Source organism: Arthrobacter sp. AD-310 (assembly GCF_054656615.1).
In genome coordinates this window covers 1-56,167 of the sequence record NZ_BAAHNO010000032.1, presented here as the reverse complement: position 1 = coordinate 56,167, position 56,167 = coordinate 1, and the positions used below count along the sequence as shown (strand labels likewise).

The window sequence follows — 56,167 nt, the reverse complement described above, 5'->3', positions numbered from 1 at the left end:
GTCCTAACCAGCGGGGGACAAGGTAACGTTTTTGCCATGGCTGACTCTTCTGCGCACATCCCTGCCCTTGGTACCCTCCTGACCGCCATGGTCACGCCATTCACCAAGGACGGCGCAGTCGATTATGAGCAGGCTGCCGCCCTTGCCACCAAGCTGGTGGACGACGGCTGCGACGGCCTGGTCGTCACGGGAACCACCGGCGAAACGTCCACCCTTACCGACGAGGAAAACCTCGGCATGTTCCGTGCCGTCAAGGAAGCCGTCGGCGGCCGCGCGGCCATCATCGCCGGCACCGGAACCAACGACACCGCCCACTCGGTCCACCTTTCCCGGCAGGCGGCAGACCTCGGCGTCGACGGCCTGCTCCTGGTGACCCCGTACTACAACAAGCCCAGCCAGGCAGGCGTGCGGGCCCACTTCGAAACCATCGCGTCCGCCGTCGACGTGCCCGTGATGCTCTACGACATCCCGGGCCGCTCCTCCATTGCGATCGAGCCGGACACGATGATCCGCCTGGCGCAGCACCCCAACATCGTGGCCGTCAAGGACGCCAAGGCGGACCTCGTTGCCGCAACCCGCGTCATGGCCGAAACGGACCTCCTGTTCTACTCAGGCGACGACGGACTGACGCTGCCCTGGATGGCCCTGGGCGCCGTCGGCCTGGTGGGTGTTACCACCCACGTGGCCACCCGCCGGTTCCGCGAGCTCATCGACGCCGTCAACGCCAACGACCTCGGCACCGCCCGGAAGATCAACTTCGAGCTCCAGCCCGTGGTCCGTGCCACCATGACCCGCGTCCAGGGCGCCGTGGCGGCCAAGCAGATTCTTAAATGGCAGGGAGTCCTGCCCAACTCGATTGTCCGTTTGCCCCTCGTGGAGCCGGACGAAGCCGAGATCGAAATCATCCGCGGGGATTTGGCGGAAGCAGGGCTGGTCTACTCCTGAGGACGACGACCGGCACCCTTCCGCCTGGAAAGTAGTGCAATATGACCCAAACCGCCCTCACCGGCCTTGTCACCCCTCCCCGCCTGAAGGCGGGCACGCTGCGGATCGTTCCGCTCGGCGGCCTGGGGGAGATCGGCCGGAACATGGCCGTGTTCGAAATCGACGGCAAACTGCTGATCGTGGACTGCGGCGTCCTCTTCCCGGAGGAAACCCAGCCCGGCGTGGACCTGATCCTGCCCGATTTCTCCTACATTGAGGACAGGCTGGACGATGTCGTGGCCGTGGTCCTCACCCACGGACACGAAGACCACATCGGCGCCGTTCCGTACCTGCTGCGGCTCCGCAGCGACATCCCCCTGGTGGGCTCGCAGCTGACCCTTGCCCTCATCGAGGCCAAGCTGCAGGAGCACCGCATCCGCCCCTACACCCTCACGGTGGAGGAAGGGCAGGTGGAAAAGTTCGGGCCCTTCGAGTGCGAATTCGTCGCCGTCAACCACTCCATTCCGGACGCCCTGGCGGTGTTCATCCGCACTGCCGGCGGCACCGTCCTGCACACCGGCGACTTCAAGATGGACCAGCTCCCCCTGGATGGACGCATCACGGACCTCCGCCACTTTGCCAAGCTTGGCGAAGAAGGCGTGGACCTCTTTATGTCCGACTCCACCAACGCCGACATCCCCGGATTTACCACTGCCGAAAAGGAAATCGGTCCCACCTTGGAGCGGCTGTTCGCCCAGGCCACCAAGCGGATCATCGTTGCGTCCTTCTCCTCGCACGTCCACCGGGTCCAGCAGGTCCTTGACGCGGCCGCAAAGCACAACCGCAAAGTGGCGTTCGTGGGCCGGTCCATGGTCCGCAACATGGCCATCGCCGAAAAACTCGGCTACCTTGACGTTCCCGCCGGCCTGATCGTCGACATCAAGAACATCGACAACCTCCCGGACAACCGGGTGGTGCTCATGTCCACCGGATCCCAGGGCGAGCCCATGGCAGCCCTGTCCAGGATGGCCAATGGCGACCACCGGGTGGTGGTGGGCGACGGCGACACCGTCATCCTTGCCTCCAGCCTCATTCCCGGCAACGAAAACGCCGTGTTCCGCATCATCAACGGCCTCCTCAAGCTGGGCGCGGACGTGATCCACAAGGGCAACGCCAAGGTGCACGTCTCCGGGCATGCCGCCGCCGGTGAACTGCTGTACTGCTACAACATCCTGGAGCCGCTCAATGCCATGCCGGTGCACGGCGAAACCCGGCACCTGATTGCCAACGGAAAGATCGCCATCGAGTCCGGTGTTCCCGAAGCCAGCGTCATCCTCGCCGACAACGGCACGGTGGTGGACCTGAAGGACAACCGGGCCGACGTCGTGGGCCAGGTGGAGGTGGGCTTCGTCTACGTGGACGGCTCCAGCGTTGGCGAAATCACCGACGCCGACCTCAAGGACCGCCGCATCCTGGGCGATGAGGGCTTCATTTCCATCATCACCGTGATCCACCGCGCCACCGGCAAGGTGGTCTCCGGACCCGAAATCCACGCCCGCGGCGTGGCTGAAGATGACTCGGTGTTCGACGACATCATCCCGAAGATCAATGCGGCGCTCGAGGAAGCCGTCCTCAACCATGCCGACCACACCACGCACCAGCTGCAGCAGGTGGTCCGCCGCGTGGTGGGCACCTGGGTGAACCGCAAACTGCGCCGGCGCCCGATGATCATCCCGGTGGTGCTCGAAGCCTGACGTCCCGCCTGTCATCCTGGCCGCACAGCCGCCTGCGAAGGGCCCGGTTCATCTGAACCGGGCCCTTCGCGCAGGAACAGGCCGGAGGTCCGAAATCCCCGGGTTGCAAGTCCTGTTCGGGTAGCGTGGCTACTATGGCCACACGTACTACCTCCGCGCGCAGCGGAACAGCCAGCGGCAGTAAATCCGGCAGTTCCACAGGGCGCGGCAGCGGCTCGGGGGCACCCAAAACGGGCCGTGGCGGCTCTTCCAGCGCGGCCCGCACCCGGCAGCTTCCCGCCGTCGAACACCACCAGCCATGGCTGCTGCGGGTAGTAGGCGGCGCCTGGCTGGGACTGGGCCATCTGGTCGGCGGGGGAGTCCGCCGAATCGGCCACGATGTCAGCGACCTGCCCGCCGACGAACGTCGCGACGGCGCTGCCCTGTTCAACATGGCACTGGGCATCTTTATCGCCACCTTCGCCTGGTGGGGCCTCACCGGCTGGTTCCCGGACGCCGTGTACGCCGTGGTCAACGGAACATTCGGCTGGATGTCCCTGCTGCTCCCGCTGATGCTGTTCGTCTGCGCCTTCCGGCTGTTCCGCCGGCCCTCCGACGGCCGCGGCAACAACCGGGTGGGCATCGGTTTCCTGATCATGACATTCGCCGGCTGCGGCCTCGCCCACGTCCTCGGCGGCCAGCCGACTGTGGCCCAGGGGTTTGACGGGCTGCGCCAGGCGGGCGGCATGCTGGGCTTCCTGGCTGCCACCCCGTTGGCCGCCATCCACGCAGCCGTCCCCCTGGTCCTGTATGGACTGCTGGCCTTCGTGTCCCTGCTGATCATCACCGCCACGCCGTTTACCGCCATCCCGCGTCGGCTGCGCAGCGCTTACGAGCACCTCATGGGCGTCGACCTGATGGACGAGCCCAAGGACACGCACGACCGCAGCTACTTGGAACGCACGGCTTCGGCAGCGCCCAAAAAGAAGAAACGGAAGCTGTTCGGCAAGGACGAGGAAAAGTCCGACGCCGGCCTGGAAGGCTATGTGGGCGACGAAGCCTTCGAGCACGCCGTCATCGACGACGAGGATCCGCAGCCGCGCGGCACCACGACCGGCCCCGCGCCCGGCGTCCGCCGCCCCACCCAGGCCGAGATCGCCGTCGAAAAAATCAAGGCCGCCCAGGGCCTGGGCGCCGGCGCCCCGGCAGGGGAGAACGCCACCGAGGCCATTCCCCTGGTCACCCCCGGCATGGCCCCTCCCGCCGGGAAACCGGCCGCCCCGCCCACGGTCCCCTCCACCCCCGTGGCGCCGGCACCCCCGCCCGTCCCCATTCCGCAGCGCACGGAGCAACTGTCCCTGGCGGGGGACGTGACCTACACGCTGCCGGCGTCGGACTTCCTCACGCCCGGCTCGGTGCCGAAGGAACGCACGGAAGCCAACGACGCCGTCGTCGCCGCCCTGACGGACACCCTCCAGCAGTTCAACGTCGATGCCACCGTGACGGGCTTCAGCCGCGGTCCCACCGTCACCCGGTACGAGATTGAACTGGCGCCGGGAACCAAGGTGGAACGCGTCACGGCGCTGTCCAAGAACATCTCCTACGCCGTCGCCTCTAGCGATGTGCGCATCCTTAGCCCCATCCCGGGCAAATCCGCCATCGGCATCGAGATCCCCAATACGGACCGCGAGACCGTCTCCCTGGGCGATGTGCTGCGCAGCCAGAACGCCCGGCGAACCGACCACCCCATGGTGATGGGCGTGGGCAAGGACGTGGAGGGCGGCTACGTGGTCGCCAATCTCGCCAAGATGCCCCACTTGCTGGTGGCCGGCGCCACCGGTGCCGGTAAGTCATCCTTCGTGAACTCGATGATCACGTCCATCCTCATGCGGGCCACCCCGGACGAGGTCCGGATGGTGATGGTGGACCCCAAGCGCGTGGAACTGACTGCCTACGAAGGCGTCCCGCATCTCATCACGCCGATCATCACCAACCCCAAGAAGGCCGCGGAGGCCCTGCAGTGGGTGGTCCGCGAGATGGACGCCCGCTATGACGACCTCGCCAACTACGGCTTCAAGCACATCGACGACTTCAACAAGGCGGTGCGCGCCGGCAAGGTCCAGCCGCCGCCGGATTCCAAGCGGGTTATCCGGCCGTACCCGTACCTGCTGGTGATCGTGGACGAGCTTGCCGACCTCATGATGGTGGCGCCGCGCGACGTGGAAGACTCGATTGTCCGCATCACCCAGCTCGCCCGTGCCGCCGGCATCCACCTGGTCCTGGCCACCCAGCGACCGTCCGTGGACGTGGTCACCGGCCTGATCAAGGCCAACGTGCCGTCCCGCATGGCTTTCGCCACCTCATCCGTCACGGACTCCCGCGTGGTCCTGGACCAGCCCGGCGCCGAAAAGCTCATCGGCCAGGGTGACGCCCTCTTCCTGCCGATGGGCGCCTCGAAAGCCATGCGTGTCCAGGGCGCCTGGGTGTCCGAGTCCGAGATCCACAAAGTGGTGGAGCACGTCAAGACACAGCTGCAGGCCGTGTACCGCGACGACGTTGCCCCCGAGGCGGAAAAGAAGCAGATCGACGACGACATCGGGGACGACCTCGAAGTCCTGCTGCAGGCCACCGAACTGGTGGTCACCACCCAGTTCGGGTCCACGTCCATGCTGCAGCGCAAGCTCCGGGTCGGCTTCGCGAAAGCCGGCCGGCTCATGGACCTCCTGGAGTCCCGGGGAGTGGTGGGCCCGTCCGAGGGTTCCAAGGCACGCGACGTGCTCGTGAAACCGGACGACCTCGCCGCTGTCCTGGCCGCCATGAAGGGCCAGGAGGCGCCGGCAGCGCCGGACTCGCAAACCGCTGCGCTCAGCGACAACGCCAACGCCAACATCGCCCAGGGCGGCTACGCGGAAGACCTCGTCGCCGCCGACCTGGACAAGAGGAAGCAGAACGTCGAATATTACGACGGCTCGGACACCGCCCCCGGCGGTTACGGCGATGACGACGACGGCTCCGAAGACGCCTGGTCCCTGACCGGGCGCTAGCCCGGGGAATGTAGCCTAGAAAAGTGACTAGCACTGACGCGACTGCCTCCGGCTCCGGCCGTGCAGGCGTCTGGAACCTTCCCAACGTCCTGACCATGATCCGCATCGCGCTGGTGCCGTTTTTCGTCTGGTTCCTTCTTGCCGACGCCCCAGGCCTCCGCAGCGAGTCCGGACCGTGGCGCTGGGCGGCGGTGCTTGCGTTCGCGGTCGCCATCTACACGGACAAGCTCGACGGCGACATCGCCAGGAGCCGGAACCTCATCACGGACTTCGGCAAGATCGCCGACCCCATCGCCGACAAGCTCCTCACCGGTTCGGCCCTCGTCATGCTGTCCCTCCTGGGCGAACTGCCATGGTGGATGACCCTGGTGATCCTGGTGCGCGAGTGGGGCATCACCGGGCTGAGATTCTTCGTCATCCGGTACGGCGTCATCCCCGCCTCCCGGGGCGGGAAGCTCAAGACCGTGGTGCAGACCGCAGCGATTTTCCTCTACCTGCTGCCGCTGGCCGCCTTCGCCTCCTGGCTTGGCTGGGTCGCGTTCGCGGTGATGCTGGCGGCCGTCATCATCACCGTGTGGACCGGCGTCGAGTACGTCGTCGAAGCCCTGCGGCTCCGGGGGCAGGGCCGCCGGCAGGCACGGACCAACCACGGGCAGGAGCAGCCATGACGAACCTCCACCACCTCGCGGCGCAGGCCGTGCGGCAGGCGCTTGAAACGGGGCGCACCGTGGCCACCGCGGAATCCCTGACAGCCGGGATGGTCTCCGCAGTCCTGGCAGACACGCCGGGCGCATCGGGCATGCTGCAGGGCGGCGTTGTGGCGTACCAGAACTTCGTCAAGGAAAATGTGCTCAACGTCCCCGGAGAGCTCCTCGCCCGGGCAGGTTCGGTGGACGACGGCGTCGCCTGCGCCATGGCCGCCGGGGCCCGGACCATCATGGGGGCGGACATTGGGCTGTCGACCACGGGCGTTGCGGGACCAGAGGGGCACGACGGCAAACCTGTGGGTACCGTCTTCATTGGCGTCGCCACTGCCGCCGGTACGACGGCCTTCGAGTATGGCTTTGACGGCAACCGGGCGGAAATCCGCGGCCTGGCCTGCGGTGCGGCCCTCGAGAGGCTGCTCGAAGCGCTGTCCGCCTGAGCGCCCCCCCGGCTGTCCCGGGCCGGCATAAGTTACCGGCCGTAAAGTTGTTGGGAACAAAAGCCGGTACCGATTAGTTATTACATTGTGTCGCTTCCGAAGAGCGGAGGCGCCTAGGATGAAAACACCACGACGGTTCGCCCCAGGGCGGACCTGACCAATGAGGGAGCAAGGCGATACAGATGGTAAAGCAGCCCGTATCCGTAAACGGCGTTGTCCGCTGGAAGGATGTGGGCCTCGCCGATCAGGCTAAGAGCGAACAGAAGGAGCGCAAGATGGTTGTACTTCGTCACGAAATCGGTGATGTCCTGCGCGATGTCCGCCAGCGTCAGGGGCGTACGCTCCGTGAAGTTTCGCACAGTGCCCGTGTCTCCCTGGGCTACCTCAGCGAAGTTGAACGCGGCCAGAAGGAAGCATCGTCCGAACTGCTGTCGTCGATCTGCTCAGCCCTGGACGTCCCGTTGTCCAGCATGCTCCGCGAAGTCAGCGACCGTGTTGCCGTCGCCGAAGGCGTGTCTGTTCCGGACACCGTGCCGCAGGAATTCTCCCAGCGTTACGGACGCGACCTGGAAACCGAGCTGGACGGCGAACTGTCCACCGGTCTCCTCTCCGGCGCCCGCTAACCACATCCCCGCCCGCGGGGGACCCGACGTACGAAGCCCCCGGCCTGTGGTCATCCACGGGCCGGGGGCTTCGCCGTGTACGGCAGGGCGCTGTCCGCCGTCAGTCGTCCTGGCCGGCAGGGGAGGGCGCGTCCTTGGGGAACCCGTCCCCCTCGTAGGTGGAGTTCAGTTTTGCCATGTAGCGCGCCAACTCCTCCAGGTCGTGCAGCGGCCATTCGCCAAGGCGCTCCCGGAACACCTGCCGCCGCGCGTCCTGCACCTGGTGCATCTTTTCCTCGCCCCTGGGCGTCAGCCGGATGGACTGGGCCCGGCCGTCAAGCGGATCTGCTTCCTTCGACACCAGGCCGATGCTCTCGAGGAACGCGATCTGCCGGCTCACCGACGGCTTGCCCACGCCGATGTTCATCGCAAGGTCTGTCAGGCGGATGGGACCCTCCCGCCGGATGACGGTCAGCAAGCCGTAGGCGGCAGGCTCCATGTCCGGGTGCACCTGCCGGGAAAGCTGGTTCGAGATTGCGCGCGCCCGGCGCCAGAACAGGCTGATCTGGTGTTCGACATTCGTCAGCGCGGCATCAACGCCGGAATCGTCGGCGCCGGACCCGCCGGTGCTGCGCCCATCGGTGCCGTGCCCCTGGGTGTTGTGCCCATGGGTGGGGGCCGGCGGTGCGTCGGGGGAGTTGCTCATGGCAACAATTCTAGGTGCCACAGCCGTGAGAGAATCTTGTGGTGCGACTTAGCGACTACTGGCGGCTCATGGACGACGAATTTGGTGCGGGCTACTCCCGGGTCCTGAGCAGCACCCTGGTCCTGGCCGGTGTTGGCGGCCGGACGGCGGACCAGGCACTGGCTGCCGGGATCGAACCACGCAAAGTGTGGCTGGCTGTCTGTGACGTGCAGGACGTCCCCGCCGAACGACGGCTCGGCCGCGACATCAAACCGCTCCGCGACTAGGCAACTGTCCCTCCCGGCCTCAGGATTTCGGGGGACACGCCGCACCGGCGGTTCGAATACCTGTTCGGATAAAGCTATGCTTTTTCGTAGCGGGTTATCCACATAGCCGTCGTTATCCGGCCGGAATGTCAGTGGGTCCCCGTAGCGTCAGAGATGACCAATAAACGGCCGCGAAGGCCACCATCGAGAAAGCATTAGAGGTGTCAACCATGGCGGCAGCCCCGGATCGTGCAAAAGCGCTGGAAGCAGCGCTGGCCCAGATTGACAAGCAGTTCGGCAAGGGCTCGGTCATGCGCCTGGGCGACGAAGTCCGTGCCCCGATCGAAGTCATTCCCACCGGCTCCATCGCCCTGGACGTTGCCCTCGGAATTGGCGGCCTGCCCCGCGGCCGCGTCATTGAAATTTACGGTCCGGAATCGTCCGGTAAGACCACCGTCGCCCTGCATGCCGTCGCCAACGCCCAGCGGAATGGCGGCATTGCTGCGTTCATCGACGCCGAGCACGCCCTGGACCCGGACTACGCCGCCAAGCTTGGCGTGGACACCGACGCCCTCCTGGTGTCGCAGCCGGACACCGGTGAGCAGGCACTGGAAATCATGGACATGCTGGTCGGCTCCGGCTCATTGGACATCATTGTCATCGACTCCGTGGCGGCCCTGGTGCCGCGGGCGGAGATCGAAGGCGACATGGGCGACAGCCACGTCGGCCTCCAGGCCCGGCTCATGAGCCAGGCGCTGCGAAAGATCACCGGCCGCCTGAGCCAGACCAAGACCACCGCCATCTTCATCAACCAGCTGCGTGAAAAAATCGGTGTGTTCTTCGGCTCCCCGGAAACCACCACGGGTGGTAAGGCACTGAAGTTCTACGCGTCCGTCCGCATCGACGTCCGCCGGATCCAGACCCTGAAGGAAGGCGCTGACTCCGTCGGCAACCGGACCAAGGCGAAGATCGTCAAGAACAAGATGGCCCCGCCCTTTAAGGTCGCCGAATTCGACATCATCTACGGGCAGGGCATTTCCCGTGAGGGTGGCATTATCGACATGGGCGTGGAGCACGGCATCATCAAGAAGTCCGGCTCCTGGTTCACCTACGACGGCGACCAGCTCGGCCAGGGCATGGAGAACTCGCGGCGCTTCCTGCGCGACAACCCCGAGCTCGCAGCCGAACTTGAACGTCTCATCAAGGAAAAGCTGGGTGTCGGCGTGAAGCCGGCAGAGGCCGAGTCCAAAGACTCCCCGAAGCTGAAGGCCGTCGACGGGTTCTAGCAGTTGACAGGACAGGAACAGGAGCGGCCCCGCGGCAGGCGGGGCCGCTCCGGACGGGGCAGGTCCGCCACGCCCACCGGTGAACCGGCGGACGGGCTCGACCATCCCGACGCGCCCGGGTTCGGAGACTCCGAACCCGACCCCGTGTCCGTGGCCCAGGCGATCGTCTACCGCCAGCTGACCGCCGCCGCCAAGAGCAGGCACCAGCTTGCCCGCAAACTTGCTGAACGGAACATCCCGGAGGACGTCGCGGAAGCGGTCCTGGACAAGTTCCAGGAAGTCCGCCTTATCAACGACGCGGAGTTTGCGGAGATGTGGGTGCGCAGCCGTGCACAGTCACGCAAGCTGGCCAAAGGGGCCCTGCGCCGGGAACTCGCCGAGAAAGGCATAGACCAGGAGACTGCCGCCGCCGCGCTCGAACAGCTGTCCGACGATGACGAAGAAGCCGCGGCGAGGATCCTGGTGGAACGAAAACTGCGGCCCGGCACCGATCTCACCGACCGGGCGGAGCGGGATAAAACGGTCCGGAGGCTTGCGTCCATGCTCGCCCGCAAGGGTTACCAGCCCTCCCAGGCCTTCCGGATTGTCAGCGACGTCCTGGATGCCCACAGCGCGCCGGACCTCCGAACCGGGCCGGACGGGCTGGGGGCGCCCTACTTGTAACACCCGGTACCCTTAACAGGTGAGTTTGACCATTCCTTCCCCCCTTAACGGAGCCCATCCCATCACGGAGCCCGGGTCCGCCCTTCCTGCCGCCGGCGAGCAGCCGCGCACCTACCAGGTGCGTACCTTCGGCTGCCAGATGAACGTGCACGATTCCGAACGCATGGCGGGCATGCTGGAGGACGCCGGCTACGTGCCGGCTGAGGGAGACCAGGCGGACGTGGTGGTGTTCAACACCTGCGCCGTCCGGGAAAACGCGGACAACAAGCTCTACGGAAACCTCGGCATCCTCGCGCCGGTCAAGGCTGCAAACCCCGGGATGCAGATCGCCGTCGGCGGCTGCCTGGCACAGAAGGACCGGGAAACAATCCTCAAGAAGGCGCCCTGGGTGGACGCCGTCTTCGGCACCCACAACGTCGGCGCCCTTCCCGCACTCCTGGACCGTGCCCGCCACAACAGCGAGGCACAGCTCGAGATCCTTGAATCCCTGGACGTCTTCCCGTCCACGCTGCCCACCAAACGCGACTCCGTCTACTCCGGCTGGGTATCCATCTCGGTGGGCTGCAACAACACCTGCACGTTCTGCATCGTCCCCTCGCTGCGGGGCAAGGAAAAGGACCGGCGCCCCGGAGAGATCCTCGCCGAGATCCAGGCCCTGGTTGATGACGGAGCCATCGAAGTAACCCTGCTTGGCCAGAACGTGAACTCCTACGGCGTGGAATTCGGAGACCGCCAGGCCTTCTCGAAACTCCTGCGGGCCTGCGGGGCTATCGAGGGCCTGGAACGGGTCCGCTTCACCAGCCCCCACCCGGCCGCATTCACGGACGACGTCATCGACGCGATGGCCGAGACACCCAACGTGATGCCGCAGCTGCACATGCCCCTGCAGTCCGGCTCGGACAGCATCCTGCGCGCCATGAAGCGCTCCTACCGGTCTGCCAAATTCCTCGGCATCCTGGACAAGGTCCGCGACAAGATCCCGCACGCCGCCATCTCGACCGACATCATCGTCGGCTTCCCGGGGGAGACCGAAGAGGACTTCCAGGCCACCCTGGACGTCGTCGAAAAGTCCCGGTTCGCCACTGCCTTCACGTTCCAGTACTCCAAGCGGCCCGGTACCCCGGCCGCAGACCTCCCCGGGCAGCTGCCCAAAGCCGTCGTCCAGGAACGCTTTGAACGGCTCACCGCCCTGCAGGACCGGATCGCCGCGGAAGAGAACCGCAAGCAGCTCGGCCGCAAGGTTGAAGTGATGGTCACCGCCCAGTCCGGGCGGAAAGCAGAGGAAACGCACCGGTTGTCCGGCCGGTCCCAGGACCAGCGCCTGGTCCACTTCTCCGTCCCGCAGGGTGCGCCCGCACCGCGCCCCGGCGACCTGGTCACCGTCACCATCACCGAAGCCGCTGCCTTCCACCTCATCGCCGACCCCGCTCCCGGGGACTACAGCCTGCGCCGCTCCCGGGCCGGTGACGCCTGGGACAGGTCCCAGGCGGACTCCTGCGGGGCGCCCGCGCCCGGACCCGCGGGCGCCGGCAAGGGTGTCTCCCTGGGCATGCCCTCACTGCCGCTGCGCGCCCGCTGACAGGTGGGGCACCCGCCAGTCATCGCCGTCGTCGGCCCCACCGGTTCAGGCAAGTCCGACCTCGCCGTCAACCTTGCGCTGGAACTGGACGGTGAGGTGGTCAACGCCGATGCCATGCAGTTTTACCGCGGCATGGATATCGGCACCGCAAAGATCACCATGTCCGAGCGACGGGGAGTGCCGCACCACCTCCTGGACACCCTCGACGTGACACAGGAAGCGAGCGTTTCGGACTTCCAGCAGCAGGCACGGGCCGTCATCCGGGACATCCACGCCCGGGGAAAGCGGGCCATCCTGGCGGGCGGCTCGGGGCTTTATGTGCGCGCGGCACTGGATGTCCTGGACTTCCCCGGCACCGACCCGAAGCTCCGCGCCGAACTTGAGGCGCAACTCGCGGAGCAGGGCACACCCGCGATGCTGGCCCGGCTCCGCGCGGTGGACCCGGCGTCGGCGGAACGGGTGTCCGATAACCGCAGGATCATCCGCGCCCTCGAAGTCCACCAGCTCACCGGCAGGCCCTTCAGTTCCTTCATGCCCACCCGCGAGTACTTCCAGCCCGCCGTGCAGCTCGGCCTTAGCGTGGACCGCGCGGTGCTCCATGAGCGGCTGGCCCTGCGCGTGCACACCATGGTGGACCAAGGCCTGCTAGAGGAGGTCCGCCGCCTGGATGCCCAGGGCCTGCGCCAGGGCAGGACGGCCGGCCGGGCGCTCGGTTATGCGCAGTTCCTGCAGGTCATCGACGGCGACGCCACGGTCGCGGAGGCGGCTGAAAGCACGATTGTGGCCACCCGCCAGTTCGCCCGCCGCCAGCTGACCTGGTTCCGGGCCGACCCCCGCATCGACTGGCTCGACTGGCAGGACCCCCACCTGGTGGAGCGCGCCGCAGCGCTCTGCCGCTGACACCCCGGATCCCGGTTTCGGGGGTGCCCGGCCCGGCCGGTAACCTTGGAAGCATGGACGCCACCCTCGCTGAGACCACCGGACCCGCCTTTCGCGCCCTGGGCGGACTGCGCATTTCCAAGGGACACGGAACGGGGAACGACTTTGTCCTGGTGGCGGACCCCGAGGGCGTGCACACGATCACGCCCAGCCAGGTGGCAGGGCTCTGCGACCGGCACCGGGGCATCGGCGGCGACGGCCTCATCCGCGCCGTCCCTTCGCGCCTGCTCCCCGAAGGGCAGGAACTCCTGGCCACGAACCCGGATGCGGAGTGGTTTATGGACTACCGCAACGGTGACGGGTCACTGTCGGAGATGTGCGGCAACGGGGTCCGCGTGTTCGTCCACTTTCTCCGCGCGGAAGGCCTGATCGACCTGCCCGACGGCGGTGCCCTCACCATCGGCACGCGCGGTGGCGCGAAGACCGTTGTCCGCACCGACGACGACTACGCCGTGGATATGGGCCCGTGGGAGTTCATCTTCCCCGGCGAGGCCACGGCCAAGGCGATGGACTCTTTGGTCAGCGCCGATGGCCTCGAGGTTCCGCGGCCCGCCCTGTCCGTCAGCATGGGCAACCCGCACACGGTGGTGGCCCTCGCCGAACTCTCCGAACTCGCTGCCACCAGGCTCTTCACCGCGCCCGCCGTGGAACCCGTTCCCCCGCACGGGACGAACGTCGAATTCGTCGTCCCGGCCGAGCCGCTGGTGCACGACGGCGTCGGGTCGGTCACCATGCGCGTGCACGAGCGCGGCGTCGGGGAAACCCAGTCCTGCGGCACCGGAGCCTGCGCTGCCGCCGTCGCCATCCGCCACTGGGCCGGAGCGGAAGCCCCCGACACCTGGCGTGTCCACGTCCCCGGCGGGGTAGTGGGCGTGAAGTTCTTCGCCGGACCGGGCGGCCACGAACACGTGGAACTCAGCGGCCCGGCCGTGATCGTCGCTAGCGGGACGCTTTCCTGACCTTCAGGATCCGGAACGACTTCGACGTCGATTCGCGCGTCACCGTGAACGAATCGTCGAGCTCGGCCGCGAGCCAGCGCTGAAGGGAATCCGACCCCAGGTTCTTCTGGACAACCAGCCATGCTGCTCCGCCCGGTGCGAGCCGCGGAAGCCACAGCTTCAACAGGGAATGCAGTTCGTCCTTGCCGATCCTGATGGGCGGGTTGGACCAGATGGTGTCAAAGCGCACTTCCGGGTCCACCGACTCGGGTGTACCGGCGATAACGTTGTCCAGCCCCAGGGCGGCGGCGTTCTCGTTGGTCAAGGCGATGCACCGCTCGTTGACGTCAACGGCGTACACCCTGGCGTGCGGCGCCCGCAAAGCCATGGTGAGGGCGATCGGACCCCAGCCGCAGCCGATGTCCAGCAGGTTCCCGGTGGGGGCCGGCGCGGGGACTTCGGCCAGCAGGACGGCCGTGCCCTTGTCGATGCCGTCCGGGCTGAAGATGCCGGTGGAAGTCTGCAGCCTGCGCGTTTCACCGGCCAGCTCAACCGTCAGGGGCTTGCGGGTGAAGGGGCCGGCGGGGGATGAGCTGAAATAGTGTGCTGACTCCATAACTGGCCAGAGTAGTTCCCCTTGCAGCGTAATGGGAAACTGCGTGCGGGGGCCTCTGCTACGCTGGAAGGCATGTTCCTGATTTTCGAGTAGCAGGCACGGGCCGCGCCCGTCCCCGCCGCTGTCGTCTTCCGACAGCCTGTCCCGCAGCGACGCAGGTTTTTCTTGAACCTTCCGCTTGTGCACCGGACCCGACGCCCGCCGTCGGCCTTCCGGCAGCCGGACAACTCGAAAGTCAGCATCCTGCTGGTCTGTTCGCCGTACTCCGGCATTACCCTTGTCCGCCGCTTGAAGCGGCACCAGCTTCCGCCTGCCCGCTAGAGGGCCGGCGGGACCACGACCACAGGAGAACGCATGACCGCAGGCCGTCAGCCCAGCGCGAATACTTCACCAGAGACCAGCATTCGGCACTATTCTGGAACTGCCGAACCCTCAAAGGAGACCATGACCAGCCAGCACAACACCGGTTCCGAGCCGGCCGCCCCGGATATGAGCCCGGCAGAGATCCAGGCTGTTATCGACCGGATCCTCTCCAAGGACGTACCGGGGAAAAAGTCCGGCACGTTCCGCACCGATGACGCGGCAACCGGCAAGGCGGTTCTGGGCCGGGCCCAGGCAATTTCCAGCCTCGACGAAGAGCACAGCACCTACGACGGCGACCAGCAGGACCTTGAGGAACGGCGGGCTCTGCGGCGTACAGCCGGGTTGTCCACCGAACTTGAAGACGTCACCGAGGTTGAGTACCGCCAGCTGCGACTGGAGCGCGTGGTGCTCGCCGGGCTGTGGTCCGACGGGACCCTCGCGGACGCGGAGAACTCGCTCCGGGAGCTCGCGGCCCTGGCCGAAACAGCAGGATCGGAAGTCCTGGACGGCCTGGTCCAGCGCAGGGACAAGCCGGACCCCGGAACCTTCCTCGGCTCCGGCAAAGCCCTTGAGCTCAAGGACATCGTGATGTCCACCGGCGCGGACACCGTGGTGGTCGACGCCGAACTGGCCCCGTCCCAGCGGCGCGGCCTGGAGGACATCGTCAAGGTCAAGGTCATCGACCGCACCGCGCTCATCCTCGACATCTTCGCCCAGCACGCCAAGAGCCGGGAAGGCAAGGCACAGGTCGAGCTGGCCCAGCTCGAATACCTGCTTCCCCGCCTTCGCGGGTGGGGTGAGTCGATGTCCCGCCAGGCCGGTGGCCAGGTGGGCGGCGCCGCCGCCGGCATGGGCTCCCGTGGTCCCGGTGAAACGAAGATCGAGCTGGACCGCCGGCGGATCCGTACCCGGATGGCCAAGCTGCGGCGCGAGATCGCCGGGATGAAGCCGGCCCGCGAGACCAAACGGGCGAACCGCCGTCGTAATGCCGTCCCGTCCGTGGCCATCGCCGGGTACACGAACGCGGGCAAGTCCTCGCTGCTCAACCGGCTCACGGACGCCGGCGTCCTGGTGGAGAACGCGCTGTTCGCCACGCTGGACCCCACTGTCCGCAAGGCCGAAACCGCGGACGGCCTGGGCTACACCCTGGCCGATACCGTCGGCTTCGTGCGGTCCCTGCCCACCCAGCTGGTGGAGGCCTTCCGCTCCACACTGGAAGAGGTGGCGGACGCGGACCTGATCCTGCATGTGGTGGATGTTTCGCACCCGGACCCGGAAGGGCAGATCGCGGCGGTCCGCAAGGTCTTCAGCGAAGTGGACGCCCGCAAGGTGCCCGAGATCATCGTGCTCAACAAGGCTGATGCCGCGGACCCCTTTGTGGTGGAGCGCCTGAAGCAGCGCGAACCACGCCACGTGGTGGTCTCGGCACGCACCGGCGAGGGCATCTCCGAGCTGCTCAAGGTGATCAGCGAGTCCATCCCGCGGCCCAGCGTCAAGATGGAACTGCTCATCCCCTACAACCGCGGTGACCTGATCAGCAAGCTGCACGAATCCGACGCCGAGATCATCAGCGTCGACCATGTGGAATCCGGGACCCGGGCCGTCGTCATGGTCCGCGAAGGCCTGGCCGCCGAACTGGAACAATTCGCCAGCGATGACTGAATCCGTGGCCCGCGAAGCCACGGAGACAGCCGGCGGGCAGTTCGCCATCGAACTGCTCGACCGGGCCGTCGCGGCGATGGGCGGGCAGAGCCGCTCCGGGCAGCACGAAATGGCCAGGCAGGTGGCACGCGCCATCGAAACCGGAAACCATCTGCTTGTGCAGGCCGGAACAGGCACCGGAAAGTCCCTTGCCTACCTGGTGCCGCTCATCGCCCACGCCCTGGAAAGCAATAAGCCCGCCCTCGTGTCCACGGCGACGCTGGCACTGCAGACCCAGATCGTTGGCCGGGACCTGCCGCGTCTCCTGGAAGCCATCACTCCTGCCCTCGACCGGCCCGTCAAGGTGGCGCTGGTCAAGGGCAGGTCCAACTATGTTTGCCGGCACAAGCTCGAAGGCGGATTCCCCTCGGAGGAACCGTCCGAAGGGCAACTGTTCTCGCTGGGGGAGGACACCAGCGTTCCACATTTCGCTGCGACAGTGGGCGGCCCGTCATCACAGCTCGGGCGGGAGGTGGTCCGCCTGCGCGAATGGGCGGAGAAGACCGCCACCGGCGACCGTGACGAGCTCTTGCCCGGCGTGACGGACCGCGCCTGGCGGCAGGTCTCGGTGACCTCCATGGAGTGCCTGGGAGCGCAGAAGTGCCCGCTCGCCGAGGAATGCTTCAGCGAGCTCGCCCGGCAGGACGCGGCGGAAGCGGACGTTGTGGTAACCAACCACGCCATGCTTGCCGTCAGTGCGTTCGAGGGCCTCGCGGTGCTGCCGGAGTACGACGTTGTGGTGGTTGATGAAGCCCACGAACTCCAGGACCGGGTCACGGGCGCCGTATCCGGCCAGCTCTCCGTGGCCATGGTCCATGCCGCCGCGGCCGGCGCCCGAAAGCACACCGCCATCACCGTTGACGCGTTGAACGCCGCCGCCGCGAATCTCGAACTCGCACTCACGGGCGTGCAGAACGGGCTCCTGCCCAACGGATTGAACGACGAGCAGCTGGACTGCATCGACCAGTTGCGGGACGCCTGCCGCGCGGCGCTGTCCGATTCAAAGGGGGACAGCAGCAACGCGGCCGACGGCGGGCGGCAGCTTGCCCGGTCCAGGCTGATGCTCATCCTGGAACTGTGTGAACGGCTCCTCGCCGCGCGGGAAAACAGGGAAGTGGTCTGGTTTTCCCGCGCGGGCACCTTCGAACCGGGCCAGGGATACTCGCAACCGGACGAAGCCGCGCCGGTCCTGATCAATATCGCACCGCTGTCCGTTGCCGGCCGGCTCCGCGAAGGACTGTTTGCCGGGCACACCGTCATCCTGACGTCCGCAACACTCGCCATAGGCTCGGCATTCGAGCCTGCCGCCGGCGGCCTGGGCCTGGTGGGCGAGGGCGCGCCCGGCTGGACCGGAGTGGACGTCGGGTCCCCGTTCGACTACCCGAAACAGGGCATCCTCTACGTGGCGGGGCACCTGCCCAAGCCGGGCCGCGGTTCGTCGCCGGAATCGCTGGCTGAACTAGAGGCCCTCATCCGCGCCTCTGGCGGCGGGGCGCTGTGCCTCTTTTCGTCCCGGCGCGCCGCCGAGGAAGCCGCAGAGGCTTTGCGGCCGAAACTGGGCATCACGGTCCTGTGCCAGGGGGATTCGACCATGACAGCCCTGGTGAAACAGTTCGCGGATGAGCCGGACACCTGCCTGTTCGGCACCATGTCCCTGTGGCAGGGGGTGGATGTCCCCGGCGGATCGTGCCGGCTGGTGGTGATCGACCGAATCCCCTTCCCCCGCCCGGACGATCCCCTGATGACCGCACGGTCCCGGGCAGTAGCTCAGGCAGGCGGCAACGGTTTTATGTCCGTCTCCGCAACGCACGCCGCCATCAGGCTGGCCCAGGGAGCAGGACGGTTGATCAGGTCCACGGGCGATAAAGGCGTGGTGGCTGTGCTGGACTCCCGCCTGGCCACCGAGCGCTACGCAGGGTTCCTCCGCGCAGCGCTGCCCCCGTTCTGGGCCACGACCGACCGGAAGACGGCGGTGGCTGCCCTGGAGCGGTTGGCCCGGGAAAGCGGTTAAAAGCTGCGGTTACAGGGACCGCAGGACGGATACGACCTTGCCCATGATGGTGGCGTGGTCGCCGAGGATGGGTTCGTACTGGGTGTTCTGCGGAAGCAGCCAGGTGTGGCCGTCGCGCTGCCGGAACGTCTTGACCGTGGCTTCGTCGTCCAGGAGGGCGGCCACGATATCCCCATTGGCGGCGTCTGCCTGGCGCCGCACCACCACCCAGTCGCCGTCGCAGATGGCCGCGTCCACCATCGAATCGCCGGCAACTTTCAACATAAACAGTTCACCCTGTCCCACCAGCTGGCGGGGCAGCGGCAAAACGTCCTCCACTACCTGCTCCGCCAGGATGGGACCGCCCGCGGCAATCCGGCCTACGAGAGGCACCATGGCGGTATCGACGGCGGTGGGCAGCCCGGTCACGGTGGCGGTTGAGTCTCCGCCCGGGGCGGGAGCGGCCTGGGCCTGCTTTGCTGTCCCCGCGTCCAGCGTCAGCGGCATCAGCACCTCCATGGCACGCGGCCGCTTCGGGTCCCTCCTGAGGTAGCCGAGTTTCTCCAGCTGGGAGAGCTGGTGAGTGACGCTGGAAAGGCTCGCCAGGCCAACGGTATCGCCGATCTCGCGCATGGACGGCGGGTAGCCGTTCTCGTTCACCGACCGCTGGATGGTCTCCAGAATCTTCTTCTGCCGGGGAGTCAGCCCCCTTGCAGTCTTTTTCGGCTGCGCGGGTGCCCTTCCCCCGGTGGCTGCTGCTGCCATATTCGCCATGCCTTTCGGTTGCCACCGGGCTTGCGACGGCGCCGGACTGAGTTGCACCCCTGAATGTCAGACCCTGCTGATCAACTTCAAGGGTGGTTGTTCTTGCTTCAAAACTAGGCCAGCCACTTGGCTTTTTCAAACATTTGTTCTAGCGAGTCTCGACAAGGTTCGTCGAAAGATGCTAAAACTAAAAAAGCGTTATTCGAATATGTGTTCTACTCCTGCTGCTGCAGTTCGAACAGGTCGCCGGAATGTCGGTGGGGCGGCCTTTACTGGCAGGAAGCAGGGTTTCCGGCAGCGTCAGGCATTTCCGGCAGCACCAGGCATAACGGGCAGTACACACGGTCCAGGAGGGCTCAGTCCATGTCAGCTATATCCGCACCACAGGCCAAGGGGCCACGCGTTTCCGGCAGGTCCACAAAGCAGTCGCAAACGGCGCCCCTGCCCCCGCTGCGCCTTACGCGCCGGGGCAAGATCGTCCTGATCGGCATCCCGCTGGTGCTGCTGGCGGCCTTGCTGCTGTCGCTTGCCGGCTTCTTCAACTCTCCCGCCAAGGCTTCCGATTCGGCGCAGGACATCATGGTGACGCCAACCGTCACCGTGACCGTCCAGCCCGGGGAGTCGTTGTGGGCCATTGCAGGCACCGTGGCGCCGGAACGCGATGCCCGCGACGTTGTCGCTGAGATCGTGCAGCTGAACAACCTCTCCGCGGCCGCAGTCCAGCCCGGACAGCAACTGTTCATTCCCACCAGCTGACCGCCGCCGGCGGTGCACGCCCTGCGCGAACATTCACTGTCACATTTTCCGGTGGTCGGAACGGCCACTAAACTGTTCGGGTGAACGACCAGCTTGAGCGTCTGAACCGGCTTCCCCTCCGCAGCAACCTCCGCGGGCTGACCCCTTATGGGGCGCCGCAGCTGGATGTTCCCATCCTCTTGAACGTCAACGAGAACACCCATGGGGTGCCGGAGGATGTCCGGGCTGCCATCACCGAGGCGGTCTCGGAAGCGGCCGCAGGCCTTAACCGCTATCCGGACCGGGAGTTCACCCGGCTTCGGAGGGCTCTGGCCGAGTACCTCGGCCACGGACTCGCCGAGTCGAACCTCTGGGCCGCCAATGGATCCAATGAGGTCCTCCAGCAAATCCTGCAGGCCTTCGGCGGACCCGGCCGCACCGCGCTCGGGTTCCCGCCCACGTACTCCATGTACCCGCTGCTGGCCAGCGGCACGGACACCGGGTACCTCAAGGGCGAACGCGAGGAAGGCTACGGCCTCAGCGCAGCCTCGGCGGCCCGCCAGGTCAAGGAACTGCAGCCGAACATCGTTTTCCTGTGTTCACCGAACAACCCCACCGGGACCGGACTCGGCCTGGATGTGGTCGAGGCTGTTTATGAGGCCGGAGCGGAATTCCAAACCATCGTGATCGTCGACGAGGCCTACCACGAGTTTGCGCACGACGGAACGCCCAGTGCCCTGACACTCCTTCCCGGGCGGGAACGGCTTATTGTCTCCAGGACCATGAGCAAGGCGTTCGCCCTCGCCGGTGCACGCCTCGGCTACATGGCTGCCGCGCCCGAAGTGACGGATGCCCTGCGCCTGGTCCGGCTTCCGTACCACCTTTCAGCGATCACGCAGGCAACCGCACTGGCAGCGCTTGAACACCGCGAAGCGCTGATGGCGGACGTCGAGGACATCAAGAAGCAGCGCGACCGCATCGTCGCCGAACTGACCCGGATGGGCCTCAAACCGGCGGCTTCGGACTCCAACTACGTCTTCTTCGGCGGCCTGGAGAACCCGCGCCAGGTGTGGCAGGAACTGCTGGACGCCGGCGTGCTGGTCCGCGACGTTGGAATCCCCGGCCACCTCCGCGTGACTGCCGGCACTGAGACCGAAACCACAACGTTCCTCACCTCACTGGAAAGCATCCTTGCCAGCCAGGCTGCGCTTCCCGCCTAGACTTGAAGTACCGGCGCCCCGCGCCCGCACACACCCCTCCTCCCTCAAAGGACACCTGAGCATGAGTTCCACCGGATCGAACACGGCCGCGGCCAGGACTGCACGCATGGAGCGTGCCACCAGTGAGTCTTCGGTGCTCGTGGAGATCAACCTGGACGGTACCGGCGTTTCGGACATCGACACTTCCGTTCCGTTCTACGACCACATGCTCACTGCGCTGTGCAAGCACTCGCTTATCGACATGACGGTCAAAGCCACAGGCGACATCCACATCGATGTCCACCACACCGTCGAGGACGTTGCCATCACCTTCGGTGAGGTTCTCCGCACCGCGCTGGGGAACAAGGCGGGAATCCGCCGGTTCGGCGAGGCCACCGTTCCGCTGGACGAGGCCCTTGCCCACGCCGTCGTCGACGTGTCGGGCCGGCCCTACCTGGTGCACGGCGGCGAACCGGCCGGCCAGGAATACCACCTCATCGGCGGGCACTTTACCGGCTCGCTGACCCGCCACGTCTTTGAAGCCATCACCCTGCACGCAGGCATCTGCCTTCACATGAACGTGATCGCCGGCCGCGACCCCCACCACATCGTGGAAGCCCAATTCAAGGCCTTCGCCCGTGCGCTGCGCGCCGCCGTCGAGCCCGACCCCCGGGTGGAAGGCATCCCCTCCACAAAGGGCGCACTGTGAGCGGCCAGGTCCTGAAGGACGGCGCCATCATCGACCCGTCCGCCTCCCGGAAACTGCCCTCGCCGGAAGGCAAGCCCACGGTCACCGTGCTCGACTACGGCTCCGGGAACGTCCGCTCCGCCGTCCGGGCCCTCGAGCGCGCCGGCGCAGAAGTCGTCCTCAGCGCCAAGCCGGACGACGTCCTGAACGCCGACGGACTCGTTGTTCCCGGCGTCGGCGCCTTCGAAACGGTCATGCGCGAACTCAAGGCCGTGGACGGGATCCGCCTGATCGGCCGCCGGGTCGCCGGCGGGCGCCCCGTCCTGGGTATCTGTGTCGGCCTCCAGGTGCTGTTCGAAGCCGGCGTCGAGCACGGCACCGAAGCCGAAGGCATTGGCGAATGGCCCGGCAAGGTCGAACTGCTGCCGGCGGACGTGGTGCCGCACATGGGATGGAACACCGTTAAGGTGCCGGAGGGTTCCAAACTGTTCGCCGGTGTGGAGAACGAACGCTTCTACTTCGTCCACTCCTACGGCGTCCAGGAATGGAACTTCGACGTCATCCAGCCGCGGATGGCCCCGCCCCTGGTGACCTGGTCCGAACACGGAGCCCCGTTCATCGCCGCCGTCGAAAACGGGCCGCTGTGCGCCACACAGTTCCACCCGGAGAAGTCCGGTGACGCCGGTGCCCGGCTGCTGCGCAACTGGGTGGAAGCCCTGCACCGCCCTGCGGCCGCCGGTGCGGCACCGGCCGGTGATCCGGGGGAACAGCCCGGCGGCACCGCCTAGATGTGGTGGTCCGTTGTCCTGATGGGGCTCGCCGGCCTGCTTGTGGGTGGCGCCCTGTCCTTCCGGCAGCAGCACAAGCCGTTGTGGACGCAAATTTCGTTTTTCGTACTGGCGGGCATGTCCCTGCTCGCCGCCTACCTGCTGACGCTGCCGGGCAACTGACCTGCGCTTCGTGACAGCCCGCACCCAACCCTGAGGATGATGATGACCACCGCAACCGATCTGCCGGTTCTTGAACTGCTGCCCGCCGTCGACGTCGTGAACGGGCAGGCTGTCCGGCTGGTCCAAGGAGAAGCGGGCAGCGAGACAAGCTATGGCACGCCGCTGGAAGCCGCGCTCAACTGGCAGCAGCAGGGTGCCGAATGGGTGCACCTGGTGGACCTTGACGCCGCCTTCGGGCGCGGCTCCAACGCCGAACTGCTGCGCGAAGTGGTGGGCCGGCTGGACATCAAGGTGGAGCTCTCGGGCGGCCTGCGCGACGACGACACCCTTGAAGCCGCTCTGGACCTGGGTGTCGCCCGCGTCAACCTGGGCACCGCCGCACTGGAAAACCCCGAGTGGACCCGCCGGGCCATTGACCGCTTCGGCGACAAAATCGCCGTCGGCCTGGACGTCCGCGGAACCACGCTGGCAGGGCGCGGCTGGACCAAGGAAGGCGGCGACCTCTGGGAGGTGCTGGGCCGCCTCGAAGAGGCCGGCTGCGCCCGGTACGTCGTCACGGATGTCACCAAGGACGGCACCCTGCAAGGCCCCAACGTCGAACTCCTCCGCCAGATGGTGGAAAAGACCGGCAAGCCCGTGGTGGCGTCCGGCGGCATCTCCAGCCTTGACGACCTGAAAGTCCTTCGGTCCCTGGTGCCCCTGGGGGTCGAGGGCGCCATTGTGGGCAAGGCCCTCTACGCGGGCGCCTTCACCCTCCCCGAAGCGCTCGACGTCGCCGGCCGCCGGTAAGCCGGGGCACACCGGGACCAGCAGCATGGCCAGCAACGAACCAGCCAGCCCGCCACCACGCCAGTTGCCGGGGCATATCGCCGCCGCGCTGGCGGGCGCCGGCGGGGCAACCGACTCCGCCGGGCAGCCGTGGGCAGGGCGCAGCCTCGCCGGGGAAGACGCGAAAATCCACAACTTCGAGGACGACGACGGCACGGCCAACGCGGGCTACGCCGCCGCCATCGCCGCCCTCCGCAGTGGAACGGGCAGCGAAGCGGCCGTCGTCGCCTCCCTGGCCACGGCCCGTGTCTTCATTCCCATCGTGGCGCAGCTTGCCCAGGAGGAGGAATCGGCGCACGGCCTGCAGGCGGACAAGCAGGCGGACATGGCCCTGGTCACGCTCAAGGCAGCGGACGGCAGGACCGCCCTGCCGGCATTTACGTCGGCAGACGCCCTCTCCAACTGGCACCCTGAGGCGCGGCCCGTCGCGGTATACGCGGCCCGGGCGGCGCTGTCCGCTGTCGCAGAGGGAGCTGAACTTCTGGTCCTGGACCCGGGGTCCGACGTCACATTCGTTGTGAGGCGCCCGGCTGTCTGGGCCCTGGCGCAGCAACGCGACTGGGTTCCCGCCTACACCGATGCCGAACTCGCCGCCGCTTTGGGGCAGGCGGCGGACGGCTTCCCGCCTGTCCACCGCGTCGAACTCCTGCCCGGCAGGGGAGTGGCGTCCCGGGCTGCCGACGGAACCCCCGTGCCGGGCGGCGGCTCCGGGCCGGAGCTGCAGGTTGTGCTGTACCTCGAAGACGGCCTCGATGCCGCAGCTGTCCAGGAGCTGGTGGCCGGACTCCAGGCTGAGTGGTCGCGGAATGTATTGTTTGGGGAGCGCGTCGACTCCATGGAGATCAAATTGCGGCGTGCGCAGCAGTAGCCGGCAGCCATACGGGGCGATCCCACGACTGCTGCGGCAGACGTAAGGATTTCTTTGTGAACTTCGCTCTCTACCGGGAGTTGCTCGCTGTCCGTCCCATCCGGCGGCTGCTCCTGGTGGGCATGATTGCCCGGATCCCGCATTCGGCGGCCGGAGTGCTCCTGACCCTCCACATCGTTCTGACGCTGGGGGAGGGTTATGCTGCCGCCGGCGCCGCTGCCGCCGTGATGACCATCGGTATTGCCCTCGGCGCGCCGTGGCGGGGCCGGCGGGTGGACACGGCAGGGCTCCGCAGGGCGCTGGTCCCATCCGTCATTTCCGAAGCCGTGATCTGGTCCGTCGTCCCGCACGTGCCGTACCAGTGGCTGCTGCCGCTGGTGTTCGTGGGCGGCCTGCTGACGCTGCCCATCTTCAGCGTGATCCGCCAGTCCCTCGGCGTCCTTGCCGACGGCGACCAGCGCCGCACCGCCTTTGCCCTGGACGCCATCACCACCGAGATGGTGTTCATGATCGGTCCGGCGGCCGGCGCCGTTGTGGCCACCAGCGGCCATACGGTGGCCGGGCTGACCGTGGTCGGTGTGGCGACGTCCCTGGCCGGGCTGTTCCTTATCTGGTTCAATCCGCCCACCCGAAGCCCCGCGGAGACCCGCGAAAGCATGGAGGACCAGCGGTACGCGGCCGAGGCCGCCGTCGTCACCGCCGCCCCGGCCCATGTCCAGGAAGCAGCCGCCGAACTGGTGCCCGCCGCGGCTTCGAAGCCGGGCGGGTTCCGCGGAAAAGTGAGCCGCAACTTCGCCTGGTTCACCGCCACCCTCGGCGCGCTTTTCGCCGTGGCAGCCGGTGCGGGCATGGTACTCAGCGGTACCGACGTTGGCATCGTCGCTGCCCTGGAAACCGGCGGCCGGCAGAGCGAGATCGGCATCGTGTTTCTGTTCTGGTGCGCCGCTTCCGTCGTGGGCGGGCTGATCTACGGGGCCATGCACCGGCCTGTTCCGCCGATCCTCCTGCTCCTGGGTATGGCAGCGCTGACCATCCCGATGGCGTTCGCGCACGACACCTGGGCCCTGGCCTTGCTCTCCGTCCTGCCTGGCCTGCTCTGCGCCCCGGTGCTCTCGTCGGCGTCCGAGAAGGTGGCCGACCTGGTGTCCGAGGAACGCCGGGGTGAGGCGATGGGCTGGTACGGCTCCGCGCTCACTGCCGGCGTCGCGCTGGGGGCACCGCTCGCCGGTGTCTTCATCGACGCCATGGGTTCCTCCGGCGGGTTCGTCTCCGTGGGCATCGCAGGGGTTGCTCTGTGCGCCGCGGGCCTGGTCCTGCAGGAGCGCCGGGGCCGGGAGGGTTAAAGCCCGACGGCGGGCGGGCCCTTGGAAGGGCCGGCCCGCCGTCGCGCGCTGGCTGGGGGAGTCCTGCCTTAGTTGACAGCCCCGGTGTACTTCTCGCCCGGGCCCTTGCCCGGAGCGTCAGGGATCAAGGACTCTTCACGGAAGGCCAGCTGCAGCGACCGCAGGCCGTCGCGCAACGGTCCCGCATGCTGCGAGCCGATTTCCGGGGCCGCCGCGGTGACCAGGCCAGCCAGGGCGGTGATCAGCTTCCGGGCCTCGTCCAGGTCCTTCAGTTCCGCGGCGTTCTCTTCGGCGGCGAGGCCGAGCTTGACGGCGGCGGCGCTCATCAGGTGCACGGCGGCGGTGGTGATGACCTCGATGGCCGGCACCTCGGAAATGTCGCGGATCTGCTGGGAGACGTCAGCGCCGGCATCGGCGGAGTCGAAAACGTATGAATTACTGTCTGGGGTGGTCATACTGGTAAGCTTGACACAGACCAACTGGATGTCGTTATTTCGGAAAGACTTGGTTCCCACCGGCGCTCACCGCGTTGACGGGAATTTTTTCTGTAGAATGGCATGCAGTTTGCAAGCGGAGTTCTCTCCCACCCGCGTCAGCCGCTGTACCGGCCGTTCCACCGAACCGGCCAGGTACCCAAGGTTGCCGGGTACCTGGTTGGGCATGGTGCCGGCAGTTTTCGGCCCCGTGCATGCGGTCCGGCGACGGGCCTGCAGGGCCAACCATTCAGAGGCCTTCGATTGCTCCGGCAGTTGGAGGCCTTCTCTATTTGCCGGGTACCACGACAAAAACAGGAGCTTTAACATTAGCGAGCCAAGAATCAATGAGCGTATCCGCGTCCCCGAGGTGCGGCTGGTCGGCCCTGCAGGTGAACAGGTAGGAATCGTCCGTATTGAGGATGCCCTGCGTCTGGCTGCCGAGTCCGACCTTGATCTCGTTGAAGTTGCACCTCAGGCGAAGCCTCCGGTGTGCAAGCTGATGGACTTCGGCAAGTACAAGTACGAGGCCGCGGTCAAGGCACGCGAAGCCCGGAAGAACCAGACGAACACCGTTCTGAAGGAAATCCGTTTCCGCCTGAAGATCGACACCCACGACTACGAGACCAAGCGCGGACACGCGCTGCGCTTCCTCGGTGCCGGGGACAAGGTCAAAGCCATGATCCAGTTCCGCGGCCGTGAGCAGCAGCGTCCGGAGATGGGCATCCGCCTGCTTCAGCGCTTCGCCGACGACGTCGCCGAAGTCGGCGTGGTGGAGTCCAGCCCCCGTATCGACGGCCGCAACATGGTCATGGTGGTCGGCCCGCTGAAGAACAAGGCTGAAGCCAAGGCCGAGGCCCGCCGCGCCACGCAGCGTGCCGAAGCGAAGGCGCAGAACGAAGCCAAGGCAGCCGCCCGCATTGATGTCTCGGGCAAGGACCAGGCCCCCATGACGCAGTCACTGGGTGACCTGCTGCCCGAGGGCTTCACGGTCACCGCGGAAACCGAAGCACCCGCTGAGGCTCCCGCGCAGGCGCCCGCTCCCGCCGTCGAGCCTGCCGGGGCCGAAGCACCGGCAGAGGCAGCAGAAGCGCCCAAGCAGGAGGCTCCCAAAGCTCCAGCCGCAAAGGCTGCTCCCGCTCCGAAGGCTGCGCCGGCTCCCAAGCCGGCCGCGGAGAAGCAGGAGGCTGCCCCGGCAGCCGCCGCTCCCAAGCCTGCAGCAGTACCCGCGCCGCCGAAGCCGGTGGCCAGGCCTGCAGCGCCGAAGCCGGGCGCACGCCCTGCCCCCAAGGCAGTGCCCAAGCCGGCGGGCAAAAAGACCACCTAGTCAACAACTGCCGGAGGCCAGCCCTCCGGCGGTCAGCAACCAGCATGCCGCCCTCCGGGGTCCGGCTGCGCGATAGAGCTGCAGGCCCAGCCTGCGGAAACGTAAGGAGATCGGTTCCCATGCCGAAGATGAAGACCCACAGCGGTGCTAAGAAGCGCTTCAAGCTGACCGGCAGCGGCAAGCTGCGCCGCCAGCAGGCCAACCGCCGCCACTACCTCGAGCACAAGTCCACCCGGCTGACCCGCCGCCTCGCCTCGGACAAGATTGTCTTCAAGGGCGACGCCAAGGTCATCCGGAAGATGCTCGGCATCTAAGTTCCAAGTTCTTTGACTGGCAGCCACCAGGCCACCAGTCGCCTGCCAAACAGCCTTCTCAGGCCCGCCGGAACACCGGCAGTAGATGCTTGGGATCAGATTTTCGAAGGAGTACGCACGTGGCACGTGTGAAGAGGGCGGTCAACGCCCACAAGAAGCGCCGGGTTGTTCTTGAACGCGCAAAGGGCTACCGGGGACAGCGTTCGCGCCTGTACCGCAAGGCCAAAGAGCAGCTGCTGCACTCGTTTGTGTACAGCTACGGCGACCGCAAGAAGAAGAAGGGCGACTTCCGCCGCCTGTGGATCCAGCGTATCAACGCTGCATCCCGCGCCAACGGCCTGACCTACAACCGCCTCATCCAGGGCCTGAAGGCCGCTGAGGTCGAGGTTGACCGCCGCATGCTGGCTGAACTGGCTGTCTCGGACGCCAACGCATTCGCCGCACTGGTCCAGGTTGCCAAGGACTCGCTGCCTGCCGACACCTCGGCCAAGAAGGTTGTTGCCTAACAACCGCCTGCTCCACGTCGCAGGGGACAGTTCAAGAGCCGGTGGCACCAGCCACTAGAGTTCTTATATGAACGAAACCGGGCGCCCGCAAGATTCTCCACTGTCCAACCCCCGAGCTGATCGGGTCAGGGATGTGGCGAAACTTGCCGGGCGCCCGGCCCGTTTAAAGCGGGGCCACTTTCTTGCCGAGGGCCCGCAGGCGGTGCGCGAGGCCCTGAAACTCCACCAGGAACGGCTCGCTGCGGGAGAGCCGGGTGTGGTGGCCGAGGTGTACGCCAGCGAAGCCTGCCTGGACCGGTACCCGGAGTTCGAGGAACTCGCCGAGGGTACAAAGGCCAGGCTCGCCACGGACGAGGTGCTGGCCGCCATGGCTGACACCGTCAACCCGCAAGGCATCATCGCCGTCTGCCGGTTTGTCGACGTGCCGCTTGAAGAAGTGCTCGACGCCGGGCCGCGGCTGATCGCCGTGCTGTGCCAGGTCCGGGACCCCGGAAATGCCGGTACAGTTTTGCGGGCGGCCGACTCCGCCGGCGCCGATGCCGTGATCCTCACCGCGTCCAGCGTGGACATCTACAACCCCAAAGCCGTCCGGTCCACGGCCGGATCCCTGTTCCATCTGCCGGTGGTGCTGGGCGCGGACGTGGCCGGCCTCGTGGAGGAGTGCAAGGCCCGCGGCATCGGCATCCTGGCGGCGGACGGCTACGGCACCCTGAACCTGGACGCCCTGCAGGATGAAAACGCACGCCGCAGGCTCACCGGCGGTGGCCCCGATTCCGCCTACGACCTTGCGGCCCCGACCGCCTGGCTGTTCGGCAACGAAGCACAGGGCCTGTCCCAGGACGAGCTGGCCCTCGCGGACCACCGGGTCGCCGTGCCCATCTACGGGGCCGCGGAGAGCCTGAACCTCGGAACCGCGGCCACGGTCTGCCTCTACGCCAGTGCGCGATCGCAGCAGCCGGCCGGGGTGACTGCCTGACCCGGAGGAGAACCTGGCGGCATCCCCGCCGACGGTACGGCTGACACGAATAAGGGCCCCGGAAATCCGGGGCCCTTGGTGCCATCCTGCAGTGACAGAAACATCAGGGAGCGCGCGTTGCCTTCCCGCGGCCGGTGATGGCTCCATAGATGCCGGCAACAACCAGGCCGCCGACGATAGCGAGAATCCAGGTTCCGAGGTCGAAGAAGGCAAGATCGCCCCGGTTGAACAGGAGGCTGCCGATCCAGCCGCCGACGATGGCGCCAACAACACCCAGCACCAGGCTGGTGACCCAGCCGCCGCCGACGCGGCCCGGCATGACCGCCTTGACGATGGCCCCTACGATGAGGCCGAGAATGATCCAAGCAAGAAAACCCATGTCTCCTCCTTTTGGTTACCGGGATTTAATAGCCCCGATGAGCCTCAAGCTAACATAACGCTCCGCTGCTGTCAGCAGGCCAAAAGCCCCGGTACGGCACGGGATTTGCCCGGCGGGGAAGGGTTCACGGGCTGCCACATCTCGAACAGGTCACGGAGGCTGGCCGGGCGCAGGCGGCGCCGCAGCAGTACGCCGCAAATTGTCTCAGGCGGCAAGCGGCTTCCGGCGCTCCAACGTTCCGCTGAGGAGTGCGACGCCGAACCCGAGGACCGCGAGCACAGCGCCTACCAGCGCCGGGGCAACGTAGCCCCAGCCCAGCGCGATGACGAGGCCGCCGAGGAATGCGCCAAGTGCGTTGGCGACATTAAGGGCGGCATGGTTCAGCGACGAGGCTAATGACGGCGCGTCCGGAGAGGCGTCCAGGAGTCTGGTCTGCAGGGCTGGTATCAGCATGGAACCGGATGCACCCACGACGAACACCATCACCAGCGCGCTCCAGGCCCATGATGCGGCAAGGGCGTAGAGCACCAGCGCCACTGCAATGGCGGGCAGGACCCTGTACAGCGTTCCCATCACCGACCTGTCAGCGATCTTCCCGCCGGCGAGGTTTCCGGCCACCATGCCCAGGCCGTAGAGCGCCACCACCAGCGGTATCAGCGAGGAGGGGAGGCCGGCTACGGACGTCATGGTGTGGGCTATGTACGTGTAGGTGGCGAAGAATCCGCCGAACCCGACGATACCGATCAGCAGGGCAAGCCAGACCTGCAACCGCTTGAGCGCGCCGAGCTCGCGCCTAATGCTCGCCCCGGGGTGGGCGTGCTCAAAGGGAACGAACTTCCAGACCAGCACCAGGGTCAGGAGCCCGAGGCAGCCCACCAGGACGAACAGCAGCCGCCAGCCGTAGGCCTGCCCCAGCCAGGTGGCGAACGGGACGCCGACCACATTGGAGATACTCAGCCCGGTCATCACCATGGAGATGGCCCAGCCGCGCCGGGTGGGCGGAACGAGGGACGCGGCAATCACGGCCGCGACACCGAAGAAGGCGCCGTGCGGCAGGCCTGCGGCGAACCGGGAAACCAGCATGCTTGCATAGTCCGGCGCGGCGAAGGACGAAAGGTTTGCCACGGTGAAGAAGAGCATCAGGCCAAGCGCCAGGTTCTTGCGGGGGAGCCGCGCGCCCGCAGCCGCCAACACGGGAGCGCCCACCACCACGCCCAGGGCATAGGCCGAGATCAGGTGGCCGGCCTCCGGCGTGCTGATGCCGAGCCCATGCTCCACCTCTTTCAGCAGGCCCATCATCGTGAACTCCGTGACGCCGATGCCCACCCCGCCCATGGCAAGCGCGATGAGGGCCATGGCCAAGTTGGTGGATGTGGCGGGAGCCGTGGACGTGCGGAGGGCGCTGCTCATATGCCTGCTTTTCGATCGTGCTGCTGATGGTCAGGGGGTGCCACGGCAGTGGGGCAGGTGTTGCCGGCGGCTTGCCGGCCAAGGGCGGAAACCTCCCGCAAGGTGGCGGTATTCCCCGCAGTGGCAGGCAAGAAGCCCATGTGTGACCATTGTCCCCCATACAATGGGCCGGTGACTGAACTGATACAGGTGGTGGGCGGAGCCGTGGTGGACAACCTGGACAGGCCGGCCCTGTTGCTGGCGGCCCGGCGCAGCGCACCGGAGCACCTGGCAGGCCTGTGGGAGTTCCCCGGCGGCAAGGTTGAACCGGGCGAGGACCCGGAGACAGCACTGCAGCGTGAACTGCTGGAGGAACTGGGCGTCGGGGTGCAGTTGGGTTCCGAACTCCCGGCCGGAAACCCGGGCGGCTGGCCGCTGAATGAACGCGCCGCCATGCGGGTCTGGTTCGCCGAGGTCACGCACGGCGAGCCCCGGCCGCTCGAAGACCACGACGAACTCCGCTGGGTGCCCCTTGCCGAGACTGACGCAGTCCTTGGCCTGCCCTGGATCCCTGCGGACTTTCCGATTGTCCATGCGCTGCTGGCCGCCGTGCCGGCACAGGCGGCCGCAAGCCCCAACCAGGCCTGAAACGCTAAAAGAGGGTTGGCTGCCCGGCAGTCCCGCCGGCAGGCGCGGGTGCCGCCGCACGACCGGATGGTTCCGGGACGATTCCGGCCGGGTACTCCGCTTCCTCGCCGCGGGGATCGTCCAGGTCACGGTGGCTGAAGCCGGCCGTGTTCGCGAACCCGTGCCGTGTCTTGAAGTACCGTACTTTTCCTGCCAGCCAGGTGCGGTATTCCTTCGATGCGTAGGAGCCGGATTCATACAGGCGCCGGTAGCGCCCCACGAGTTCGGGGTGGTTGGCGGCAATCCACTTCATGAACCACTCCCTTGTTCCCGGCTTCAGGTACAGGGCCCCCGCGCTCACGCCGGTGGCGCCGGCGGCCGCCAAGGATGCGAAGAGCGCGTCGAGCGCTTCGTCGCTGTCGGAGAGCCAGGGCAGGATGGGCATGGCCATCACCCCGCAGGGCAGGCCTGCCTCGCGCAGCCGGGACACCAGCTTCAGCCGTGCGCGCGGGCCGGGAGTGCCGGGCTCGATGGCCTCGGACAGGGCTTCGTTGGTCATTGCAAGTGAAATGCCCAGTCCAACGGGCACCTGGGTGGCCGCGCTCTTTAGCAGCGGAATGTCCCTGGCCAGCAGTGTGCCTTTGGTGAGGATTGACAGGGGAGTCCCGGAGTCTGCCAGCGCAGAGATAATGCCGGGCATGAGCCGGTACCGGCCTTCGGCGCGCTGGTAAGGATCCGTGTTGGTGCCCAGGGCCACCTGGTTGCGCTGCCACGACGGCTTTGCAAGTTCCTTGCGCAGGACCTCCGCCGCGTTGACCTTGACCACCACCTGGCTGTCAAAGTCCAGTCCGGCGTCGAAATCAAGGTAGGTGTGGGTTTTCCGCGCAAAGCAGTAGACGCAGGCATGGCTGCAGCCGCGGTAGGGGTTGACGGTCCACTCGAAGGGCATGCGCGACCCCGCCGGCACCCGGTTGAGCACCGATTTGGCGGTGACCTCATGGAAGGTGATGCCGGCGAAGTCCGGGGTGGTCACCGACCGGACCAGCCCGGCGAGCGGGAGCAGCGAGGGAGCCGGCCCTGCGGTGGTATTTCCGGGTGCCGGCATAAGTGCTTGCGCGTCCCATCTCATAGCCACTATTCGAAAACATGTTCGAATTAAAGTCAAGGCTGCAGGCTCAGCCGCCCGTGCCCTCCTGCCGGGCCGGCCCAAGCTCCCACACCACGGTTACGGCCGCCTGCACCCGGTTCTGACCGGGTTCGATCGCCACGCTCTCCACGGCGCTGGCACGCTGCAACCCGACCAGCGGAACCGGCCCCTGGGCGGGTCCGTGCTCGACCACGGAGACCACGCGCCCCAGGGTGGCGGAGGCCAGCATGGCGAACTGCTGGCCCGTGCGTAGCGCATCCTCCCACGCGGCGGCCCGTGCGCGCTCCCGCGCTTGGGTGTCGTCGGCAAGGTCCAGGTGGAGGCTGTTGAGCCGGACATCATTGCCGCCGGCAGTGACTGCCTCCGAAATGACCCCTGCTGCGGAAGCCATGTCCCTGAGCCGGACATCGAGCGTGCCTGCAGCGACATACCCGGCCACCCGTTGTCCTTCGCCCTCGCGCCAGACAAGGTCGGCCCGTACGGTCAGGCCGGTGGTCCGGATGTCCGCCGCAGCAGTGCCATGGGCGCGGAAGGCGGCAGCCACCGCTTCCAGGGCTTCCCCCGCGGCCGAGTAGGCACCCGCGACCGCTGCAGCCCGGGACTCCGCTCCAATGGAGACGAGCATCAGGTCCGGCGGCGCCTCTGCCCACCCGGTTCCCGTGGCCGTCACGGTACCGGGGTGTCCCAGGTGGTAATCATTTCCCGCTGTCTGCATCCGGCTGGTCCTTTCTGTAGAAGGCGCGGCGGGGCGCCGGTACGGGATAGCCGCCCGCGGCCAGGCCTGCATGCCGCTCGAAGGGATTCGCTGTTCCCGGGTTCCCGGCACGAAGGACGGACCAGCCCGCGGCCAGGAAATACAGCGGAATGAATGGGGCGCCGAGGCACCACGCGTACTGCGTGCAGTGCCGTTCCTCGTGGCCGAGCAGGTCGGGAAGAGACAAAAGGTCCTCTGCAGGGCCCCGGTACAGCACAACGTTTCCCAGCGTGAAGGCCCGGGCGAACGGCAGCCGCCAGCTGTACCCGCCGGCGAGGACCAGGCCCCGCGGGCCCGGGCGAAGCCGGGTGCGTGCGGCCAGTGCAACGGCCAGGCCAAAGGCCGTGCTGCCGTTAAGCAGGTTGGCTGCCTGCCGGAGCCGCTGGCCAGGGGAAACCGGCCGGGTGGGCGAAGCGGGCGGGGCGGCAGGCAGCGGCCCCGGGGAACCGGGGCGCTGCCGCAGAGTCATGAGGCCATGGTAGCCGGAGCCTTCAATTAGACTGGAGGGCAGTGGCCGCCGGTTTTCCGGTGGGCCCTGACCTGGTCATTGAATGACACTGATATTCAGCGCATTCATCCATGACCTGCCAGTGATGGACGAGCCGCCGGGAAGCCCGGCTGCCCGCTCACCGGCAGCCACGACTCGTAGCTAAGAACAGTAGATGACTGAAACTTTGCCGGGCGCCGCTCCGAACCCCACGGATGAAGCCGCCATCAACGCCGCTGTAGACCGGGCCATCGCCGCAATCGCCGGTGCGGCCACCCTCGACGAGCTGAAGGCGGTGAGGCTCGCCCACACAGGGGAGAAGTCTCCGCTCAGCCTCGCCAACCGTGAAATCGGCAAACTCGCCAAGGACCAGAAGGCGCTCGCCGGGAAGCTCATGGGCGCGTCCCGCGGCAGGGTCAACAAGGCGCTCGCCGACCGGACGGCCGAGCTTGAGGCAGAGAACGACGCGCGGATCCTCCTTGAGGAGACGGTTGACGTCACGGCGGCCCCGCGCCGACGCCGGGCCGGGGCCCGGCACCCGCTCTCCACGCTCCAGGACCGCGTGGCGGACATCTTCGTGGGCATGGGCTGGGAAATCGCCGAAGGCCCCGAAGTTGAATCCGAGTGGTTCAACTTCGACGCTCTGAATTTCAAGCCGGACCACCCGGCCCGGGAAATGCAGGACACCTTCTTCGTGGAGCCCCCCGAGGCCCACCTGCTGATGCGCACGCACACTTCTCCGGTTCAGGTCCGTTCGATGCTGGAGCGCGAGGTGCCCATTTACGTGCTCTGCCCGGGCAAGGTGTTCCGTACCGATGAACTGGACGCCACACACACGCCGGTGTTCCACCAGTTCGAGGGCCTTGCCATCGACAAGAACCTCAGCATGGCAGACCTGCGCGGCACGCTGGAGCACTTTTCCCGGCAGATGTTCGGCGACCAAGCCCAGATCCGGCTGCGCCCGAACTACTTCCCCTTCACCGAACCGTCCGCCGAGCTGGACATCTTCCACCCGGGCGCCAAGGGCGGCCCGCGCTGGATCGAATGGGGCGGCTGCGGCATGGTCAACCCCAACGTCCTCCGGGCTGCCGGCATTGACCCGGACGTCTACTCGGGTTTTGCCTTCGGCATGGGCATTGAACGCACCCTCATGTTCCGCAACGAGGTGGGCGACATGCGCGACATGATCGAAGGCGATGTACGTTTCAGCGAGCACTTCGGGATGGAGATCTAACAGTGCGTATCCCACTTTCCTGGCTGCGTGAATTCGCAGAAGTACCGGCCGGAGCAACGGCCGAAGACGTAATGGCCGAGCTGGTTAAGGTCGGTTTCGAAGAAGAGGCAGTGCACCGTCCCACGGACGCCCTCCAGGGGCCCATCGTGGTGGGCCAGGTCCTGAGCCTGGTCAAGGAACCGCAGACCAACGGCAAGACCATCAACTGGTGCCAGGTGCGCGTTGTGCCGGAGGGCCAGGAGCAGACCCTCACGGGCAAGGGCATCGACCCCTCCGGCGTGCAGGGCATCATCTGTGGCGCCCACAACTTCGTGGAAGGCGACAAGGTGGTGGTCACGCTGCCCGGTGCCGTGTTGCCCGGAAACTTCCAGATCTCCGCGCGCAAGACCTACGGCCACCTGTCCGCCGGCATGATCGCCTCCGTCCGTGAACTGGGCATCGGCGAGGACCACGACGGCATCCTGGTGCTCTCCCGCATCGGCCTGGACCCCGAGGTCGGCACCGACGCCATGGAACTCCTGGGCCTCTACGACGAGTCAGCGGAAATCAACGTCACCCCGGACCGCGGCTACGCCTTCTCCATCCGCGGCGTCGCACGCGAATACGCCCACGCCACTGGAACCACCTTCACCGACCCCGCGGGCAAAGTACAGGCCCCGGCGGAGCTGTCCGGCGGCTACGGCGTCAAGATCAACGACGACGCCCCCATCTACGGCAAGGCGGGCTGCGACCGCTTCGTGGCCCGCACCGTCCGCGGCGTGGACGCCACCCGGCCCACCCCGCCGTGGATGGTCTCCAGGCTCCGCCTAGCCGGCATCCGCTCCATCTCGCTGCCAGTCGACATCTCCAACTACGTCATGCTCGAACTGGGCCAGCCCACGCACTGCTACGACCTGGACAAGTTGTCCGGCGACATCGTGGTGCGTCGCGCTGCTGCCGGCGAGAAGATCACCACGCTGGACGATAAGGAACGCACCCTCGATCCCGAGGACCTCCTGATCACCGACGACTCCGGTGCCATCGGCATCGCCGGGGTCATGGGCGGCGCGGCAACCGAAGTGGGCGACTCGACGTCGAACATCCTGGTGGAAGCGGCGCACTTCGACGAGGTCTCCATCGCCCGGTCGCGGCGCCGGCACAAGCTGCCGTCCGAAGCGTCCAAGCGCTTCGAGCGCGGCGTCGACTGGCAGGTTGCCGGCATCGCCGCCCAGCGCGTGGTGGACCTGCTGGTGGAACTCGCCGGCGGCACCGCCGATGAGACGGGCACTGATGTTGGGACCGCCCCGGACACCGTCACCATCGAGCTGCCCGCGGCGTTCGCCGCCGCCCGGATCGGTATCGACTTCACCGAGGAACAGATCGTCACGTCCCTGGAAGACCTGGGCGCGGCGGTGGAGAAGCACGACGCCGGCTGGACCGTCACGGCCCCAAGCTGGCGCAACGACCTGGAAACCAAGGAAGACCTCTCCGAAGAGATCGCACGGCTGGTGGGCTATGACAAAATTCCCGCCACCCTGCCTGTCGCCCCTCCCGGCCGCGGCCTGACCCGCGTGCAGCAGCAGCGCCGGCGACTGATCCAGGCCCTGGCCGACGCCGGCCTCACCGAGGTCCTGTCCTACCCGTTTGTGTCCAAGGCTGCCAACGAAACCTTCGGAGTGGCCGAGGAAGGTGCGGTCCGCAGCGCGGTCAAGCTCGCCAACCCGATCAGCGAGGAGCAGGGCTTCCTGCGCACGTCCATCCTGCCGGGGCTGATCGAGGTGGCCAAGCGGAACCATTCCCGCGGCTTCCGGGACCTGGCGCTCTTCGAGTCCGGGCTGGTCTTCCTGCCCGGCGAAACCCTGGGCACCCCGTCCATCCCTCCGCTGGGCGCCAGGCCCTCGGATGAAATGCTGGACGCGCTGTACGACGGCGTCCCGGCCCAGCCCTTCCACCTCGCCGCAGTGCTCACCGGCCACGATTCACCGGCCGCCGCCGCGCACGCGCCGCGGCCCTGGGACTGGGCGGATGCGCTGGACATTGCACGCCTCGCCGGTGACGTGCTGGGCGTGGAACTGGTCGTCACGCAGGGCAGCCACCAGGCGTTCCACCCCGGCCGTGCCGCAAAGCTGTCCCTGCGCACGGGCGAAACCGTGGGCTACGCCGGCGAGCTGCACCCCAAGCTGCTGGCCTCCGCTGACATGCCGGCCCGTTCCGTTGCCCTGGAAATCAACGCCGACGCACTGTTCGAAGCGGCCCCGGACGTAATCGTGGCCCGCCATATCTCCGGGTTCCCGGTTGCCACCCAGGACGTGGCGCTTGTGGTCTCCGCCGACGTCCCGGCCGACGACGTCCTTGCCACGCTTCGTGAAGGCGCCGGCGAACTGCTTGAGGACGTCTCGCTCTTCGACGTCTACTCGGGCAAGGGTATTGAAGACGGCAAGAAGTCCCTGGCGTTCGCACTGCGGTTCCGCGCCGCCGACCGCACCCTGACAGCCGATGAGGCGTCCGCTGCCCGGGAAAGTGCAGTGGCGTTGGCCGCTGAACGTTTCGGCGCCGTGCAGCGCTAGCTGCTCGCGGTACCTACAGCAGAAAGTCCCCGCAGCAAGCCTTGCTGCGGGGACTTTTCGCATTCCGGCGGTGCTAGGGGACCAAAAGGACCTTGCCGGTGGTCTTGCGTCCCTCGAGGTCGCGGTGTGCCTGGGGTGCCTGCACCAGGGGGTAACGCGCGCCGATCGTGACGCTGAGGCTGCCGCCGGCTGCCGCGGCAAAGACTTCGTCGGCCCGCCAGCGCCGTTCTGCTGCATCCCGCAGGTAGTGGCCAATCGTGGGGCGGGTCAGGAACAGCGAGCCGCCGGCGTTCAGGCGCTGCGGATCCACCGGCGGGACCGGGCCGGAGGCTGCGCCGAACAGCACCAGCATGCCCCGGACCCCAAGGGCGCCCAGGGAACCGTCAAACGTGTTGCGGCCAACGCCATCGTAAACAACATCCACACCCTTGCCGCCGGTGAGCTCGCGCACATGGTGGGGAAAACCTTCATAGCGCAGCACGTGGTCCGCGCCGGCACCGCGGGCGAGGGCTTCCTTCTCATCGTTGGACACCGTGGTGATCACGCGGGCGCCCTTGGCCTTCAGAAGCTGGATCAGCAGGAGGCCGACCCCGCCTGCCCCCGCATGCAGCAGCACGGTGTGACCCGGCTCCACCTTAAAGGTGGAATTGATCAGATAGTGGGCGGTCATGCCCTGCAGCGGGAGTGCCGCGGCTGTAAAGTCATCCAGTCCGGCGGGGACCGGCAGTGCCGCGTCCTCGTCAACCAGGGCGTAGCCGGCGTAGCAGTTGATGCCCTCCGCCGTCGCCACCCTGTCGCCGGCTGAGAAGGCCGTTACCCCTTCGCCTACCGCTTCCACGGTGCCCGCGGCCTCCGAGCCCGGAGTGAACGGATACGGCACCTGGTAGATGCCGCTGCGCTTGTACGTATCGATGAAGTTGACCCCGGCCGCCCCGACCTTGAACAGCAACTGCCCCGGGCCAGGAAGCGGCCGTTCAATTTCCGTATACTCCAGGACTTCCGGTCCGCCTGCCTGCCGTGCGACGATTGCGTGCGTCATTGCTCCCTTTCCCGGTCCCGGTGTCTCCGGCTCCGGCTGTTTTCTCCATCCTAGGGAGTCCTCCGCCCAACATGGCATGCATAAATATCGGTGCTCATGCATAACTATTGCTGTATAGTCGAGGCATGACTATTTCTGTTGCAGTGTCCGGCGCCAGCGGCTACGCCGGGGGAGAGGTCCTTCGCCTCCTGGCCGGACATCCTGACGTCACTATCGGCGCCATCACCGCACACAGCAACGCCGGCTCCCGGCTCGGTGAACTGCAGCCCCACCTGCATGGCCTCGCCAGCCGCATTCTCGAAGACACTACCGTGGAAAACCTCTCCGGCCACGACGTCGTCTTCCTGGCGCTGCCGCACGGGGCTTCCGCTGAAATCGCCGCGAAGCTGCCCGAAGGGACGGTGGTGATCGACGCCGGCGCCGACCACCGCCTGCAGGACCCCGCAGCGTGGGAAAAGTTCTACGGCTCGGCGCACGCCGGGACCTGGCCTTACGGCCTGCCCGAGCTGCCCGGCCAGCGCGAGGCACTCAAGGGTGCCACGCGCATCGCCGTTCCCGGCTGCTACCCGACGTCGTCGCTGCTCGCCCTCGCGCCCGGGTTCGCGGCCAACCTGCTGCAGCCCGACGACGTCGTCATCGTGTCCGCGTCCGGCACCTCCGGCGCCGGCAAGGCGGCCAAGGTGAATCTGATCGGTTCCGAAGTGATGGGCAGCATGAGCCCGTACGGCGTGGGCGGCGGCCACCGCCATACTCCCGAGATCGAACAGGGCCTGTCCAACGCGGCGGGTGAGCAGGTCACGGTGTCCTTCACCCCCACGCTGGCCCCGATGAGCCGCGGCATCCTCACCACCGCCACCGCCAGGGTGAAGCCGCAGGCACTAAACAGTACGACACCGGATCAGCTGCGCCAGGCCTGGGCTGACGCCTACGACGATGAGCCGTTCGTGCACCTGCTGCCCGAAGGGCAATGGCCCACCACCAAGTCCGTCCAGGGCTCCAACCACGCAGCCATGCAGCTGGCCTTCGACGCCCACACCGGCCGCGTCATCGTCACCTGCGTCATCGACAACCTCACCAAGGGGACCGCCGGCGGCGCCGTCCAGTCCATGAACATCGCACTCGGCCTGCAGGAAACCGCCGGCCTCAACCTGCAGGGAGTAGCCCCGTGACCATCACCGCCCCCCGGGGATTCCGGGCCGCCGGCGTTACCGCCGGACTCAAGGCCTCCGGCAAGCCGGACCTCGCCCTCGTCGTCAATGACGGACCCGCCAAGGCCGCCGCAGCTGTCTTCACCAGCAACCGGGTGGCAGCAGCCCCCGTGCACTGGTCGCGCCAGGTGGTGTCCGACGGACGCGTCGACGCCGTCATCCTGAACTCCGGCGGCGCCAACGCCTGCACCGGACCCACCGGCTTCCAGAACACCCACAGCACCGCCGAGAAGGTGGCCGAAGTCCTGGGCATCTCGGCCACGGACGTCTTCGTCTGCTCCACGGGCCTGATCGGCGAGCAGCTGCCCATGGACAAGATCCTCCCGGGCGTCGAAGCTGCAGCCGCCGCCCTCAGCACCGACGGCGGCCCGGATGCCGGAACCGCCATCATGACCACCGACAGCGTTCCGAAATCCGCGTTGTTCATCGGCACCGACGCCGACGGCCAGGAGTTCAGCATCGGCGGCATCGCCAAGGGTGCGGGCATGCTGGCCCCCGGCCTGGCAACCATGCTGGTGGTGCTCACCACGGACGCCACCGTTGCACCGGAACTGCTCGACGTCGTCCTCCGCGATGCCACCCGCGTCACCTTCGACCGGGCAGACTCGGATGGCTGCATGTCCACCAACGACACCGTCGTGCTGCTGGCCTCCGGCGCGTCCGGCGCGGTTCCCTCCGCCGAAGCCTTCGGCGCCGGGCTGACCCAGGTGTGTGCCGAACTCGCGCGGAAGCTGATTGCCGACGCGGAGGGCGCCAGCCACGACATCGCCATCCGGACGTTCAACGCCGCCAGCGAAGCCGACGCCGAAACGGTCAGCCGCTCAGTGGCCAGGTCCAACCTGTTCAAGGCAGCCATCTTCGGCAAGGATCCCAACTGGGGCCGCGTCCTGTCCGCCGTGGGCACCACCGACGCCGCGTTCGAAGCGGACAAGCTGAACGTGGCCATGAACGGTGTCCAGATCTGCCGCAACGGCAGCATCGGCGACGACCGCGGCCTCGTTGACCTGGAGCCGCGCGAGGTCCTGGTGGAAATCGACCTGCAGGCCGGCGACGCCGAAGCCACCATCTGGACCAACGACCTCACCCACGACTACGTGCACGAGAACAGCGCCTACTCGAGCTAGCGTGCCGGAGCTAAGCCACCACTTGCGGAAGAGACAGCATGAACACCCAGACGCGTGAGACCACCAGCATGTCCGACGCCCAGGACAAGGCAGCCACCCTCATCGAGGCCCTGCCCTGGATCCAGCGCTTCGCCGGCACCACCATGGTGATCAAGTACGGCGGCAACGCGATGGTCAACGACGAACTGCGGCGCGCGTTCGCCGAGGACATCGTCTTCCTGCACCATGTGGGCATCCACCCCGTGGTGGTCCATGGCGGCGGCCCGCAGATCAACTCCATGCTGGGCCGGCTCGGGATTGAGTCCGAGTTCAAAGGCGGCCTGCGCGTCACCACGCCCGAGGCCATGGACGTGGTCCGCATGGTCCTCACCGGCCAGGTGGGCCGCGAACTCGTAGGCCTCATCAACTCCCACGGCCCCTACGCCGTCGGCATGTCCGGCGAAGACGGCGGCCTGCTCCGCGCGGTCCGCACCGGGACCGTGGTGGACGGCGAAGAGGTGGACCTGGGGCTCGTCGGCGAGGTTGTCGGCGTCGACCCCGCCGGCATCGTGGACATCCTCGACGCCGGCCGGATCCCCGTGATCTCCACCGTCGCCCCGGAGATCGTCGACGGCGGCGACGGCGCGGGTGCCGCGCGGTTCCAGCCCACCGGGCAGGTCCTCAACGTCAACGCGGACACCGCGGCAGCCGCCGTCGCCTCCGCGCTGGGCGCCTCCAAGCTGGTCATCCTGACCGACGTCGAGGGCCTCTATGCCAACTGGCCGGACAAGTCCTCCCTGATTTCCTCGCTGACGGCATCCGAGCTGCGGGACATGCTGCCCCGCCTCGAATCGGGCATGATCCCCAAGATGGCCGCCTGCCTGAAAGCCATCGACGAAGGCGTCGAGCGGGCACACATCGTGGACGGGCGCCTGGCCCACTCCATGCTTCTGGAAACATTTACGACGGCGGGCATCGGCACCCAGGTGGTCCCGGACGAGGAGACAAACGCATGAATAAGCACAGCGCGGTGGTTGAGCCCCAGAACCCGGTGGGTGAGCTTGTCGAAACCCAGGGCCACGCCGGCTCAGAATGGCTGTCCCGCTACTCGAGCTCGCTGATGGGCGTTTTCGGCACGCCGCAGCGCGTCCTGGTCCGCGGTGCCGGCTGCCTGGTCTGGGACGCCGACGGCAAGGAGTACCTGGACCTGCTGGGCGGCATCGCCGTCAACGCCCTGGGCCACGCCCACCCGTTCGTCACATCCGTGATCGCCAGCCAGCTTTCGACGCTGGGCCACGTCTCCAACTTTTTCACCAGCCCAACCCAGGTGGCCCTCGCGGAGAAGCTGCTGGAACTGGCCCAGGCGCCGGCAGGATCGAAGGTGTTCTTCACCAACTCCGGCACGGAGGCCAATGAGGCTGCGTTTAAGCTTGCCCGCCGGAACACCGGCAGCGGCGACACCAAGCGGACAAAGATCATCGCCCTGGAAGGTGCATTCCACGGGCGGACCATGGGCGCCCTGGCACTGACGGCCAAGGAGGCGTACCGGACCCCGTTCGAGCCGCTGCCCGGCGGCGTGGTGCACATCCCGTTCGGCGACGTCGAGGCGCTCAAGGCCGCCGTTGATGAGACCGTGGCGGCCGTCTTCCTGGAGCCCATCCAGGGTGAAGCCGGCGTTCGTCCCCTTCCGCCCGGTTACCTGAAGGCTGCCCGTGAGCTGACCGCACGGACAGGCACGCTCCTTATCCTGGATGAGGTCCAGACCGGCATCGGCCGCACCGGCAAGTGGCTTGCCAGCGAGGACGCCGGGATCATGCCCGACGCCGTCACCCTCGCCAAGGGCCTCGGCGGTGGCTTCCCGATTGGTGCGCTGGTCACCTTCGGTGAGGGGACGTCGTCGTTGTTGTCCGCAGGCCAGCATGGCACCACCTTCGGTGGCAATCCGGTGGCCACGGCGGCCGCCCTCGCGACGCTGCACGCCATCGAAAACCAGGGTGTGCTCGCCAACGCGACTGCGGTGGGGGAGCACCTCCGCGCCGGCCTGGCCGCCATCCCCGGTGTCACGGACATCCGCGGCGAAGGACTCCTCATCGGGTTCGACCTCGACGCCGACGTGGCCCCCGCCGTCGTGCAGGCCGCCCTGGACGCCGGGTTCATCGTCAACAGCCCCGGCCCGCGCACCATCCGGCTGGCCCCGCCGCTGGTCCTCACCACGGCGCAGGCCGACACCTTCCTCGCCGCCTTCCCGGCAATCCTCCAGACAGCTAAGGACGCATCGTGACCAGCACAACCCGGCACTTCCTCAAGGACACGGACCTGAGCCCCGCCGAACAGGCGGAAGTCCTGGAGCTTGCAGCGCGCATGAAAGCGGCGCCCTACAGCGTCCAGCCATATGCCGCCGACGGCAGCGGCCGCAAAACCGTGGCCGTCATCTTCGACAAAACCTCCACCCGCACCCGGGTGTCCTTCGCCACCGGCATCGCGGACATGGGCGGCAACGCCCTCATCATCAACCCGGGCGAGGCGCAGATCGGCCACAAGGAGTCCGTGGAGGACACGGCCAAGGTCCTGGAACGCATGGTGTCCACCATCGTGTGGCGGACCGGCGCGCACGCAGGCCTGGTGGCCATGGCCGAAAACTCCAAGGTGCCGGTCATCAACGCCCTCTGCGACGACTACCACCCCTGCCAGCTCCTCGCGGACCTGCTGGCCGTCAAGGAACACAAGGGGGAGCTCAAGGGGCTCACCATGAGCTACCTCGGCGACGCCGCCAACAACATGGCCAACTCCTACCTGCTGGCCGGCGTCACCGCCGGGATGCACGTCCGGATCGCCGGACCCGAGGGCTACCTGCCGGCCGCGGACATCGTGGCCGCAGCGGAGGAACGTGCCGCCCTGACCGGCGGCTCGGTCCTGATCACCACCGACGCCGCCAAAGCGCTGCAGGGCGCCGACGTCGTGGCCACCGACACCTGGGTGTCCATGGGCCAGGAAGCCGAGAAGGAAGCCCGGCTGCAGCTGTTCCGCGAATACTCCGTGGACGAGGACGCCATGGCACAAGCCGCGGATGACGCCGTCGTGCTCCACTGCCTGCCCGCCTACCGCGGCTACGAAATCTCCGCCGGCGTCATCGACGGCCCGCAGTCCATCGTCTGGGACGAGGCCGAAAACCGTCTGCACGCCCAAAAGGCACTGATGGCCTGGCTGATGCACCGCTCCGGCCTGGCGTTCGTCGAGGGGCTTTCCCCGGTTGAGGGCACGGGAGAGAGTACCTTCTAGTGTCCACGTCCCCTTCGGTGCCGGGGTCCAGCCCCGCCACCAAGACTGCCCGGCAGGCGCGCATCACCGCCATCCTCACCGGCCAGTCGGTGCGGTCCCAGGCGGAGCTCGCGGCCCTGCTGGCGGACGACGGCGTCCAGGTCACCCAGGCGACGCTGTCCCGGGACCTGGTGGAACTCGGTGCCGTCCGGGTCCGCGGCAAGGAAGGCGCACTGGTCTACGCCGTCCCCGCGGAGGGCGGGGAACGCGCTGCCCGTAGCGGCGTCAGCCAGGAAATCCTGGACGCGCGGCTCGCGCGGCTGTGCAGCGAACTGCTGGTGACGGCGGAGGCATCGGCCAACCTGGTGGTGCTGCGCACCCCGCCCGGCGCCGCGAACTTCCTGGCCCTGGCCATCGACCACTCGGTGATGCCGTCCATCCTGGGCACCATCGCCGGTGACGACACCGTCCTGCTGGTGTCCCGGGATCCGCTGGGCGGACCCGACCTGGCGGCGCGGTTCCTGCAACTGGCCGAAGAGGCCGGGCAATAAGCTTGAAGACAATCATCCAAACAAACCCCAACAAGGAGCATGTCAAGTGACTGAACGCATTGTGCTGGCCTACTCAGGCGGCCTGGACACGTCCGTAGCCATCGGCTGGATCGGCGAAGCCACCGGCGCCGAGGTCATCGCCGTGGCAGTCGACGTCGGACAGGGCGGCGAGTCCCTGGAAACCATCCGCCAGCGCGCCCTCGGCTGTGGCGCCGTCGAAGCCTACGTTGCCGACGCCCGCGACGAGTTCGCCAACGAATACGCCATGCCGACCCTCAAGGCCAACGCCCTTTACCAGGGCCACTACCCGCTGGTCTCGGCCATCTCCCGCCCCGTCATCGTCAAGCACCTGGTCAAGGCAGCCCGCGAATTCGGCGCCACCACGGTCGCGCACGGCTGCACCGGCAAGGGCAACGACCAGGTCCGCTTCGAAGTGGGCATTCAGACCCTCGGCCCGGACCTGAAGTGCATCGCACCCGTCCGCGACCTCGCCCTTACCCGCGACAAGGCCATTGCCTTCGCCGAGGAAAAGGGCCTGCCCATCGAGACCACCAAGAAGAACCCGTACTCCATCGACCAGAACGTCTGGGGCCGCGCGGTGGAAACCGGCTACCTCGAGGACATCTGGAACGCCCCCACCAAGGACATCTACGACTACACCGCAACCCCGGAATTCCCGCCGGCACCGGACGAAGTCACCATCTCCTTCCAGGCCGGCATCCCGGTGGCGATCGACGGCGTCAAGGTCACCCCGCTGCAGGCCATCCAGGAACTGAACCGCCGCGCCGGCGCCCAGGGCGTGGGCCGGATCGACGTCGTCGAGGACCGCCTCGTGGGCATCAAGTCCCGCGAAATCTACGAGGCTCCCGGCGCCATGGCGCTGATCACGGCCCACAAGCACCTCGAGGACGTCACCATCGAGCGCGAGCAGGCCCGTTTCAAGGCCACCGTGGGCCAGCGCTGGGCCGAGCTGGTCTACGACGGCCAGTGGTTCTCCCCGCTCAAGCGCTCCCTGGACGCCTTCATCGAGGACACCCAGAAGTACGTCTCCGGCGACATCCGCATGACCCTGCACGGTGGCCAGGCCATCGTCAACGGCCGCCGCTCCGACACCTCGCTGTACGACTTCTCGCTGGCCACCTACGACACCGGCGACACCTTCGACCAGTCCATGGCACGCGGCTTCATCGAGCTGTGGGGCATGTCCTCCAAGGTCGCCTCCGGCCGCGACCTGCGGGTCGCGGGGGAGTAATCCCTGTGGCTGAGCACAATTCGAACCCGGGAACGAGCCCGGTGGTTGAGCCTGTCGAAACCCCGGTTTCGACAAGCTCAACCAACGAGGGCGCTCTCTGGGGCGGCCGGTTCGCCGGCGGCCCCGCCGACGCCCTGGCGGCACTGAGCAAGTCCACGCATTTCGACTGGCGGCTGGCCCGCTACGACATCGCGGGCTCCAAGGCCCACGCCCGCGTACTGCACAAGGCCGGCCTGCTGGACGAGGCCGAGCTGGAAGGCATGCTGGCGGCCCTGACGCAGCTGGACGCGGATGTGGCGTCCGGCGCGTACCTGCCGGCGGAGTCCGATGAGGACGTGCACGGTTCGCTGGAGCGCGGCCTGATCGAGCGGGCAGGCGCCCAGCTGGGCGGCAAGCTCCGCGCAGGCCGTTCCCGCAACGACCAGGTGGCAACCCTGGGCCGGATGTTCCTGCGCGACCATGCACGGATCATCGCCCGCGGCGTCATGGACACCGTGGATGCCCTTGTGGAGCAGGCCAAAGCCCACCAGGGTGTGGCCATGCCCGGCCGTACCCACCTGCAGCACGCCCAGCCGGTCCTGCTCAGCCACCACCTGCTGGCCCACGCCTGGCCGCTGCTGCGCGACGTGCAGCGGCTGCAGGACTGGGACAAGCGGGCCGGCGTCTCGCCGTATGGTTCCGGCGCCCTCGCCGGTTCCTCGCTGGGCCTGGACCCGGAGGCCGTGGCCGCGGACCTGGGGTTCTACTCGGCAGCGCACAACTCGATCGACGGCACCGCCGCGCGCGACGTCTTCGCCGAGTTCGCCTGGGTCTGCTCCATGATCGGCGTGGACCTGTCCCGGATCTCCGAGGAAGTCATCTTCTGGGCCACCAAGGAGTTCTCCTTCGTCACGTTGCATGACTCGTACTCCACGGGGTCCTCGATCATGCCGCAGAAGAAGAACCCCGACGTGGCCGAGCTGGCCCGCGGCAAGGCAGGGCGCCTCATCGGCAACCTGACCGGGCTGCTGGCCACGCTGAAGGGCCTGCCGCTCGCGTACAACCGCGACCTCCAGGAGGACAAGGAGCCGGTGTTCGACGCCGCCGACACCCTGGAGCTGCTGCTCCCCGCTGTGTCCGGCATGATCGCCACGCTGAAGTTCAACACCGAGCGGATGGAGTCGCTGGCTCCCCAGGGCTTCGCTTTGGCCACGGACATCGCCGAATGGCTGGTCCGCCAGGGCGTGCCGTTCCGCGAGGCGCACGAACTGTCAGGTGCGGCCGTCAAGCAGGCGGAATCCCGTGGTGTGGAACTGTGGGACCTGACGGACGAGGAGTACGCTGCCATCTCGGAGCACCTCACCCCCGAAGTCCGCACGGTCCTGTCCACTGAAGGGTCGCTCAACAGCCGCAACTCCCAGGGCGGAACCGCGCCGGCCGCCGTCGAACGCCAGCTGGCAGCCCTCGAAAGCGAGCTCGCCGGCGTGCGCGAGTACGCGGGCCAGTAGCCGCGGTTTCGACAAGCTCAACCACCGCCGCTGGTTGAGCTTGTCGAAACCCGTCCCGGCTAGCATGTCTCCATGAGCGAAACTTTCAGGAAGTTCCTTCGCACCCTGCCGGACTTTCCGGCCAGCCTCCCGGATTTCGACCCGCGCAGCGCACCGCAGGATCCCACGGAGCTCTTCAAACAGTGGCTTGACCAGGCCCTGGATGCGGGGGAGCAGCAGCCGCACGCGTTCAGCCTGGCGACGGTCAGTGCCGGGCAGCAGCCGTCGTCGAGGATGCTGATCCTGAAGAATATCGACGGCGACGGCTGGCACTTCGCCACTTCCCGCACCTCGCGCAAGGGGCGGGAGCTGGACGTTGTCCCCCAGGCTGCCATGAACTTCTACTGGCCCTCGCAGGGCCGGCAGGTCCGCGTAGCGGGTCCCGTGGTTCAGCTGTCCGTCGAGGCGTCGGCCCGGGACTGGGCTGAGCGGCCCCGCGCCGACGGCAGTTCCAACCCGGACTGGCAGCTCTACGCAGTCCAGCCCACCGAGTTCGAGTTCTGGCAGGCCAGCAACGACGGCGAACACGTCCGCCACAGGCCCCGCCCGGACGGTGGACTCCCCGACGGCACAGCGGATTAGGATGAGCGCCATGACAGCTCCCGAACCCGACGCCCTGCTCACCGGCATCCACAAAGCCGCCACGGATGTCAGGGCCGATATCGCCAAATTCCGCGACGAGGACATCAAAGCCCCGTCCGCGCTTCCCGGCTGGACACGTGGGCACGTCCTGGCCCACATTGCCGGGATCTCCAACGCCATGGCCCGCCAGCTCGAGTACGCCGCCCGTGATGAAACCATCGAACTCTACGACGGCGGCATGGACGGCCGGAACAGGGCCATCGACATGGCAGCGGGGCATGACGCCGCCACCCACCAGGCCGACGTGAACGCCGCCCTGGACCGGGTGCTCCGCGCATTCGACGCCCTCCCGGACATCAAGGATTCCGCCGCCAACCGCACCGGCTGGTGGGCGCCCATTGCCTACCGCGGGGGAGTGGTGCTCGACGGCGGCCTCGCCCTCTGGCGGGAACTCGTCATCCACGCCTCGGACCTCAATACGGGCCGGGGACCGGAAACCTGGAGCCGGGAGTTCTGCGGGCACCTCTTCGAGTTCCTGGCCGCCCGGGTGCCGGACACCATAAAACTGGTACTGCAGCCACTCGGGCTGCAGCCGGTGACCATCGGCACCGGTGGCCGGTCCGTGGTGGTCAACGGCATGATCACCGATATCGCCGCGTGGCTGGCCGGCCGCGAACCGTCCCTGGGCAGCCTGCGTGCCTCCGCGGCGGCCGACGGCGCTGACCTTCCCGAGCTGCTGCCCTGGCCGGCAGGTACCCCGGCACCAAAGTAACCCCCTCGATGCGGGGGCTCAGGCTGCTTCGCGGGACAGCAGGCTCATCTTGATCGGCAGGCCCCAACGGAACCCGCCCAGTGAACCGTCGGTGCGGATTACGCGGTGGCAGGGAACAAACAGGGCCGCCGCGTTGAACGCGCACGCGCTGGCGGCCGCCCGCACCGCTTTGGGGTTGCCCGCCAGTGCCGCGTACTCGGTGTAGGTCACCGGGGAGCCCGGCTCGACCTGCCGCAGGACATCCCACGCATGGGCGCGGAACGGACCCGACTGCTGCCGCACCGGAACCTCCATCGCGGGGCGCGGGTCGCCGTCGTAAAACGCCTCCACCGCCGCGGCAATCGCGTCCAGCCGCGCAACGCTTTCGAAAGCGTCCGGGCGAAGGGCGGGGTGGATCTGCCCGGTCAGCCGGCCGGGGTCGGCCGTCCAGCCCGAAGCCAGCACGACGCCGTCGCGGGCGAGGATGGTGAAGGGGCCGTCCGGTGTGGTGATCGTGAGCAGTTGGGCTTTCATGGCGTCGCTTTCCGGGTGGCGCCGGCGGCGGCGCGGGTTTTGGTGGGGGCGGCTGCGGCGGCGGCCCGCCATAAGTGCATTGTGGCGTAGGAGCGCCAGGGGCTGACTTCGCGGAAGTCCGGCGACAGTCCGGCGGCCTGCGGCAGCGTACGGATTCCGTTCCGCACTGCGGCGTCGTTCGCGAGGAAGACATCCGGTGCCCCGAGGACCCGCATGGCTAAGTACCCTACTGTCCATGGTCCCACGCCGGGGAGCGGGAGCAGCGCGGCCGAGAGGGCGGCCACATCGTCGCCGTAGCCTGGGTCGATCCTTCCCTCGGCCATTCCGGCCGCCGCGTGGAGGAGGGACTCAGTCCTTTTCCGGGGCCCGCGCAGAAGCTGTCCCGCCTCGGCAATTTGGGCGGGGGTGGGAAACATCCGGTCCAGGCCGTCCCCGGGGACACTGCTCGGGCTCCCGGCAGCGGAGAGCTGGGTCAGGGCTGTCCGGGCGGCGGCCACCGTGATCTGCTGGCCCACCATGGCGCGGATCAGCAGCTCCTGCGGATCGAGGGCTCCGGGCATCCTGATGCCCGGAGCCTCCATCACGCCGGAAGCAAGCCGGGGGTCGCCCGCCAGGGCCCCGTCGATCGCCGCCGGGTCGGCATCAAGGTCGAACAGCCGCCGTACCCGGCTCAGCAGCGCCGGCAGGTCACGAAGGTCCGCGGCGCCGATGGTGAGGGTCAGGGGCCGGTCCTTCGCGCCGGCGTCGTACCCAATGCTGAAGCGCGCGTCCCCGTGCGCCAGCCGGAGGGTCCGGGCGTAGGACGTCGCCGTGCCGGCCTCGATGCCCGGTATGGCCCGGAGGGCAAGGAAGGCGAAGATGCCGGGGTCGAACGGTTTGCGGTAGGGAAGGCTGAGGGCCAGCGCCGTGGATCCGCCGGCGTTGGTTCCGCCGGGTGCATGCCGGCCGGTCAGGCGCAGGGCCGACGGGGTCATGTCGAAGACCTCGAGTACGGTGTCGTTGAACTGGCGGACGCTGCTGAACCCTGCCGCGAAGGCGATATCGGCGAGCTTCATGGATGTTGAAACGAGCAGGGTGCGGGCGGTCTGCGCGCGCCCTGCCCGCGCCAGGGACAACGGTCCTGCGCCCAGCTCCTGCGTGAGGATCCGGTTCAACTGCCGCGAGGAGTAGCCCAGCCGGGATGCCAGGCCCTCCACGCCGTCGCGGTTGATCACACCGTCGTTGATAAGGCGCATGGCCCGGCCCGCGATGTCCTGCCGGATGTTCCACGCCGGCGTGCCCGGAACTGCCTCGGGGAGGCAGCGCTTGCACGCCCGATAGCCGGCGTCGTGCGCTGCCGCCGACGTCTCGTAGAAGGTGACATTGGACGCCTTGGGGGTCCGCGCCGGGCAGGACGGGCGGCAGTAGATGCCCGTGGTCCGCACGGCCGTGTAGAACTGACCGTCGAACCTGGTGTCCCGGGCGTCGATGGCCCGGTAGCGCTGCCAGAAGTCCATGGGTTCATCCTGCCAGCCGCGGCGTGCCCGCACTAGCGGGAATCGGACATGGCCGTGGCTGCCGGGCACGGGCTGCCGGGAGTGGAAAGCGCGCAGAAGGGTAAAGTCTGGCCATGAACGAATACCCGACCCCGGGCGGGCGGCCGCTGCGGGAGATCCTGGCCGGCGATGCCCGGGAACTGGCCCCGCTTCTGCTGGGAGCCGTCCTCACGCATGATTCACGCGAGGGCCCTGTTTCGGTGCGGCTGACGGAGGTGGAGGCCTACCTGGGCCCGGAGGATTCGCTGCATCCGGATCCGGGTTCGCACACCTACCGTGGACCAACCCCCCGCAACGCGCCCATGTTCGGCCCGGCAGGACACCTATACGTCTACTTCACTTACGGGATGCACCACTGCACGAATATCGTGTGCGGTCCCAACGGCGTCGCATCGGCGCTGCTGCTGCGGGCGGGCGAGATTGTGGACGGGATGGAGTTGGCCCGCCGCCGGCGCACCACGTCCAAAAGCCCGGCGGATCTTGCCCGCGGGCCCGCACGCCTTGCCAAGGCGCTGGGACTGACGACGGCGGACTCCGGACGCGATGCGCTCGCCCCGCCCTTCGGCCTCGTGCTTCCGCCGCGGCCGGCAGCGGACGTCAGCTCCGGCCCGCGGGTGGGCGTGTCCGGCGAAGGCGGCTCGGATGAATATGCCTGGCGGTTCTGGCTGACGGACGACCCCACGGTTTCCCAGTACAAGGCGGCCAAGCCGAGGGGCAGAAAGCCCCGCCCGGTGCGGCCCTGACCGCGCTGGTGAACGGATCAGCGTTTCATCAGCGTTAACAGAAATGGTTGTAGAATAGTGGGTCTGTCTTTTGCGATAGGGGAACGTTAAATGCTTGACGCCGATTTGGCCCACGAACGGGAGTATGTAGCCGGCCTGTACGCCCGGCTGGAGGAGCTCCGCGAGGAGAAGCGCCGCCAGCTGGCGCAGGTACGCCGGGCCGGCGCAGTGGGCACCATGCAGAACGTTTCCGAACGCGACGCGTTCGCTGCCCTGTATGAGGACCGGCTGGCACAGCTGGACGCCGTCGACGACCGCCTGGTCTTCGGCCGCCTTGACCTCGACTCCGGCGAGGCCCAGTACATCGGCCGCATCGGCCTCACCACCGAGGACCTGCAGCGCCTCATGGTGGACTGGCGCGCCCCGGAAGCCGGGCATTTCTACCAGGCCACGGCCTTCGACCGGCAGGGTGTGCGCCGCCGCCGGCACCTGATCCTCCAGGGCCGCGAGGTGAAGGCCATTGAGGATGACGTCCTCGACGCCGGGATGCTCTCCGACGACGAATCGCTGCAGGGCGAGGGCGCCCTGCTGGCTGCGCTCAACTCCAAGCGCACCGGCCGCATGTCCGATATCGTCGGCACCATCCAGTCGGAGCAGGACCGCATCATCCGGTCCTCCATCTCGGGAGCCCTCGTGGTGCAGGGCGGCCCCGGCACCGGCAAGACCGCCGTGGCGCTGCACCGTGCCGCCTACCTCCTCTACACCCACCGCGACCGGCTCAAGAGTGCTGGTGTGCTCCTGGTGGGCCCGTCGTCGTCGTTCATGAAGTACATCGAACGCGTGCTGCCCTCCCTGGGTGAGACCGGCGTCGTCATGGCCAGCCTCGGCCGCCTGATGCCCGGTATCCACGCCGTACCGGAAAATGACGCCGACGTTGCGGCCATCAAGGGCCGGCTGGACATGGCGGAAATCGTGGCGAACGCAGTGTCGAACCGCCAGCGCGTCCCGGCCCGCAACCAGATCCTGGAGGTGGACGGACGCAAGCTGACCCTGACACCCCGCCAGGTCCGCCGCGCGCGGGAACGTGCCCGGTCCACCGGGAAGCCGCATAACGAGGCCCGCGTGACGTTCGTCAAGATCCTGCTGCGCGAGCTGACTGAGCAGCTCACCGAGATGGTCGACGCCGCAAACATCGGCAACAACGCCGACCGTTCCTACCTTGCCGAGGATGTCCGCACCGCCCGGGACGTCCGGATCGCGCTCAACCTCTGCTGGATGCCCATGACTCCGGAGAAGCTGATCTCCGAACTGTTCAGCAAGCCGGCCATCCTCGAATTCTGCACACCCAACCTGACGCCGGCCGAACGCGAACTGCTGAAGCGGCCGGCCGATGCACCCTGGACGGAATCCGACGTGCCGCTGCTGGACGAGGCCGCCGAACTCCTTGGGGAACTCGACCCCGCCGCGGGCCGCGGGCTGGCCCAACAGGAGCAGGACCGGGCCAGGGACCTCGCCAACGCCAAACAGACCCTCGCCAACATGGAGTCCGCCGGCGTGGATGCGCTGATGACGGCCGAAGACCTGATGGAGCAGAACCAGGAGCGCGAGGCACGGCTGACCGCTGCCGAGCGGGCCACCAGCGACCGCACCTGGGCTTTCGGGCACATTGTGGTTGACGAGGCGCAGGAGCTCTCCCCGATGCAGTGGCGCCTGCTGGTCCGGCGCTGCCCGCTGAAGTCGTTCACGATCGTCGGGGACATCGCCCAGACCAGTTCCGTGGCCGGCGCCAACTCCTGGCAGGGTGCGCTGGCGCCGATGTTCGGTGACCGCTGGCAGCTCGAGGAACTGACCGTCAACTACCGCACGCCCACGCAGATCGCTGAAGCCGCCGTCCGGATGGCCAACGCCGCCGGCCTGGTCGTGTCAGCACCCAAGGCCGTCCGTGAGGGGCGCTGGGCGCCCGTTATCGACAAAGTGGCGCCCGGCACACTGGTGGACCGGCTGGTGGAAGTCCTGCCGGAGGAACTGGACGCGCTCGACGGCGGCCTGCTCGCCGTGATTGCCGACGGGGACCTTTTGCCGCAGGCCACCGCGGCCCTGCGCGCCGCCTACGGGCGCCGCATCGGCACGGGCGCGGGCAGCTACGAACAGGACATCGTGGTCATCAGCCCACGCGAAGCCAAGGGGCTGGAGTTCGACGGCGTGGTGGTCCTGGAGCCTGCGGCCATGCTCAACCATGAGCATGGCAAGGTAGGGGACCTCTACGTTGCCATGACCCGCGCCACCCAGCGGCTGCGGCTGATCGCCGGCGAACCCGTCCCGGCCGGTATCGTCCGCTGATCCGGCGGCCTGTGGATACTGCTAACTTAGAAGGCGTGCCAGACATCAACAGCCTCGAATCGCAACACAACGACCCCACTTTTGCCAACATCTGGCAGGAGCTGAAATGGCGTGGCCTGGTCCACGTTTCCACCGATGAAGCTGAGCTCGAGAAGCTCCTCGCCGATGGACCGGTCACGTACTATTGCGGCTTCGATCCCACGGCACCGTCGCTGCACCTCGGAAACCTGGTCCAGCTTCTCGTCATGCGCCGGCTGCAGCTTGCAGGGCACAAACCGCTCGGTCTGGTGGGTGGCTCCACAGGTATGATCGGTGACCCGCGGCCGACGGCGGAGCGCACCTTGAACACCAAGGACACCGTGGCCGAGTGGGTTGGCTACCTCCAGGCGCAGGTCCGCCGCTTCCTCAGCTTCGAGGGCGACAACGCCGCGCGGATGGTCAACAACCTGGACTGGACCGCGCCGCTGAGCGCCATCGACTTCCTGCGGGAGGTGGGCAAGCATTTCCGGGTCGGGACCATGCTGCGCAAGGACGCCGTCGCGTCCCGCCTGAATTCCGACGAAGGCATCAGCTACACCGAGTTCAGCTACCAGATCCTGCAGGGCATGGACTACCTGCAGCTCTACCGCGACTACGGCTGCGTGCTGCAGACCGGCGGCTCCGACCAATGGGGAAACCTGACCAGCGGGACCGAGCTGATCCGCAAGGTGGAGGGCAAGAGCGTCCACGCGTTGGGGACGCCGCTGATCACCAACTCGGACGGCAGCAAGTTCGGCAAGAGCGAAGGCAACGCCATTTGGCTCGACGGCGGCATGTGCAGCCCGTACGCCTTCTACCAGTTCTGGCTCAACACCGCGGATGCGGATGTGGTGGACCGCCTGAAGGTATTCACGTTCCTGACCCGTGCTGAGATTGAAGACCTCGCGGTGGCCGTGGCCGAGCGACCCTTTGCCCGCGAAGGCCAGCGGAAGCTCGCCTACGAGGTGACTTCCCTGGTCCATGGCGTGGAAGCGACCGAAAAGGTCATCGCCGCGTCGGCCGCGCTCTTCGGGAACGGCGATCTTTCCGCACTGGACAAGCCGACGCTGCAGGCCGCAACCTCTGAGCTTCCCTCCGCCACCGTGCAGGTGGACGCGCTCGGAATCATCGACCTCCTGGTGGCTTCGGGATTGTCGGAGAGCAAGTCGGCAGCCCGCCGGACCGTGGGTGAAGGTGGCGCCTACGTCAACAACGAAAAAGTGCTGGATCCGGAGGCCGTGATTTCAGAGGATGAACTCCTTCACGGGCAGTACCTGCTGCTGCGCCGGGGAAAGAAGAACCTGGCAACCGTTGAGGTGCTGGTTCCGTAACCCACGCGTCCCGCACTAGCACGTATACGCCCTTCCGCGGCCGATTTGCACGGCCACGGAGGGGCGTGTATTGTTTTCTGAGTCGCCGCCGCTGAGCGGTGACAAACCCCCAACAAATGAGAAGCGATTCTTCAACGGAGCAACGCTCTGGTCGCAGAAAAGCTTCAATTTTTGCTGGGCGGATTCATTCCCACCGAGTGAATTCCGGGAAAACCCCGGATTTGCAAAAGTGAATATGAATGAAATAAGCCTGAAACATCGCAGCGAAGAAATGCGAAACAAATTCTAAATTGTTTCGGAAGTATTCGAATGTGTCTGTTGTTTGAGAACTCAATAGTGTGCCATGTTTGTTGATACCAATTGTTTTATTGGTTGAATTTGCCAGGCTGTGCCGCCCCTGTGGTGTGGT

General features: G+C 67.3%; 55 protein-coding genes. 42 read left to right on the top strand and 13 right to left on the bottom strand.

Features of this window, described 5'->3' with window-relative positions:
* Nucleotides 1-36 precede the first annotated feature (36 nt).
* The 6 genes from dapA (at nt 37) to ACYQ1Z_RS17510 (ending at nt 7,468) form a co-directional block, all read left to right on the top strand.
* Nucleotides 37-945 carry a 4-hydroxy-tetrahydrodipicolinate synthase gene (gene dapA / locus ACYQ1Z_RS17535; RefSeq protein ID WP_459793823.1) on the top strand — a complete coding sequence of 303 codons (909 nt, stop codon included), beginning with the start codon at nt 37-39 and terminating at the stop codon, nt 943-945.
* 41 nt (nt 946-986) lie between these two features.
* Nucleotides 987-2,678, top strand: coding sequence for a ribonuclease J (locus ACYQ1Z_RS17530; RefSeq protein WP_459793822.1), 1,692 nt, complete (start codon nt 987-989; stop codon nt 2,676-2,678).
* A gap of 134 nt (nt 2,679-2,812) precedes the next feature.
* The gene (locus ACYQ1Z_RS17525) at nt 2,813-5,701 is read left to right on the top strand and encodes an FtsK/SpoIIIE family DNA translocase (RefSeq protein ID WP_459793821.1); all 2,889 of its coding nucleotides are present in this window, start codon (nt 2,813-2,815) and stop codon (nt 5,699-5,701) included.
* 23 nt (nt 5,702-5,724) lie between these two features.
* Nucleotides 5,725-6,369, top strand: a complete 645-nt coding sequence (pgsA, locus tag ACYQ1Z_RS17520) for a CDP-diacylglycerol--glycerol-3-phosphate 3-phosphatidyltransferase (RefSeq protein ID WP_459793820.1) — start codon at nt 5,725-5,727, stop codon at nt 6,367-6,369.
* Entirely contained in the window at nt 6,366-6,845 is a 480-nt protein-coding gene (locus ACYQ1Z_RS17515) for a CinA family protein (RefSeq protein ID WP_459793819.1), read from the top strand. The genes pgsA and ACYQ1Z_RS17515 overlap by 4 nt, the downstream gene beginning before the upstream one ends.
* A gap of 182 nt (nt 6,846-7,027) precedes the next feature.
* Nucleotides 7,028-7,468 (top strand): helix-turn-helix domain-containing protein, encoded by a 441-nt coding sequence (locus ACYQ1Z_RS17510; RefSeq protein WP_459793818.1) that lies wholly within the window; start codon nt 7,028-7,030, stop codon nt 7,466-7,468.
* Between the two features lie 100 nt (nt 7,469-7,568).
* Here ACYQ1Z_RS17510 and ACYQ1Z_RS17505 read toward each other — a convergent pair whose 3' ends face one another.
* Nucleotides 7,569-8,153 (bottom strand): MarR family winged helix-turn-helix transcriptional regulator, encoded by a 585-nt coding sequence (locus tag ACYQ1Z_RS17505; RefSeq protein WP_459793817.1) that lies wholly within the window; start codon nt 8,151-8,153, stop codon nt 7,569-7,571.
* A gap of 41 nt (nt 8,154-8,194) precedes the next feature.
* On the opposite strand from ACYQ1Z_RS17505, the gene ACYQ1Z_RS17500 reads away from it, so the two are divergent.
* From ACYQ1Z_RS17500 to dapF, 6 genes are all read left to right on the top strand, one after another.
* A complete protein-coding gene (locus ACYQ1Z_RS17500; protein WP_009358653.1) occupies nt 8,195-8,419 on the top strand; it encodes a DUF3046 domain-containing protein in 225 nt (74 codons plus the stop codon).
* Between the two features lie 209 nt (nt 8,420-8,628).
* Entirely contained in the window at nt 8,629-9,684 is a 1,056-nt protein-coding gene (recA, locus tag ACYQ1Z_RS17495) for a recombinase RecA (RefSeq protein WP_459793816.1), read from the top strand.
* Between the two features lie 150 nt (nt 9,685-9,834).
* Complete coding sequence (locus ACYQ1Z_RS17490; protein WP_459793835.1) at nt 9,835-10,347, top strand: regulatory protein RecX; 513 nt, start codon at nt 9,835-9,837, stop codon at nt 10,345-10,347.
* 19 nt (nt 10,348-10,366) lie between these two features.
* Nucleotides 10,367-11,926, top strand: coding sequence for a tRNA (N6-isopentenyl adenosine(37)-C2)-methylthiotransferase MiaB (gene miaB, locus ACYQ1Z_RS17485; RefSeq protein WP_459793815.1), 1,560 nt, complete (start codon nt 10,367-10,369; stop codon nt 11,924-11,926).
* Nucleotides 11,927-11,929: 3 nt separating this feature from the next.
* Nucleotides 11,930-12,826 (top strand): tRNA (adenosine(37)-N6)-dimethylallyltransferase MiaA, encoded by an 897-nt coding sequence (gene miaA / locus ACYQ1Z_RS17480; protein ID WP_459793814.1) that lies wholly within the window; start codon nt 11,930-11,932, stop codon nt 12,824-12,826.
* Between the two features lie 53 nt (nt 12,827-12,879).
* Nucleotides 12,880-13,824 carry a diaminopimelate epimerase gene (dapF, locus tag ACYQ1Z_RS17475; RefSeq protein WP_459793813.1) on the top strand — a complete coding sequence of 315 codons (945 nt, stop codon included), beginning with the start codon at nt 12,880-12,882 and terminating at the stop codon, nt 13,822-13,824.
* On the opposite strand, the gene ACYQ1Z_RS17470 is transcribed toward dapF, so the two are convergent.
* Nucleotides 13,805-14,419: a class I SAM-dependent methyltransferase gene (locus ACYQ1Z_RS17470; protein WP_459793812.1), complete on the bottom strand. Its 615-nt coding sequence runs from the start codon at nt 14,417-14,419 to the stop codon at nt 13,805-13,807. The genes dapF and ACYQ1Z_RS17470 overlap by 20 nt on opposite strands.
* Nucleotides 14,420-14,863: 444 nt before the next feature.
* Here ACYQ1Z_RS17470 and hflX point away from each other — a divergent pair, with 444 nt between their 5' ends.
* Nucleotides 14,864-16,444 carry a GTPase HflX gene (gene hflX / locus ACYQ1Z_RS17465; RefSeq protein WP_459793811.1) on the top strand — a complete coding sequence of 527 codons (1,581 nt, stop codon included), beginning with the start codon at nt 14,864-14,866 and terminating at the stop codon, nt 16,442-16,444.
* Nucleotides 16,437-18,494 (top strand): ATP-dependent DNA helicase, encoded by a 2,058-nt coding sequence (locus ACYQ1Z_RS17460; RefSeq protein ID WP_459793810.1) that lies wholly within the window; start codon nt 16,437-16,439, stop codon nt 18,492-18,494. Before hflX ends, ACYQ1Z_RS17460 begins: the two co-directional genes overlap by 8 nt.
* A gap of 9 nt (nt 18,495-18,503) precedes the next feature.
* Here ACYQ1Z_RS17460 and lexA read toward each other — a convergent pair whose 3' ends face one another.
* Nucleotides 18,504-19,238: a transcriptional repressor LexA gene (gene lexA / locus ACYQ1Z_RS17455; protein WP_459793809.1), complete on the bottom strand. Its 735-nt coding sequence runs from the start codon at nt 19,236-19,238 to the stop codon at nt 18,504-18,506.
* 363 nt (nt 19,239-19,601) lie between these two features.
* Between lexA and ACYQ1Z_RS17450 the strand changes: the two genes are divergently transcribed.
* The 8 genes from ACYQ1Z_RS17450 (at nt 19,602) to ACYQ1Z_RS17415 (ending at nt 25,849) form a co-directional block, all read left to right on the top strand.
* Complete coding sequence (locus ACYQ1Z_RS17450) at nt 19,602-19,994, top strand: LysM peptidoglycan-binding domain-containing protein (RefSeq protein ID WP_459793808.1); 393 nt, start codon at nt 19,602-19,604, stop codon at nt 19,992-19,994.
* A gap of 80 nt (nt 19,995-20,074) precedes the next feature.
* Nucleotides 20,075-21,193, top strand: a complete 1,119-nt coding sequence (locus tag ACYQ1Z_RS17445) for a histidinol-phosphate transaminase (RefSeq protein ID WP_459793807.1) — start codon at nt 20,075-20,077, stop codon at nt 21,191-21,193.
* Nucleotides 21,194-21,254: 61 nt separating this feature from the next.
* Nucleotides 21,255-21,881, top strand: a complete 627-nt coding sequence (hisB, locus tag ACYQ1Z_RS17440) for an imidazoleglycerol-phosphate dehydratase HisB (RefSeq protein ID WP_133349866.1) — start codon at nt 21,255-21,257, stop codon at nt 21,879-21,881.
* A complete protein-coding gene (gene hisH, locus ACYQ1Z_RS17435) occupies nt 21,878-22,648 on the top strand; it encodes an imidazole glycerol phosphate synthase subunit HisH (protein ID WP_459793806.1) in 771 nt (256 codons plus the stop codon). Before hisB ends, hisH begins: the two co-directional genes overlap by 4 nt.
* Nucleotides 22,649-22,810, top strand: coding sequence for a hypothetical protein (locus ACYQ1Z_RS17430; RefSeq protein WP_459793805.1), 162 nt, complete (start codon nt 22,649-22,651; stop codon nt 22,808-22,810). It abuts the gene before it with no gap.
* Nucleotides 22,811-22,852: 42 nt separating this feature from the next.
* Nucleotides 22,853-23,599 (top strand): bifunctional 1-(5-phosphoribosyl)-5-((5-phosphoribosylamino)methylideneamino)imidazole-4-carboxamide isomerase/phosphoribosylanthranilate isomerase PriA, encoded by a 747-nt coding sequence (gene priA / locus ACYQ1Z_RS17425; protein ID WP_459793804.1) that lies wholly within the window; start codon nt 22,853-22,855, stop codon nt 23,597-23,599.
* A gap of 25 nt (nt 23,600-23,624) precedes the next feature.
* On the top strand, nt 23,625-24,506 hold the full coding sequence (locus ACYQ1Z_RS17420; protein WP_459793803.1) for an SseB family protein: 882 nt from the start codon (nt 23,625-23,627) through the stop codon (nt 24,504-24,506).
* A 56-nt stretch (nt 24,507-24,562) separates the two neighbouring features.
* On the top strand, nt 24,563-25,849 hold the full coding sequence (locus ACYQ1Z_RS17415) for an MFS transporter (RefSeq protein ID WP_459793802.1): 1,287 nt from the start codon (nt 24,563-24,565) through the stop codon (nt 25,847-25,849).
* Nucleotides 25,850-25,917: 68 nt separating this feature from the next.
* Here ACYQ1Z_RS17415 and ACYQ1Z_RS17410 read toward each other — a convergent pair whose 3' ends face one another.
* Entirely contained in the window at nt 25,918-26,304 is a 387-nt protein-coding gene (locus ACYQ1Z_RS17410; RefSeq protein WP_459793801.1) for a DUF1844 domain-containing protein, read from the bottom strand.
* Between the two features lie 388 nt (nt 26,305-26,692).
* Between ACYQ1Z_RS17410 and infC the strand changes: the two genes are divergently transcribed.
* From infC to ACYQ1Z_RS17390, 4 genes are all read left to right on the top strand, one after another.
* On the top strand, nt 26,693-27,649 hold the full coding sequence (infC, locus tag ACYQ1Z_RS17405; protein ID WP_459793800.1) for a translation initiation factor IF-3: 957 nt from the start codon (nt 26,693-26,695) through the stop codon (nt 27,647-27,649).
* A gap of 119 nt (nt 27,650-27,768) precedes the next feature.
* Nucleotides 27,769-27,963 (top strand): 50S ribosomal protein L35, encoded by a 195-nt coding sequence (gene rpmI / locus ACYQ1Z_RS17400; RefSeq protein WP_058269191.1) that lies wholly within the window; start codon nt 27,769-27,771, stop codon nt 27,961-27,963.
* Nucleotides 27,964-28,082: 119 nt separating this feature from the next.
* A complete protein-coding gene (gene rplT, locus ACYQ1Z_RS17395) occupies nt 28,083-28,469 on the top strand; it encodes a 50S ribosomal protein L20 (RefSeq protein WP_459793799.1) in 387 nt (128 codons plus the stop codon).
* A gap of 67 nt (nt 28,470-28,536) precedes the next feature.
* Nucleotides 28,537-29,445, top strand: coding sequence for a TrmH family RNA methyltransferase (locus tag ACYQ1Z_RS17390; protein ID WP_459793798.1), 909 nt, complete (start codon nt 28,537-28,539; stop codon nt 29,443-29,445).
* 103 nt (nt 29,446-29,548) lie between these two features.
* Here ACYQ1Z_RS17390 and ACYQ1Z_RS17385 read toward each other — a convergent pair whose 3' ends face one another.
* Nucleotides 29,549-29,824 carry a GlsB/YeaQ/YmgE family stress response membrane protein gene (locus tag ACYQ1Z_RS17385; RefSeq protein WP_009358633.1) on the bottom strand — a complete coding sequence of 92 codons (276 nt, stop codon included), beginning with the start codon at nt 29,822-29,824 and terminating at the stop codon, nt 29,549-29,551.
* Nucleotides 29,825-30,028: 204 nt separating this feature from the next.
* A complete protein-coding gene (locus ACYQ1Z_RS17380) occupies nt 30,029-31,234 on the bottom strand; it encodes an MFS transporter (protein WP_459793797.1) in 1,206 nt (401 codons plus the stop codon).
* Between the two features lie 171 nt (nt 31,235-31,405).
* Here ACYQ1Z_RS17380 and ACYQ1Z_RS17375 point away from each other — a divergent pair, with 171 nt between their 5' ends.
* Nucleotides 31,406-31,861 (top strand): (deoxy)nucleoside triphosphate pyrophosphohydrolase, encoded by a 456-nt coding sequence (locus ACYQ1Z_RS17375; RefSeq protein ID WP_459793796.1) that lies wholly within the window; start codon nt 31,406-31,408, stop codon nt 31,859-31,861.
* Nucleotides 31,862-31,865: 4 nt separating this feature from the next.
* On the opposite strand, the gene ACYQ1Z_RS17370 is transcribed toward ACYQ1Z_RS17375, so the two are convergent.
* Genes ACYQ1Z_RS17370 through ACYQ1Z_RS17360 form a run of 3 tightly spaced genes read right to left on the bottom strand, consistent with a single transcriptional unit; the run spans nt 31,866 to nt 34,210 of the window.
* On the bottom strand, nt 31,866-32,969 hold the full coding sequence (locus tag ACYQ1Z_RS17370; RefSeq protein ID WP_459793795.1) for an Rv2578c family radical SAM protein: 1,104 nt from the start codon (nt 32,967-32,969) through the stop codon (nt 31,866-31,868).
* Between the two features lie 46 nt (nt 32,970-33,015).
* Nucleotides 33,016-33,702 carry an SIMPL domain-containing protein gene (locus tag ACYQ1Z_RS17365; RefSeq protein WP_459793794.1) on the bottom strand — a complete coding sequence of 229 codons (687 nt, stop codon included), beginning with the start codon at nt 33,700-33,702 and terminating at the stop codon, nt 33,016-33,018.
* Nucleotides 33,683-34,210 carry a hypothetical protein gene (locus tag ACYQ1Z_RS17360; protein ID WP_459793793.1) on the bottom strand — a complete coding sequence of 176 codons (528 nt, stop codon included), beginning with the start codon at nt 34,208-34,210 and terminating at the stop codon, nt 33,683-33,685. Before ACYQ1Z_RS17360 ends, ACYQ1Z_RS17365 begins: the two co-directional genes overlap by 20 nt.
* Before the next feature lie 193 nt (nt 34,211-34,403).
* On the opposite strand from ACYQ1Z_RS17360, the gene pheS reads away from it, so the two are divergent.
* Together pheS and pheT are read left to right on the top strand one after the other, a co-directional pair.
* Nucleotides 34,404-35,462: a phenylalanine--tRNA ligase subunit alpha gene (gene pheS / locus ACYQ1Z_RS17355; RefSeq protein WP_459793792.1), complete on the top strand. Its 1,059-nt coding sequence runs from the start codon at nt 34,404-34,406 to the stop codon at nt 35,460-35,462.
* A 2-nt stretch (nt 35,463-35,464) separates the two neighbouring features.
* Nucleotides 35,465-38,008, top strand: coding sequence for a phenylalanine--tRNA ligase subunit beta (gene pheT, locus ACYQ1Z_RS17350; protein WP_459793791.1), 2,544 nt, complete (start codon nt 35,465-35,467; stop codon nt 38,006-38,008).
* A 73-nt stretch (nt 38,009-38,081) separates the two neighbouring features.
* On the opposite strand, the gene ACYQ1Z_RS17345 is transcribed toward pheT, so the two are convergent.
* Complete coding sequence (locus ACYQ1Z_RS17345; protein WP_459793790.1) at nt 38,082-39,047, bottom strand: quinone oxidoreductase family protein; 966 nt, start codon at nt 39,045-39,047, stop codon at nt 38,082-38,084.
* Nucleotides 39,048-39,172: 125 nt separating this feature from the next.
* Between ACYQ1Z_RS17345 and argC the strand changes: the two genes are divergently transcribed.
* From argC to ACYQ1Z_RS17295, 10 genes are all read left to right on the top strand, one after another.
* Nucleotides 39,173-40,216 carry an N-acetyl-gamma-glutamyl-phosphate reductase gene (gene argC, locus ACYQ1Z_RS17340; RefSeq protein WP_459793789.1) on the top strand — a complete coding sequence of 348 codons (1,044 nt, stop codon included), beginning with the start codon at nt 39,173-39,175 and terminating at the stop codon, nt 40,214-40,216.
* Nucleotides 40,213-41,379 carry a bifunctional glutamate N-acetyltransferase/amino-acid acetyltransferase ArgJ gene (gene argJ, locus ACYQ1Z_RS17335; protein ID WP_459793788.1) on the top strand — a complete coding sequence of 389 codons (1,167 nt, stop codon included), beginning with the start codon at nt 40,213-40,215 and terminating at the stop codon, nt 41,377-41,379. Before argC ends, argJ begins: the two co-directional genes overlap by 4 nt.
* A 38-nt stretch (nt 41,380-41,417) precedes the next feature.
* On the top strand, nt 41,418-42,374 hold the full coding sequence (gene argB, locus ACYQ1Z_RS17330) for an acetylglutamate kinase (protein ID WP_459793787.1): 957 nt from the start codon (nt 41,418-41,420) through the stop codon (nt 42,372-42,374).
* The gene (locus ACYQ1Z_RS17325; protein ID WP_459793786.1) at nt 42,371-43,639 is read left to right on the top strand and encodes an acetylornithine transaminase; all 1,269 of its coding nucleotides are present in this window, start codon (nt 42,371-42,373) and stop codon (nt 43,637-43,639) included. The genes argB and ACYQ1Z_RS17325 overlap by 4 nt, the downstream gene beginning before the upstream one ends.
* Nucleotides 43,636-44,637, top strand: a complete 1,002-nt coding sequence (gene argF / locus ACYQ1Z_RS17320) for an ornithine carbamoyltransferase (RefSeq protein WP_459793785.1) — start codon at nt 43,636-43,638, stop codon at nt 44,635-44,637. The genes ACYQ1Z_RS17325 and argF overlap by 4 nt, the downstream gene beginning before the upstream one ends.
* Nucleotides 44,637-45,167 (top strand): arginine repressor, encoded by a 531-nt coding sequence (locus ACYQ1Z_RS17315; RefSeq protein WP_459793784.1) that lies wholly within the window; start codon nt 44,637-44,639, stop codon nt 45,165-45,167. The genes argF and ACYQ1Z_RS17315 overlap by 1 nt, the downstream gene beginning before the upstream one ends.
* Before the next feature lie 46 nt (nt 45,168-45,213).
* The gene (locus ACYQ1Z_RS17310) at nt 45,214-46,419 is read left to right on the top strand and encodes an argininosuccinate synthase (RefSeq protein ID WP_459793783.1); all 1,206 of its coding nucleotides are present in this window, start codon (nt 45,214-45,216) and stop codon (nt 46,417-46,419) included.
* A 41-nt stretch (nt 46,420-46,460) separates the two neighbouring features.
* Nucleotides 46,461-47,906 (top strand): argininosuccinate lyase, encoded by a 1,446-nt coding sequence (gene argH / locus ACYQ1Z_RS17305; protein ID WP_459793834.1) that lies wholly within the window; start codon nt 46,461-46,463, stop codon nt 47,904-47,906.
* A gap of 72 nt (nt 47,907-47,978) precedes the next feature.
* Nucleotides 47,979-48,527, top strand: coding sequence for a pyridoxine/pyridoxamine 5'-phosphate oxidase (locus ACYQ1Z_RS17300; RefSeq protein WP_459793782.1), 549 nt, complete (start codon nt 47,979-47,981; stop codon nt 48,525-48,527).
* 10 nt (nt 48,528-48,537) lie between these two features.
* The gene (locus ACYQ1Z_RS17295; protein WP_459793781.1) at nt 48,538-49,299 is read left to right on the top strand and encodes a maleylpyruvate isomerase family mycothiol-dependent enzyme; all 762 of its coding nucleotides are present in this window, start codon (nt 48,538-48,540) and stop codon (nt 49,297-49,299) included.
* 18 nt (nt 49,300-49,317) lie between these two features.
* Here ACYQ1Z_RS17295 and ACYQ1Z_RS17290 read toward each other — a convergent pair whose 3' ends face one another.
* Together ACYQ1Z_RS17290 and ACYQ1Z_RS17285 are read right to left on the bottom strand one after the other, a co-directional pair.
* Complete coding sequence (locus ACYQ1Z_RS17290) at nt 49,318-49,812, bottom strand: methylated-DNA--[protein]-cysteine S-methyltransferase (RefSeq protein ID WP_459793780.1); 495 nt, start codon at nt 49,810-49,812, stop codon at nt 49,318-49,320.
* Nucleotides 49,809-51,308, bottom strand: coding sequence for a DNA-3-methyladenine glycosylase 2 family protein (locus tag ACYQ1Z_RS17285; RefSeq protein ID WP_459793779.1), 1,500 nt, complete (start codon nt 51,306-51,308; stop codon nt 49,809-49,811). Before ACYQ1Z_RS17285 ends, ACYQ1Z_RS17290 begins: the two co-directional genes overlap by 4 nt.
* A 113-nt stretch (nt 51,309-51,421) precedes the next feature.
* Between ACYQ1Z_RS17285 and ACYQ1Z_RS17280 the strand changes: the two genes are divergently transcribed.
* The 3 genes from ACYQ1Z_RS17280 to tyrS all read left to right on the top strand — a co-directional run bounded on the left by ACYQ1Z_RS17280 (nt 51,422) and on the right by tyrS (nt 55,758).
* Nucleotides 51,422-52,090, top strand: a complete 669-nt coding sequence (locus ACYQ1Z_RS17280; protein WP_459793778.1) for a DNA-3-methyladenine glycosylase — start codon at nt 51,422-51,424, stop codon at nt 52,088-52,090.
* A 90-nt stretch (nt 52,091-52,180) separates the two neighbouring features.
* The gene (locus ACYQ1Z_RS17275; protein ID WP_459793777.1) at nt 52,181-54,409 is read left to right on the top strand and encodes a HelD family protein; all 2,229 of its coding nucleotides are present in this window, start codon (nt 52,181-52,183) and stop codon (nt 54,407-54,409) included.
* A 35-nt stretch (nt 54,410-54,444) separates the two neighbouring features.
* Nucleotides 54,445-55,758: a tyrosine--tRNA ligase gene (gene tyrS, locus ACYQ1Z_RS17270; RefSeq protein ID WP_459793776.1), complete on the top strand. Its 1,314-nt coding sequence runs from the start codon at nt 54,445-54,447 to the stop codon at nt 55,756-55,758.
* Nucleotides 55,759-55,942: 184 nt separating this feature from the next.
* Here tyrS and ACYQ1Z_RS17265 read toward each other — a convergent pair.
* A partial coding sequence (locus ACYQ1Z_RS17265) for a hypothetical protein (protein ID WP_459793775.1) occupies nt 55,943-56,167 on the bottom strand: 225 nt, incomplete at its 5' end.

Bases quoted from the DNA above. Each gene is read 5' to 3' on its own strand.
- dapA (WP_459793823.1), top strand. From the start codon at position 37: ATGGCTGACTCTTCTGCGCACATCCCTGCCCTTGGTACCCTCCTGACC.
- ACYQ1Z_RS17530 (WP_459793822.1), top strand. From the start codon at position 987: ATGACCCAAACCGCCCTCACCGGCCTTGTCACCCCTCCCCGCCTGAAG.
- ACYQ1Z_RS17525 (WP_459793821.1), top strand. From the start codon at position 2,813: ATGGCCACACGTACTACCTCCGCGCGCAGCGGAACAGCCAGCGGCAGT.
- ACYQ1Z_RS17515 (WP_459793819.1), top strand. From the start codon at position 6,366: ATGACGAACCTCCACCACCTCGCGGCGCAGGCCGTGCGGCAGGCGCTT.
- ACYQ1Z_RS17510 (WP_459793818.1), top strand. From the start codon at position 7,028: ATGGTAAAGCAGCCCGTATCCGTAAACGGCGTTGTCCGCTGGAAGGAT.
- ACYQ1Z_RS17505 (WP_459793817.1), bottom strand. From the start codon at position 8,153: ATGAGCAACTCCCCCGACGCACCGCCGGCCCCCACCCATGGGCACAAC.
- recA (WP_459793816.1), top strand. From the start codon at position 8,629: ATGGCGGCAGCCCCGGATCGTGCAAAAGCGCTGGAAGCAGCGCTGGCC.
- dapF (WP_459793813.1), top strand. From the start codon at position 12,880: ATGGACGCCACCCTCGCTGAGACCACCGGACCCGCCTTTCGCGCCCTG.
- ACYQ1Z_RS17470 (WP_459793812.1), bottom strand. From the start codon at position 14,419: ATGGAGTCAGCACACTATTTCAGCTCATCCCCCGCCGGCCCCTTCACC.
- hflX (WP_459793811.1), top strand. From the start codon at position 14,864: ATGACCAGCCAGCACAACACCGGTTCCGAGCCGGCCGCCCCGGATATG.
- ACYQ1Z_RS17460 (WP_459793810.1), top strand. From the start codon at position 16,437: ATGACTGAATCCGTGGCCCGCGAAGCCACGGAGACAGCCGGCGGGCAG.
- lexA (WP_459793809.1), bottom strand. From the start codon at position 19,238: ATGGCAGCAGCAGCCACCGGGGGAAGGGCACCCGCGCAGCCGAAAAAG.
- ACYQ1Z_RS17450 (WP_459793808.1), top strand. From the start codon at position 19,602: ATGTCAGCTATATCCGCACCACAGGCCAAGGGGCCACGCGTTTCCGGC.
- hisB (WP_133349866.1), top strand. From the start codon at position 21,255: ATGAGTTCCACCGGATCGAACACGGCCGCGGCCAGGACTGCACGCATG.
- ACYQ1Z_RS17430 (WP_459793805.1), top strand. From the start codon at position 22,649: ATGTGGTGGTCCGTTGTCCTGATGGGGCTCGCCGGCCTGCTTGTGGGT.
- priA (WP_459793804.1), top strand. From the start codon at position 22,853: ATGACCACCGCAACCGATCTGCCGGTTCTTGAACTGCTGCCCGCCGTC.
- ACYQ1Z_RS17420 (WP_459793803.1), top strand. From the start codon at position 23,625: ATGGCCAGCAACGAACCAGCCAGCCCGCCACCACGCCAGTTGCCGGGG.
- ACYQ1Z_RS17410 (WP_459793801.1), bottom strand. From the start codon at position 26,304: ATGACCACCCCAGACAGTAATTCATACGTTTTCGACTCCGCCGATGCC.
- rpmI (WP_058269191.1), top strand. From the start codon at position 27,769: ATGCCGAAGATGAAGACCCACAGCGGTGCTAAGAAGCGCTTCAAGCTG.
- ACYQ1Z_RS17390 (WP_459793798.1), top strand. From the start codon at position 28,537: ATGAACGAAACCGGGCGCCCGCAAGATTCTCCACTGTCCAACCCCCGA.
- ACYQ1Z_RS17385 (WP_009358633.1), bottom strand. From the start codon at position 29,824: ATGGGTTTTCTTGCTTGGATCATTCTCGGCCTCATCGTAGGGGCCATC.
- ACYQ1Z_RS17380 (WP_459793797.1), bottom strand. From the start codon at position 31,234: ATGAGCAGCGCCCTCCGCACGTCCACGGCTCCCGCCACATCCACCAAC.
- ACYQ1Z_RS17370 (WP_459793795.1), bottom strand. From the start codon at position 32,969: ATGAGATGGGACGCGCAAGCACTTATGCCGGCACCCGGAAATACCACC.
- ACYQ1Z_RS17365 (WP_459793794.1), bottom strand. From the start codon at position 33,702: ATGCAGACAGCGGGAAATGATTACCACCTGGGACACCCCGGTACCGTG.
- ACYQ1Z_RS17360 (WP_459793793.1), bottom strand. From the start codon at position 34,210: ATGACTCTGCGGCAGCGCCCCGGTTCCCCGGGGCCGCTGCCTGCCGCC.
- pheS (WP_459793792.1), top strand. From the start codon at position 34,404: ATGACTGAAACTTTGCCGGGCGCCGCTCCGAACCCCACGGATGAAGCC.
- ACYQ1Z_RS17345 (WP_459793790.1), bottom strand. From the start codon at position 39,047: ATGACGCACGCAATCGTCGCACGGCAGGCAGGCGGACCGGAAGTCCTG.
- argC (WP_459793789.1), top strand. From the start codon at position 39,173: ATGACTATTTCTGTTGCAGTGTCCGGCGCCAGCGGCTACGCCGGGGGA.
- argB (WP_459793787.1), top strand. From the start codon at position 41,418: ATGAACACCCAGACGCGTGAGACCACCAGCATGTCCGACGCCCAGGAC.
- ACYQ1Z_RS17325 (WP_459793786.1), top strand. From the start codon at position 42,371: ATGAATAAGCACAGCGCGGTGGTTGAGCCCCAGAACCCGGTGGGTGAG.
- ACYQ1Z_RS17300 (WP_459793782.1), top strand. From the start codon at position 47,979: ATGAGCGAAACTTTCAGGAAGTTCCTTCGCACCCTGCCGGACTTTCCG.
- ACYQ1Z_RS17295 (WP_459793781.1), top strand. From the start codon at position 48,538: ATGACAGCTCCCGAACCCGACGCCCTGCTCACCGGCATCCACAAAGCC.
- ACYQ1Z_RS17290 (WP_459793780.1), bottom strand. From the start codon at position 49,812: ATGAAAGCCCAACTGCTCACGATCACCACACCGGACGGCCCCTTCACC.
- ACYQ1Z_RS17285 (WP_459793779.1), bottom strand. From the start codon at position 51,308: ATGGACTTCTGGCAGCGCTACCGGGCCATCGACGCCCGGGACACCAGG.
- ACYQ1Z_RS17280 (WP_459793778.1), top strand. From the start codon at position 51,422: ATGAACGAATACCCGACCCCGGGCGGGCGGCCGCTGCGGGAGATCCTG.
- ACYQ1Z_RS17275 (WP_459793777.1), top strand. From the start codon at position 52,181: ATGCTTGACGCCGATTTGGCCCACGAACGGGAGTATGTAGCCGGCCTG.